The sequence below is a fragment of the Providencia sp. 2024EL-00732 genome (assembly GCF_044006275.1).
GTDB classification, from domain to species: Bacteria; Pseudomonadota; Gammaproteobacteria; order Enterobacterales; family Enterobacteriaceae; genus Providencia; species Providencia huashanensis.
In genome coordinates this window covers 980,413-1,038,083 of the sequence record NZ_JBIPDG010000001.1, presented here as the reverse complement: position 1 = coordinate 1,038,083, position 57,671 = coordinate 980,413, and the positions used below count along the sequence as shown (strand labels likewise).

Annotated in this window: 49 protein-coding genes and 2 pseudogenes (1 of these 51 running past the window's edge); 17 read left to right on the top strand and 34 right to left on the bottom strand. The window is 38.7% G+C overall.

The features are described from left to right. Positions 1 to 771 precede the first annotated feature (771 nt). On the top strand, positions 772 to 1,230 hold the full coding sequence (locus tag ACHB7C_RS04775) for an Hsp20 family protein (protein WP_042843480.1): 459 nt from the start codon (positions 772 to 774) through the stop codon (positions 1,228 to 1,230). 112 nt (positions 1,231 to 1,342) lie between these two features. Here the strand turns inward: ACHB7C_RS04775 and ACHB7C_RS04770 are convergent, their stop codons facing one another. The 6 genes from ACHB7C_RS04770 to ACHB7C_RS04745 all read right to left on the bottom strand — a co-directional run bounded on the left by ACHB7C_RS04770 (position 1,343) and on the right by ACHB7C_RS04745 (position 7,078). Beyond that, positions 1,343 to 2,233 (bottom strand): dihydrodipicolinate synthase family protein, encoded by an 891-nt coding sequence (locus ACHB7C_RS04770; protein ID WP_166685085.1) that lies wholly within the window; start codon positions 2,231 to 2,233, stop codon positions 1,343 to 1,345. Between the two features lie 172 nt (positions 2,234 to 2,405). Then, positions 2,406 to 3,293 carry a MurR/RpiR family transcriptional regulator gene (locus ACHB7C_RS04765; protein WP_042843482.1) on the bottom strand — a complete coding sequence of 296 codons (888 nt, stop codon included), beginning with the start codon at positions 3,291 to 3,293 and terminating at the stop codon, positions 2,406 to 2,408. Positions 3,294 to 3,485: 192 nt separating this feature from the next. Next, positions 3,486 to 3,959 carry an N-acetylneuraminate anomerase gene (gene nanQ, locus ACHB7C_RS04760; protein WP_129466003.1) on the bottom strand — a complete coding sequence of 158 codons (474 nt, stop codon included), beginning with the start codon at positions 3,957 to 3,959 and terminating at the stop codon, positions 3,486 to 3,488. 12 nt (positions 3,960 to 3,971) lie between these two features. Further along, positions 3,972 to 5,462, bottom strand: coding sequence for a sodium:solute symporter (locus tag ACHB7C_RS04755; RefSeq protein WP_395346533.1), 1,491 nt, complete (start codon positions 5,460 to 5,462; stop codon positions 3,972 to 3,974). Positions 5,463 to 5,513: 51 nt separating this feature from the next. Then, positions 5,514 to 6,383 (bottom strand): N-acetylmannosamine kinase, encoded by an 870-nt coding sequence (locus ACHB7C_RS04750; protein ID WP_042843485.1) that lies wholly within the window; start codon positions 6,381 to 6,383, stop codon positions 5,514 to 5,516. Next, complete coding sequence (locus ACHB7C_RS04745) at positions 6,380 to 7,078, bottom strand: N-acetylmannosamine-6-phosphate 2-epimerase (protein ID WP_042843486.1); 699 nt, start codon at positions 7,076 to 7,078, stop codon at positions 6,380 to 6,382. Before ACHB7C_RS04745 ends, ACHB7C_RS04750 begins: the two co-directional genes overlap by 4 nt. 766 nt (positions 7,079 to 7,844) lie before the next feature. On the opposite strand from ACHB7C_RS04745, the gene ACHB7C_RS04740 reads away from it, so the two are divergent. Further along, a complete protein-coding gene (locus ACHB7C_RS04740) occupies positions 7,845 to 8,261 on the top strand; it encodes a hypothetical protein (RefSeq protein ID WP_048607383.1) in 417 nt (138 codons plus the stop codon). A 737-nt stretch (positions 8,262 to 8,998) separates the two neighbouring features. Here the strand turns inward: ACHB7C_RS04740 and ACHB7C_RS04735 are convergent. Both ACHB7C_RS04735 and ACHB7C_RS04730 read right to left on the bottom strand, forming a co-directional pair. Beyond that, on the bottom strand, positions 8,999 to 9,313 hold the full coding sequence (locus ACHB7C_RS04735) for a BON domain-containing protein (protein WP_042843490.1): 315 nt from the start codon (positions 9,311 to 9,313) through the stop codon (positions 8,999 to 9,001). A gap of 246 nt (positions 9,314 to 9,559) precedes the next feature. Continuing rightward, entirely contained in the window at positions 9,560 to 9,769 is a 210-nt protein-coding gene (locus ACHB7C_RS04730; RefSeq protein WP_166685084.1) for a hypothetical protein, read from the bottom strand. Between the two features lie 929 nt (positions 9,770 to 10,698). Between ACHB7C_RS04730 and ACHB7C_RS04725 the strand changes: the two genes are divergently transcribed. Beyond that, positions 10,699 to 11,088, top strand: a complete 390-nt coding sequence (locus ACHB7C_RS04725) for a limonene-1,2-epoxide hydrolase family protein (protein ID WP_131680729.1) — start codon at positions 10,699 to 10,701, stop codon at positions 11,086 to 11,088. A gap of 68 nt (positions 11,089 to 11,156) precedes the next feature. Here the strand turns inward: ACHB7C_RS04725 and ACHB7C_RS04720 are convergent, their stop codons facing one another. Together ACHB7C_RS04720 and ACHB7C_RS04715 are read right to left on the bottom strand one after the other, a co-directional pair. Next, complete coding sequence (locus tag ACHB7C_RS04720) at positions 11,157 to 11,999, bottom strand: MBL fold metallo-hydrolase (RefSeq protein WP_210831866.1); 843 nt, start codon at positions 11,997 to 11,999, stop codon at positions 11,157 to 11,159. Between the two features lie 201 nt (positions 12,000 to 12,200). Continuing rightward, positions 12,201 to 13,853 (bottom strand): methyl-accepting chemotaxis protein, encoded by a 1,653-nt coding sequence (locus tag ACHB7C_RS04715; protein WP_166685082.1) that lies wholly within the window; start codon positions 13,851 to 13,853, stop codon positions 12,201 to 12,203. Between the two features lie 366 nt (positions 13,854 to 14,219). Here ACHB7C_RS04715 and ACHB7C_RS04710 point away from each other — a divergent pair, with 366 nt between their 5' ends. Together ACHB7C_RS04710 and ACHB7C_RS04705 are read left to right on the top strand one after the other, a co-directional pair. Continuing rightward, positions 14,220 to 14,558: a GlpM family protein gene (locus tag ACHB7C_RS04710; RefSeq protein ID WP_042843497.1), complete on the top strand. Its 339-nt coding sequence runs from the start codon at positions 14,220 to 14,222 to the stop codon at positions 14,556 to 14,558. Positions 14,559 to 14,721: 163 nt separating this feature from the next. After that, positions 14,722 to 15,120, top strand: a complete 399-nt coding sequence (locus ACHB7C_RS04705) for a hypothetical protein (RefSeq protein WP_042843498.1) — start codon at positions 14,722 to 14,724, stop codon at positions 15,118 to 15,120. Between the two features lie 44 nt (positions 15,121 to 15,164). Here the strand turns inward: ACHB7C_RS04705 and ACHB7C_RS04700 are convergent. Both ACHB7C_RS04700 and ACHB7C_RS04695 read right to left on the bottom strand, forming a co-directional pair. After that, a pseudogene (locus tag ACHB7C_RS04700) lies at positions 15,165 to 15,947 on the bottom strand (class I SAM-dependent methyltransferase). Between the two features lie 87 nt (positions 15,948 to 16,034). Further along, positions 16,035 to 16,526 (bottom strand): hypothetical protein, encoded by a 492-nt coding sequence (locus tag ACHB7C_RS04695; protein WP_042843500.1) that lies wholly within the window; start codon positions 16,524 to 16,526, stop codon positions 16,035 to 16,037. A 127-nt stretch (positions 16,527 to 16,653) separates the two neighbouring features. On the opposite strand from ACHB7C_RS04695, the gene ACHB7C_RS04690 reads away from it, so the two are divergent. Continuing rightward, positions 16,654 to 16,998, top strand: a complete 345-nt coding sequence (locus tag ACHB7C_RS04690; RefSeq protein WP_042843501.1) for a DMT family protein — start codon at positions 16,654 to 16,656, stop codon at positions 16,996 to 16,998. A gap of 48 nt (positions 16,999 to 17,046) precedes the next feature. Here the strand turns inward: ACHB7C_RS04690 and ACHB7C_RS04685 are convergent, their stop codons facing one another. From ACHB7C_RS04685 to ACHB7C_RS04675, 3 genes are all read right to left on the bottom strand, one after another. Beyond that, entirely contained in the window at positions 17,047 to 18,198 is a 1,152-nt protein-coding gene (locus ACHB7C_RS04685) for a pyridoxal phosphate-dependent aminotransferase (protein WP_395346526.1), read from the bottom strand. A 306-nt stretch (positions 18,199 to 18,504) separates the two neighbouring features. Further along, the gene (locus tag ACHB7C_RS04680; protein ID WP_042843503.1) at positions 18,505 to 18,849 is read right to left on the bottom strand and encodes a hypothetical protein; all 345 of its coding nucleotides are present in this window, start codon (positions 18,847 to 18,849) and stop codon (positions 18,505 to 18,507) included. A 197-nt stretch (positions 18,850 to 19,046) separates the two neighbouring features. Further along, positions 19,047 to 19,271 carry a HEAT repeat domain-containing protein gene (locus tag ACHB7C_RS04675; protein ID WP_042844310.1) on the bottom strand — a complete coding sequence of 75 codons (225 nt, stop codon included), beginning with the start codon at positions 19,269 to 19,271 and terminating at the stop codon, positions 19,047 to 19,049. Positions 19,272 to 19,564: 293 nt separating this feature from the next. On the opposite strand from ACHB7C_RS04675, the gene ACHB7C_RS04670 reads away from it, so the two are divergent. After that, positions 19,565 to 19,942, top strand: a complete 378-nt coding sequence (locus ACHB7C_RS04670; RefSeq protein ID WP_042843504.1) for a hypothetical protein — start codon at positions 19,565 to 19,567, stop codon at positions 19,940 to 19,942. A gap of 50 nt (positions 19,943 to 19,992) precedes the next feature. Here the strand turns inward: ACHB7C_RS04670 and ACHB7C_RS04665 are convergent, their stop codons facing one another. After that, positions 19,993 to 20,364 (bottom strand): hypothetical protein, encoded by a 372-nt coding sequence (locus tag ACHB7C_RS04665; RefSeq protein ID WP_042843505.1) that lies wholly within the window; start codon positions 20,362 to 20,364, stop codon positions 19,993 to 19,995. Positions 20,365 to 20,751: 387 nt separating this feature from the next. Further along, positions 20,752 to 21,000 (bottom strand): DinI-like family protein, encoded by a 249-nt coding sequence (locus ACHB7C_RS04660; protein WP_042843506.1) that lies wholly within the window; start codon positions 20,998 to 21,000, stop codon positions 20,752 to 20,754. 584 nt (positions 21,001 to 21,584) lie between these two features. On the opposite strand from ACHB7C_RS04660, the gene ACHB7C_RS04655 reads away from it, so the two are divergent. Both ACHB7C_RS04655 and yddG read left to right on the top strand, forming a co-directional pair. Then, positions 21,585 to 23,045 carry a sodium:alanine symporter family protein gene (locus tag ACHB7C_RS04655; protein ID WP_042843507.1) on the top strand — a complete coding sequence of 487 codons (1,461 nt, stop codon included), beginning with the start codon at positions 21,585 to 21,587 and terminating at the stop codon, positions 23,043 to 23,045. Positions 23,046 to 23,228: 183 nt separating this feature from the next. Beyond that, positions 23,229 to 24,122 (top strand): aromatic amino acid DMT transporter YddG, encoded by an 894-nt coding sequence (yddG, locus tag ACHB7C_RS04650; protein ID WP_131680724.1) that lies wholly within the window; start codon positions 23,229 to 23,231, stop codon positions 24,120 to 24,122. A 63-nt stretch (positions 24,123 to 24,185) separates the two neighbouring features. Here the strand turns inward: yddG and yidA are convergent, their stop codons facing one another. Both yidA and ACHB7C_RS04640 read right to left on the bottom strand, forming a co-directional pair. After that, positions 24,186 to 24,998, bottom strand: coding sequence for a sugar-phosphatase (gene yidA / locus ACHB7C_RS04645; RefSeq protein ID WP_048607371.1), 813 nt, complete (start codon positions 24,996 to 24,998; stop codon positions 24,186 to 24,188). A gap of 235 nt (positions 24,999 to 25,233) precedes the next feature. Then, positions 25,234 to 25,617 (bottom strand): helix-turn-helix domain-containing protein, encoded by a 384-nt coding sequence (locus tag ACHB7C_RS04640; RefSeq protein WP_042843512.1) that lies wholly within the window; start codon positions 25,615 to 25,617, stop codon positions 25,234 to 25,236. A gap of 348 nt (positions 25,618 to 25,965) precedes the next feature. Here ACHB7C_RS04640 and mgrB point away from each other — a divergent pair, with 348 nt between their 5' ends. Both mgrB and ACHB7C_RS04630 read left to right on the top strand, forming a co-directional pair. Further along, positions 25,966 to 26,097 (top strand): PhoP/PhoQ regulator MgrB, encoded by a 132-nt coding sequence (gene mgrB / locus ACHB7C_RS04635; protein ID WP_370661207.1) that lies wholly within the window; start codon positions 25,966 to 25,968, stop codon positions 26,095 to 26,097. 230 nt (positions 26,098 to 26,327) lie between these two features. Next, a complete protein-coding gene (locus ACHB7C_RS04630) occupies positions 26,328 to 27,710 on the top strand; it encodes an amino acid permease (protein WP_042843515.1) in 1,383 nt (460 codons plus the stop codon). Positions 27,711 to 27,796: 86 nt separating this feature from the next. Here ACHB7C_RS04630 and pagP read toward each other — a convergent pair whose 3' ends face one another. After that, positions 27,797 to 28,372, bottom strand: coding sequence for a lipid IV(A) palmitoyltransferase PagP (pagP, locus tag ACHB7C_RS04625; protein WP_129465994.1), 576 nt, complete (start codon positions 28,370 to 28,372; stop codon positions 27,797 to 27,799). Between the two features lie 701 nt (positions 28,373 to 29,073). Here pagP and ACHB7C_RS04620 point away from each other — a divergent pair. The 3 genes from ACHB7C_RS04620 (at position 29,074) to thiD (ending at position 32,484) form a co-directional block, all read left to right on the top strand. After that, complete coding sequence (locus tag ACHB7C_RS04620; protein WP_129465993.1) at positions 29,074 to 30,630, top strand: YjjI family glycine radical enzyme; 1,557 nt, start codon at positions 29,074 to 29,076, stop codon at positions 30,628 to 30,630. Beyond that, on the top strand, positions 30,602 to 31,468 hold the full coding sequence (locus ACHB7C_RS04615) for a YjjW family glycine radical enzyme activase (protein WP_042843517.1): 867 nt from the start codon (positions 30,602 to 30,604) through the stop codon (positions 31,466 to 31,468). The genes ACHB7C_RS04620 and ACHB7C_RS04615 overlap by 29 nt, the downstream gene beginning before the upstream one ends. A 218-nt stretch (positions 31,469 to 31,686) precedes the next feature. After that, complete coding sequence (gene thiD, locus ACHB7C_RS04610) at positions 31,687 to 32,484, top strand: bifunctional hydroxymethylpyrimidine kinase/phosphomethylpyrimidine kinase (RefSeq protein WP_071548152.1); 798 nt, start codon at positions 31,687 to 31,689, stop codon at positions 32,482 to 32,484. 35 nt (positions 32,485 to 32,519) lie between these two features. Here the strand turns inward: thiD and yegS are convergent, their stop codons facing one another. From yegS to ACHB7C_RS04575, 7 genes are all read right to left on the bottom strand, one after another. Beyond that, positions 32,520 to 33,419, bottom strand: a complete 900-nt coding sequence (yegS, locus tag ACHB7C_RS04605; protein WP_042843519.1) for a lipid kinase YegS — start codon at positions 33,417 to 33,419, stop codon at positions 32,520 to 32,522. A 437-nt stretch (positions 33,420 to 33,856) separates the two neighbouring features. Next, positions 33,857 to 35,242, bottom strand: coding sequence for a tRNA 5-hydroxyuridine modification protein YegQ (yegQ, locus tag ACHB7C_RS04600; protein ID WP_042843520.1), 1,386 nt, complete (start codon positions 35,240 to 35,242; stop codon positions 33,857 to 33,859). A gap of 124 nt (positions 35,243 to 35,366) precedes the next feature. Further along, positions 35,367 to 36,056, bottom strand: coding sequence for a two-component system response regulator BaeR (gene baeR / locus ACHB7C_RS04595; RefSeq protein ID WP_042843521.1), 690 nt, complete (start codon positions 36,054 to 36,056; stop codon positions 35,367 to 35,369). After that, positions 36,043 to 37,446 (bottom strand): two-component system sensor histidine kinase BaeS, encoded by a 1,404-nt coding sequence (gene baeS / locus ACHB7C_RS04590; RefSeq protein WP_042843523.1) that lies wholly within the window; start codon positions 37,444 to 37,446, stop codon positions 36,043 to 36,045. The genes baeR and baeS overlap by 14 nt, the downstream gene beginning before the upstream one ends. A 2-nt stretch (positions 37,447 to 37,448) precedes the next feature. After that, entirely contained in the window at positions 37,449 to 40,538 is a 3,090-nt protein-coding gene (gene mdtC / locus ACHB7C_RS04585; RefSeq protein WP_198860669.1) for a multidrug efflux RND transporter permease subunit MdtC, read from the bottom strand. Next, positions 40,538 to 43,660, bottom strand: coding sequence for an MdtB/MuxB family multidrug efflux RND transporter permease subunit (locus ACHB7C_RS04580; protein ID WP_129465989.1), 3,123 nt, complete (start codon positions 43,658 to 43,660; stop codon positions 40,538 to 40,540). The genes mdtC and ACHB7C_RS04580 overlap by 1 nt, the downstream gene beginning before the upstream one ends. After that, positions 43,660 to 44,910, bottom strand: a complete 1,251-nt coding sequence (locus tag ACHB7C_RS04575; protein ID WP_048607361.1) for an MdtA/MuxA family multidrug efflux RND transporter periplasmic adaptor subunit — start codon at positions 44,908 to 44,910, stop codon at positions 43,660 to 43,662. Before ACHB7C_RS04575 ends, ACHB7C_RS04580 begins: the two co-directional genes overlap by 1 nt. Before the next feature lie 400 nt (positions 44,911 to 45,310). Between ACHB7C_RS04575 and ACHB7C_RS04570 the strand changes: the two genes are divergently transcribed. Next, positions 45,311 to 45,724, top strand: coding sequence for a hypothetical protein (locus ACHB7C_RS04570; protein WP_166686893.1), 414 nt, complete (start codon positions 45,311 to 45,313; stop codon positions 45,722 to 45,724). An 81-nt stretch (positions 45,725 to 45,805) separates the two neighbouring features. Next, the gene (locus tag ACHB7C_RS04565) at positions 45,806 to 46,990 is read left to right on the top strand and encodes a hypothetical protein (RefSeq protein WP_198860668.1); all 1,185 of its coding nucleotides are present in this window, start codon (positions 45,806 to 45,808) and stop codon (positions 46,988 to 46,990) included. A 72-nt stretch (positions 46,991 to 47,062) separates the two neighbouring features. Here ACHB7C_RS04565 and ACHB7C_RS04560 read toward each other — a convergent pair whose 3' ends face one another. From ACHB7C_RS04560 to purM, 7 genes and pseudogenes are all read right to left on the bottom strand, one after another. After that, a complete protein-coding gene (locus tag ACHB7C_RS04560; RefSeq protein WP_198860667.1) occupies positions 47,063 to 48,418 on the bottom strand; it encodes an MFS transporter in 1,356 nt (451 codons plus the stop codon). A 583-nt stretch (positions 48,419 to 49,001) separates the two neighbouring features. Further along, positions 49,002 to 50,282 (bottom strand): annotated as a pseudogene (mgtE, locus tag ACHB7C_RS04555) (magnesium transporter); the annotation flags it as partial. A 363-nt stretch (positions 50,283 to 50,645) separates the two neighbouring features. Further along, positions 50,646 to 52,175 (bottom strand): exopolyphosphatase, encoded by a 1,530-nt coding sequence (ppx, locus tag ACHB7C_RS04550; protein WP_042843533.1) that lies wholly within the window; start codon positions 52,173 to 52,175, stop codon positions 50,646 to 50,648. A 4-nt stretch (positions 52,176 to 52,179) separates the two neighbouring features. Then, the gene (gene ppk1, locus ACHB7C_RS04545; protein ID WP_042843534.1) at positions 52,180 to 54,249 is read right to left on the bottom strand and encodes a polyphosphate kinase 1; all 2,070 of its coding nucleotides are present in this window, start codon (positions 54,247 to 54,249) and stop codon (positions 52,180 to 52,182) included. 56 nt (positions 54,250 to 54,305) lie between these two features. Beyond that, the gene (gene speG / locus ACHB7C_RS04540; RefSeq protein WP_042843535.1) at positions 54,306 to 54,893 is read right to left on the bottom strand and encodes a spermidine N1-acetyltransferase; all 588 of its coding nucleotides are present in this window, start codon (positions 54,891 to 54,893) and stop codon (positions 54,306 to 54,308) included. Between the two features lie 204 nt (positions 54,894 to 55,097). Then, positions 55,098 to 55,748 (bottom strand): phosphoribosylglycinamide formyltransferase, encoded by a 651-nt coding sequence (gene purN / locus ACHB7C_RS04535; protein WP_042843536.1) that lies wholly within the window; start codon positions 55,746 to 55,748, stop codon positions 55,098 to 55,100. After that, complete coding sequence (purM, locus tag ACHB7C_RS04530) at positions 55,748 to 56,788, bottom strand: phosphoribosylformylglycinamidine cyclo-ligase (RefSeq protein ID WP_042843537.1); 1,041 nt, start codon at positions 56,786 to 56,788, stop codon at positions 55,748 to 55,750. Before purM ends, purN begins: the two co-directional genes overlap by 1 nt. Before the next feature lie 354 nt (positions 56,789 to 57,142). Between purM and upp the strand changes: the two genes are divergently transcribed. Further along, positions 57,143 to 57,671 carry the 5' portion of a uracil phosphoribosyltransferase gene (gene upp / locus ACHB7C_RS04525; RefSeq protein ID WP_042843538.1) on the top strand. 98 nt of this gene lie beyond the right edge of the window, so 529 of the gene's 627 nt are visible here — the first part of the coding sequence; it begins with the start codon at positions 57,143 to 57,145; the stop codon falls past the right edge of the window.

Here is a 57,671-nt window from a genome sequence, read left to right as displayed (position 1 = left end):
TTGCACTTTTACTGTATTCCCACACTATGTGCCACCAACTAATTAACTTCAATTTGCACTCCCTCTAAGCTAATATCATTGAAACTAATTGATGGGATGGTGAGATGAAAGGATACATAGTTACTACCTTGCTAATGATTACTAGCTTTGGTTTTAATGCACATTCGAGCAATAGCATTGACTCATTAGTAGCAGATACAAAAAGGTCTAATTATGGTGATTGGGATTTTATTTATGCTGAAAAAATGAACTATGACTTATGTAAGCTATCAGTAGAGGCTATTTATACGTCTGGTGCAATGGAGCATAAATTAACATCAATAAGTAACCTTAAATACACGTACACATTAACAACATGGACACCAAAACATGTAGTCAGGATTGATTGCAACGGACATGGTGGAAATATAATGATATTGACTGCTGATTATATTGTTCAATAGTTAATCTAGCCTGTCCTTGGTCTGGGTGGTTAAAGATATTTACTGCTCGATATCTAAAAACAGGCGCTTTAAATCGTAAGAATTTGCCATTGTTTACCTCTGCCATCATGATATTTATCAGTTATTTTTTGAGACTTATTCCCCTTAGCGCTTTCTCTTTCAATATAAGTTATACCGTTAGGCGGGGTAGGCTCACCTGAATTCACATCTCTATAATATAAAAATAGGTAAAAATCATGTCATGGGGTTGAAAAATGACAATTCGTTCTTATCTATATTGTGGGTAAGTCACCTTTACCCTAGTTCAATTAATATTGGAGGAGGAATTATGACTAACATTAGACCTTTTTCACTATTTCCAGCAATTTCTGACAATATGTTGTCGAATCGGTTTGATCAGATAGATCGCTTATTTAGCCAATTAACCGGAAGTAAGCCTGTATCAGTACCAGCCCAGACTTATAATCTAAAACAAATTGATGATAACCATTATGAGTTGACGGTTAGCGTTCCCGGATATCAGGAAAGTGATTTAACGGTATCATTGAAAGGAGGGCGCTTACTGGTAGAGGGGAAAAAAGAGGAAAAAATACAGGAGGATAATGAAAAATGGCTCCATCGTGGAATATCACAAGGGCAATTCACTTTGCAATTCGATCTTGGTAAAAATGTAAAAATAGAGAAAGCTAATCTATCCAGTGGGTTACTGGCTATTAATATTGAATATGAACTGCCAGAAGAAGAGAAACCACAAATGATAGCGATTGAGAATAAAGATAATAAATAATCAATCTTAGTTATGTTGATGCAACAGGGCTGCACGTTATGTGTAGCCCTCATTAATTGATAACATGTTAAGGTATAGGCTATTTTATCAACACTGATTTATACCAAACTGACTATAAGAAATCAGCGGCTTTAAACTTCTCTAATACTTTAGCCTTTTGTTCTACAGTTAATGGGCGTAGCGGGCGACGCGGGTTACCTACATCAATACCATGTAATTGCATGGCAACTTTTCCGGCAGCCACACCACCGTATTCCACTAATACACGAATAATTGCAATGACTTTATCCATACATGCGGCGACACCTTGGTAATCACCTATGTTAAATTTTTCAATGATTTCAAGATAGAGGGGTGCAGCATAATTATAGGTACTTCCAACTGCACTTAATGCGCCACATGCTAACCCAGCAGGTATGAATTCATCGACTCCAAATGGGATATCATATTTACCCTCATTAACGCGTATACAGCGTTGGAATTCATACATATCAGGAGAGTTGAATTTCATACCAGATAAATTTGGGATAGTTGTACCCGCGACTTGTAAAAAACTCTCCATATCAATGTTTAAACCAGACATTGTAGAGTGATAGTAATAAAAACCTTTAGATGGGGCATTCTCAGCGGCTAAACGACAATATTCGACTAAATCATCCACATTACTGGGTTTAAAGAAGCAAGGACCAATGACGGATGTGGCACGAATATCTAATGTATCTGCATGACGAGCCAAGTCTATGGTGTCAGCGATACTTAATGCACCAGTATGAATAATTAACTCTAATCTTCCTTGGCTAGCCTTAGCCCAGCGCTCAGCCACTTTTTTACGCTCTTCAACAGAACAATGAATACCTTCCCCCGTTGTTCCTAATACATAAGCACCGCTTACACCACTTGCAATAAGATGTTCTGCGATTTTATCAATGACAGGGTAGTTTACACTACCATCGGCGGCAAAAGGTGTATGAGGCGCAGCAATTAATCCAGAGAGTTTGTTCATAATAAGTCCTTTGGAGGTTAGCTTCTTAATTTTTTTGAATTTGGAGTTTAGCTCTATATTAGGGAGCATTAGCTGTGAACGCAATAACGAAATTCGCGTTGAAGGAAGATAAAAATGAAAGTGTGATCTTTAGCTGATTTCTGTTGAAAACCGATAAAAATGCATATTGAATTTAGGCGGAATTAATGCTCTTTAATGCATTGAGTGTCCGTAGTTTTTGTTCTTTTACCATATCAGGTTGAGCTTGAACAAGTAGGGTATACAATAAATCTAAAACAAACAATTGCGCCGTTTTTGTACCAATGGAGTCACCTTGTAATTTCCCTTGGCGATTACCATTAATCAAATGGTAATCAGCATATTCCATAATTTGTGATCCTAAATTATGTGTTAGTGCAATTGTGCATGCTCCTGCTTGTTGTGCAAGTTTTAATGCATGAACGGTTTCTGGAGAATTACCCGAATGGCTAATACCAATGGCGATATCACCTGGTTTTAAGAGGGACGCTTGCATATACATAAAATGGTTATTGGTAGCTGCATCAACACGATAGCCAATACGCATTAGCTTGTTTTTCAGATCTTCTGCGGTGATTCCCGAGGAACCGACACCACAAATAAAAATATAATTTGACGAAAGCAATGCATTTACTGCCCCCTGTACTTGTTTTATATCAAGTAAATTCAAGGTCTCTGACAGCACGTTGTTGATAGTTGCTTGTAATTTTAAACCAATAGTGTGGATGTCATCTTGCTCACTCACTTCTGCATCCAAAATTGGCGATTCTTCACTATCTGATGTCGCCATTTCTATCGCTAAGTCCATTTTAAAGTCTTGGAAGCCTTTATAACCAAGAGCACGACAAAAACGTACAACAGTGGCTTCACCTGCTTTTGTCGCTTGGGAAAGTTGAGCTATGGAAAATTGTGTCGTTTCAACAGGGTGAGACAAGATGTAATCAGCAATGCGCTGAGAAACACGCGTCAGGCTATTTTTCATCGCCCCTAACGTATCGAGTATTTTACCCGGTTTCAGTTTGGAAGCTGCCTGTGTTGTCATGTAAATTACCCTTGGTTGCAGAAGAGAGAGGTGAGACAAATTCTGCGAATAAGAGTACCAATTATAATCAGTTAAAAAAAGCCTTTAGTTTACAATTATGTGATGATGATAAAAACACTTTACTCTAAGAGTATTAATAGACAACTGATTGATACATTAGAAATAAAGTGTTTTCGTTAAAAGCAGACTAAATTAATTTGCTAATGTACTTAAGCGTACTTTGATAACTGCTTTCTTTACGGTGCTTTTTCCTCTTTTTGAAGTAATACCCGGTTTATGTGGTTCATAAGGCATAAAAATGACAAACATATTTGGTACTAACGATACTGTTTGGCAATATTCGATTGTATCAGCCAGTTGATAGTCATCCGCATCATTATAAGGTGTTACATTTTTAGCGGAATTTCGTATTCCATAATCTATTACTTCGTCACCGGATAGTAATATTTGCACGTCAATATAATGATGATGTAATTCAGCACTCTTTTGTTCACGGCCTTGGGTTTCGAATGTCATTACATTGACAAATGCATTATCACCATCAATAGGGTAGCTTCCCGGTTCTAAAGATGCAGGATTGAGTGCTAATGTTTTTTCGATTAGGTTGCGTAGGACTGAGTTTATTTCAGTCATTGTTGCCACATCGGATACATGACCAAACAACATAAGTAACTCCTATTAATTTTCGTGAATTTCACTATCATCTAGTGACACTTGTTTCGCAGCTGAGAAAAATGGCGCCGTAACCGCCCCCACAATAACCACTGACATTGCACCGATCACGCCATAGAAGAAAAAGTTAAGGTCACTAGCATAACGTGTCGCCAATACCGCAATGATACTTACAATAATACCTGCAACTGCACTGCCTGCATTCGCTCTTTTAATAAAAATACCTAGCATAAACAGCCCTGTCATGGGACCACCCATTAACCCAATTAGACTATTAAATGCATCCCATATTTCAGACTCATCAGATAAAACTAACCAAATAGTCGCTAAGCTGCTAAATACACCTGCAATAATAATTACCAACCTAGCAATTTTCATTTTCTGTTCAGCAAGGCGCTCAACTTTACTTAGGCGAATATAAATATCGGAATTAAAACAACTTGAAATACTATTTAAGCTACTGGATATACTCGATTGTGCGGCGGCAAAGATAGCTGCGATAATTAGCCCTGAAATACCGATAGGCATCTCTGTGACAATAAATAAGGGCAAAATTCCACCAGTATTAAAACCTTCAGGTAATAAGCTTGGGTTTTGTTTGTAATAGACAAATAGGGCTGAGCCAATGGCAAAGAAAAAAATAGGAACAATAGCAACTAATTTAGCATTAGTAATTAAAGTGCGCTTTGTTTGCTCAATAGAATCAGTAACAATGTAGCGTTGGACTACATCCTGACTTGCAGTAAATTGTTGAATATTTGCAAATAAAAAACCTATCATTAAAACTGGAATAGTACTGTCAGTCCAGCTCCATCGTAATTGTTCATCAGGGAAAAATTTATCGGCTTGAGCAGTTGCAGTATATATTTCACTTATCCCACCATCGACTTTAAAACAGATCACAATAAAGATTAAAACAGCACCGGCAGAGAGTAATAGCCCTTGGATAACATCAGTCCAAATAACACCTTCTATGCCGCCCATCCATGTATAAATAATACATAATAGGCTAATAAGGACAACTAATATAATAGGGTCAATCCCAATAAAAGGACGTAGTGCAAGTACAGTTAAATAAGTGATAATTGCAATTCGACCTATATGGAATAACATAAAGGATAAACTAGCAAATAAACGACTGCGTATATCAAAACGTGCTTCTAAATATTCATAAGCAGAAGTTATTTTTAATTTCCGAAAAAAAGGAATATAAAAATAAAATACTAAGGGCAAGATGGCGATTGCTAAATATTGACCAATAATAAAAGTCCAGTCTGAGGTATAAGCTTTTGCTGGAATTGACATGAAGGTAATTGAACTCAGAGTGGTTGCAAAAACAGAAACCCCAGCAGCCCAACCTGGAACTCGGCCTCCTGCACGGAAATAATCATCTGCTGTTTTTTGGCGTTTTGAAAAATAAACACCAACAAGTAGCATTGCTGCTAAATAACCAAACAGTACTGCATAATTAACGAAACCAAAATCATGTAATTGCATTTTTTAGTCCTGCCATATGTAAGGTAGTAGGTAAAATGTACGACAGTTTTTTTATTGTTCTCTAGCCCAGAGAGCTGCGCCCCAAAGCCCTGCATTATGATGATAGTGGGCTGGTAAAACCGGTACTTGTAGCGCAGAAGGTTGCTGTGCAATAGTTGTTTGAATCAGTTCAATATAGCCATTAGCTAACCCAACACTACCGCCAAGAACAACGCAGTCGGCATCTGTTATTGCTTTAATATCTACAATTAAATTAGCGATGGTATTTGCTGAACGTTGAATAATTTCTTTTGCTTGTTTATTTCCCTGGTGATAGGCAGTAAAAATAGCTTTGGCATCATGACCAGCAAGTTCATCGATAGCTTGTGAAGCGATTGCACGACCAGAAGCGATGGCTTCAACACACCCATAACGCCCACACCCACAAATAGGTCCGTAGGGGTCTGCAATGGTATGGCCTAGGTGGCCTGCAACACCTCGCTTTCCGAGTTGAAGTTTCCCTTGTTGAATAAGCCCACCACCAACACCGGTTGATACGGTAATAAATGCCATATCGGAGATGGTTTCATGACGATAATGATATTCAGCCCATGCAGCAGCTTGAGCATCATTTAGTATCCAGCAGGGTAAACCAGTTAATGTGGAAAGTGTTTGTTTCAAATGAAAATCTTTTAAGCCACCTAGATTAGCAGGATTCAATGCGGTCAATATACCGCCACAAATGATCCCTGTTGAAGCTACAGCAACAGCATCAGCATGCGCTTTAAGTGGTGAGGTTATGAGCTTTAATGCTTCATATAGTTGTCGTGGTGAAGCGCTAGCAGGAGTCGTTATTTGAGTATGTTGTGTGAGTTGGTTATTTGGGTTAATTAATGCAGCCGAAATTTTTGTTCCTCCAATATCAATCGCTAATATATTCATTTCACCAACTCCTGCTGTAACTTTAATGCCTGAGTAAACCAACTACAGACGTGCTCAAGGCGAGTTAATGCCGAACCGACAGTGACAGCCCAAGCCCCAGCATGCATGCCTCTCGCTGCAATAATTGGCGTGTTATAGCGGCCTTCAGCAATGACACGGCAGCCGTTTTCAGCTAAGGCTGTGACTAACTGTAAGTCAGGTAATTTGGGAGGTTCTCCGCCAGTGTAGCCTGACATAGTTGAACCGATAAATTCTGTACCTAATGCATGGCAATACATTCCTTCATTGAAATTTGAGCAATCGGCCATCGCTAATTTACCTAAGTGATGTATGCGAGCGAGTAATTCATTGACAGGAACTGGTCGTAGGCGGTCGGTGCCATCAAAAGCAATGATATCAGCACCTTCTAGCGCTAAGGCATCGACATCACTTAACCACGGGGTGATCCTTATAGGGCTATCCAGTAAATCACGTTTTACAATACCTATAATTGGAACATCAATAAGCGGGCGAGTGGCTTTTAGGTTTTCTATACCTTCGATTCGTACTGCGATAGCACCGGCATTTACTGCAGCTTGAGCCATTGCGGCCACAATTTCAGGCTTGTTCATTGGGCTATTATCAACAGGCTGACAAGATACAATTAGCCCACCTTTTTCTTGAATATCTTTAGTCATTTTTTCAATTAAGACCATATTGAGCTCACTTTTATGAAATTTAACTCCGATTGATATTATTTTATGGAGTTGGGTTTCTCAAATGAAAGAGTCGTAATCTGTGAATAAGATCAAATATTAATCCGGAATAATAAGCTCAAGATAAATAACCCAATAAATGAGAAATACATTATTTGGCTTATATTTCAATATGTTTTATGTGTTAAGGCAATACAACAACCCTTTACCATTGCGTATTTTAAATTGAAATAATACACAGTTGTATTCGGTAGGTGGCTTCTAGGTAGTGATATAACCATATAAAGATATAACGTGAGAATTGAGGTTAATAACGTAATGTATGCTCACGAATATCAATTGAAAGCGTTAAACATTGACGAAATTTTAGTTGTTTAGATAAGAAAAATAACTTCACTTATAGCTTGCGTGAAACTAGGGCTGGGGTTAAACCAACAGTTCTAGTCATCGCTTAGGTTCCTAGAATACAGCGATTTAATAGCTCAATTTTCACTCACAACACATGCTGTATTTTTGAAAGGTATAATAAATAACCTAGCTTTATGACAAGTTTAACAGGATGTCGAACAGTTATAACATTTGAAGAAAAACCAATACTACTCATAATAGTATTGGTTTTTAATTAATTATTATATTTAACAATAATTGTTACATTTAATATGGATATTGGGTCGTCAATATAGTCAGTGAAACCTAGCTTAAAATAAAAGTTTTGCTATTCTATTCATATTCTCACTGTTATTTAATTAGAAGTTAGGAAAGTAGGATGAAATTTAAGCTTGGTAAGGTATCTATATTAAGGGCAATCATTATTATTTTTCTAATGGTGATATCATTTATTTTTGGTATATCAATGACTAAAACGATAAATTTTGACCCTATTGAACAGTCTAAAATCAATGTTGCTAACGTATTAGCATATCCAGATGCCGCTAACTTTAGGAATATGGAATATTTTTTCAGTAAAAAAACACAAAACGGGGGGCGTTTAGGCTATATCTGTGGTGAGGTTTTTATGTTTAATAATGATGATCTACCAGATGGGTTTAAACGTTTTGTTGTCAAAGTATATGAGCCACCTAAGGGGTTAATTCTTCTATCTTTTCCTATTATAGAGGGTGGTGATGATGCCTTACTATCTGAACGAATTGATGATGTCTGGAAACTATTTTGCCATGCGTAAATGCGCCATTTTACCTCTTAATTTAGGGGGGGATGAGACAGCTTATGGTTCTAAGTTCTGAGAAAAAGTCGTATCTTGTTAAATTTAGCGTCTATTTATTGTTTATCATTCAAGCAAAAATATAACAAGGCTCATTTGTAGGCTGGGGGAGAGAAACTCTCTGGAAAAGATGAGAAACCGGTATATTACAAACTAAAAATGGTTCCCTAGGATGGGATGGGTTATTGAACCAAAGAAATAGGGCGAAAATAAGCTTATAATCGTTATGTACAATCTTAAATTTGCATTATAATATCTAGATATATTTTTTATAATGGATGCAGTTTAGTGAAAAATGTTGGTAAATTTCTTAGTTTTATGGTTGTACTGCAGTATTCCTTGACTGCTGTCGTTATTTCACTATCCGCATTACTAATACAAAATTGGTTTTTTTTGTAATGTTAGAATAGGTTTATACCCTATTTATATTAAGAATATAATTTACCTGCCTATTTTTTCCCCCATTGAGGGGGAAGGTCTTAGCAAAATAGACTTAGATATTGAATGAGTTTGCTGGGGTTCCTTCATATGAAGGATAGTGGTTTTATTAATGAGATAGTTCTAAAGTTTTGGCGATAATACATAAAAGTTAGCGATAATAAATATAGGTTTTATCTTTGTGTCTCTCATATTTGCTCATTAAACATGAATACGATATCAATAAATGCCTCTTTAAAAGAGGCATTTATTATTTGTAATTAGCGAATTTTCATAGAGTTAATAACAGATTGTACCCCAGCAACTTTTCTTGTTGTTTCAATCGCTTTATTGACATCTGCTTGTGAGTTAACAAAACCACTGAGTTGGACTTGCCCTTTAAATGTTTCTACACTAATTTGCGTTGACTTTAGGTTTTTTTCAGCAAGTAAAGCTGATTTTACCTTTGTGGTTATGACCGTATCATCAATATAGCCGCCAGTGCCTTCACTTTTAGACGATGGTGCACAAGCTGTTAATGTAATGCCCATAAAGATAACGACCAGTATAGATGATATTGCTTTGAAGGCTTTCATATCAACTTCCCCTTATCAGTAAGTAACATCAGTTTTGCATTGGTTTTGATGTGATACAGAGTAAATGTACAACACTTTATACTTTTGTTAAAACTAAGAACATAGATAACATTGTTAAATATAATTGATGACTATAATTATGGCAAAATTTCATGAGAATTTTTTATGTTTTTGATTACAGTAAACTAATATATTAATATTTTATATTTGTTGATCAGTTTATAGTTATCAATGTCAAGGAGTAAGCTAACCATTGGAGCAGTGTTCAAAACTATGCTTAGCCTGTTTAATAGCATGTTTTTCTATATCCCTTAATGTTAAATTCATTGTATCCAACCCCTTGATATCTATTTTGAAACTATGAGTTGAGTTGTCATCCCCAATTAACGTTATGTTTAAACCAATAATTTTTGTGTTTTCTTCTAAAATATTTATTTGTGTTAGGTTAAAACGCATAAGTTCACCTTTTTTATAATATAGCTTGATTATTTAATAACTAATTAAATAATCTACGTTAAGTAAACTTGTATTTCCTTAACAAAGGGTTAAATATTGTAACAAAAAGGAAGGGGGGATTAAAATAAGCACGAAAAAACAAGTTTTACACTGTATGGATAACGCCATTTACGGGTGAGTGAATAACAATTTTTTTGTAACGGTTATTATTGGCTATTTTGATTATAAAGAGAATATAAACATAAATTAGGTTTTATCGGCTGTTGCGTTACTTTTAATGGTGCAAGTAATAAAGCTTGGCGGCTATCTATGGATAATATTCTTCCTTGATGATTTTTGTATTTAACGCGTTGGTAAATTAGCCAACTTACCAAGAACAATGGCATATTCGAGAGATCCAATATTAAATTGAGGAGTACCTAGCTTGCTTACGCTGAGGGCGTTAGCTGAAAATGGTTACTAATTAACTAGATACAAAATGAGACTAAAGGGGGGATAAGGAGTGAAAAAAAGCCCCTGCAAGCAGGGGTATCTAATGGAAATGTACATTTATAGTTATTGTTATAGCTGCCTATAGTTTAAATGGGCAACTACAAGATGATACCAGTGATTATGTTTTAAACCAAATTAGAGTATGTGTTTAGATAGAAAAAATTTTGGGGGGATAATTTAGGGAGATTAATGTTGCAAAAACCCGTATTGTGCTGTGCAGTCAACAATAAATGCGACAAATTGGCCGTTATTTTAATGATGATTACCGTGCTATTGTTACAATAGGTGAGTAATAGCAGAACGATTGTTAACAGGAAGGTTGTGGTTAAAATATTACATATGTCAGTATGAAAGTTAATAACTCAGACTTTGGCTTGAAATGAAAAATAAAAGACCCATAACAATTAGGGAATAGCTTTTGTCACTAAGGAAAAATAATGAATAATATGCAACTAGTAAAACAAGCATTGAATGCAGTATTGGGAGAAGATATTGGTTCAAGGTCTGTTGCTCAAAAATACTTTTCAGATGAGTATATCCAAATTGTTGATGGTAAAAAAATTAATTTTAATGAGTTTATCGCGCATTTACAGGCACTGAAACAGGCAACTCAGTCTATAACTATAACCATTAAATCGATAGCGGAAGGGGAAAGTTGTGTACATACCCAGCATTTAGCAAAAGCGATTAAAAAAGATGGTTCAGTTAGCGAGTTCGAAGTATTTGCCTGTTTCCAGATTGCTAATAATAAGATCATACGTTGTGAAGAATTAACAAGAATGCTAAAAGGTGCCGGTGCAGACCAAGATTTAGGCTCAAGAACTTAACATTGATTATTTAAATACAAAATAAAGCTCAGTTTAAAAACTGAGCTTTATAAATTCTATGTATGCGATTAACTAGGGTAGGTTAGTTTTAACCCTGCGCCAACTTCTTGAACAGCAGCATATTGGGCTAGGTGTATTTTTGCATTGAGGTCAGTGCAGTGGCATGGGTGAATGTGCATTAAATCTTGCTGATTAAAGTAATTTCCGGTGCATTCTAAAACTTCTTTCGAGGCTTGTTGTAGATGGAACCCTCCGATTACAGTAACTATTTTATTAATCCCTGTTACCTTTTTAGCGTACTCTGTAATATTACAAATTCCTGAGTGCGAACAGCCTGTTATCACAATCAGTCCTTCAGTTGTTTTGATAGCAAGTGCAGAGTCATCAAGGACATAGTCATCAACCTCGTTGTTATCATTATCGAGGGTGGTTCCAATGGGCTCTTGCCCTTCAAAGTTATTTTCTCGGGGGATTTGCCCTAAAAACACGATATTGTTTGAAAGGTAATAAGGTTCAGTCGTTTCAATACAATCAAAATAGGCAGATAAAATATCTTTTGGAGTATTCGCTCCAATCACTTTGGACTGAAATTTTTTTTGTATAAGTGCATCAGGATGGTAAATAAGCTTTTTCGTTTGCTGTGCTTCAATATTACGACGGTCAAAATGTTGGATTAGGTGCCCTAAGCCCCATGTATGGTCATTATGCCCATGGGAAAGTACAAGATCAGTAATATTAGCAAGGTCGATATTTAAAATGTGTGCATTATCAATAAAGATGTTGGAATAGCCAGTGTCGAATAATATTTTTTTTCCATCGGCTTCGATATGGTAACAAACGCCGGGCTCCCCGCAAAAATAACTATCGATTAAGGTATTGTTGTCGACAAGGACAGTAATTTTTATTGTCATCATTAGCTCATTTTTATTAGTTCAGAAGTCATCGGGATATGTTATATCAGATAAAAAGTAAAAAATATTCAATGACTACTAAATTGACGCTTAGAAAGTAAAGTATTAAAGAGGAGGAACTATGGATAGGTATTGTCAAGGAAATTGCCCTATAAAGAGCAATTTCCTTGATGGCTGCTATTGTAAATGGTTAAGTTTAGATTAGTCTTTTACCTCACTAACATCACTAGTTTCTAATTCTTCCCCATCTTTAGGCTCAGTATGGAAAATAGAAATAATTTCTTCCAGTAAATCAGATTGAGATTCTAAGGCTTTTAATGATGACTGTAATTCACGGGTCATTGAAGCATTAGCTTGTGTTGTACTATCTAGCTCGTTAATAGCTAAATGAATTTGGCTAACACCGTGAGTTTGCTCGTTGGAGGCGAGAGCAACGCTTTGGATCATTTCATTAATGTTCGATGTATCTTGGGCAATCGAAACGATATTGTCATTTGCATCGGCTGCTAATTGGAAACAATGATTAATTTTATCATTTGAGTTATTAATCAAGAGCTTAATTTCTTTTGAAGCTTGAGTACAACTAATAGATAACTCACGCACTTCATTAGCAACCACAGCAAACCCTTTACCATGTTCACCTACTCGAGCAGCTTCAACTGCAGCATTCAAGGCTAATAAATTAGTTTGAAAGGCAATATTATCGATGGTGGAAGTGATTTTGCTAATCTCTTTAGAGAAATCGACGATATCATCCATATTTTCTACGACATCAGAAATCAGTTCATTACTTTTTTCAATTGTGACACTTGTCGCCGACATGAGCTGGCATGACTGGTTGGTATTAGCCGTATTTAATTTAAATGAGGAGTCCAGCTCTTCTACACTCGCCGCAGTTTCCACAATCGCAGCTGCTTGTTGGTCTGCACGAATGGAAAGGTCGTGATTCATTTGAGTAATATCACTCAGTTCAACTTTGATGTGGTGAGTGTTGTCATAAATATTTGTTACAATATCGACTAGCTTACTTTGCATGTTAGAAACATGCTGCTTTAATAGCTTTATTTCAAATAAGCCCCGATTATCAAAACTATGGTAGAGAATACCCTGACTTACTTTTTCAATGCCATCAATAACTTGGTTTAATGGTCGAATAAAGAAAAACTGTAAAATAAACCGGATAAACAAGGTTACAAGGGTAATTATCGTCATGATGACTATTAGCCCTATGATGCTTTGTTTATACAGCTGTTCACTCGCTACAGCAATATCGTGATAGTTTGCATTTAATTGCTGATGGTAATTAATGTAGTTTTTTTCGAACGTATCTTGGAACCCTTGGGTGGGCTGATTTAAAAAATCATACGTTTTACCTTGTACTAAAAAGACCGAGAGCTCATTTAAGGCGGCATAGAGTTCTTTATAAGCCTTTTCTAATTCAGAATAAGCTTCACTATTTTTATAGAGAGAAGATGTGGAAAACGCTTTCCAGTAACTATCAGTCTCTACCATTTTTTTATGATAAAACTCAATGAGACTATCAATATCAGTATTGGATGTTTTCATCTTGTTGATGATAAGTAAATGTCGAGAACTGGCGCGGTTTAAGGTGTTTCTAGCTTGTAATAACGATTGCCATGTGTTGTTTAATTCTGTTTGTTCGTTATAAATAGTATCGAGTTTAGTTAATGTGGTTTGATACTGCTTTAAAGAACTAAAGAAAAACCAGCAAGTTGAAAGCAATAGAACAATAAGAAGCCCTGAGATTAACCAAACAAGAGTAGTTGTTTTAAAACCGGATAAAGCAAATTTAGCTGAGCTAAATTTAGTTATTTTTGAAGTATCAGACATCATTAATTATTTCCTTTCATACCATCGAGTAGTATGTTTGCACACATACAAATTCCGACTTCTAAACATAACGTTGTTAACCTCGAGCATATTCAAGCAGTCCGATAGCTAAAAAGTTATATGTAGTCACGCGAAAGCATCAGGCGTAGGGACTAATTGAATGTATCGGCACCAATTCCGGATACTTTATATTCAACAATTTGACTTAGCTCATAAAATTGAATAAAAAATAAGTGTTTTTACGCATGCAGGAGGAGTGGTGTTACAAAAGGCAAATAATTTGTGCATTATTGGTAGCTAGAATGTAGTTATCATTCTTTTAATCGAAGATAATCACATTCTAAGCTTAATTTAACTTTTGAGTGTCTTATGTTGTCATTATTTTTTAAATGCATTTTAGGTGCTTTAGCGGTGCTAATTATTGCGTTATTATCTCGTAGTAAAATTTATTATATTGCTGGATTAGTTCCTTTATTTCCTACATTTGCCTTAATAGCTCATGTTATTGTGGTACAAGAACAAGGAACGGAAGCGCTAAAAAAAACAGCTTTATTTGGCTTATGGTCTCTCATCCCTTATGCAATGTACTTATTAACCGTGTATTTGTTTGCAACTAAAATGACGGCCTTGGCAAGCTTAAGTCTTGCTACGGTTGTATGGGTAATTACAGCGATAATATTAGTTTATATATGGCAACTTGCTCAGTGAATTATATTAAAAATAGCCACTAGGTTATTTAAATATATTGACATAAGGTTCCTATATTTAGTGTATTATGTGAAAAAAAGAATTCCATGATTTTAAGAGTCGCAAAATATTAAGGCTAAACTATAATGATATGCAGTGTTCTCCATAGAGCTTTAAGATAAAAATGTTATTAAGATCCTTAGTTTTACTATTAGTCGCTGGTTGTGCGTATATTGCGGGTATTATGACAGAACTCGCATTAGATCCTGAATTAGATACTGAAAGTCGAGTAAAAAGCTCTGTCGAGGATTTTCTTGCTTACCCATCAGCGGCAAATTATAAAAATGTTCAGTACTATGTATTAACAAAAAGTGATGAAGGGGACGAAACAGGTTATTACTGCGGTGAGGTTTTTGGCTTTGAGAATGAGCTACCTCATGGGTATAAAAGATTTATTATACGCTTACATAAAAATAGAGCTGGGAAGGTGATGGTATCCATTCCTTTCGTAGAAAAAACAGATGATATAATCCCCCCTGAACAATTTGAGGCAGTATGGGATAGATACTGCCATAGAGCTTAGCATCCTATTGCTCGTTAACGGTAAGTTAACGAGTTCTTGTAAAGCTAATTTGTTTTGATGGCCATAGTGGCTAAAAAAGTTGGTAAATAATTATCAATAACAAACCGTGGGTTGGGTTGCCAGTCTTCTTCAAAGCCCACAATATGAAAACCTACTTTCAGTTGCCCGCCAATTAAATCAGTTAATGAGTGACCAAAGACAAAAGCGTCTTGGTTAGCTTGTTTTTGTGCTATTTGTTCGGAGGATAAGGTGGCTAGCTCAGAAAATGGCATCTTATAGGATGGTTTAATAATACCTTGTTCATCGTAATGTTTATTTCGTTCTCCAACAAAAACTATTGGATTAAAGAAACTGGATAATAACCGGCCATTAGGTTTTAAAATGCGATAACACTCCTGCTAAACAGGTGTAACGTCCGGAATATACAGATTAGAGATGGGATGGAATATTATATCAAATGTTTCATTCGCAAAAATATCTAATGAGCGCATATCCCCTTGAACTGTTTTCAATGTTAAGTTATCTCTTTCGGCGACTTTTTGGTCTTTTTCAAGTTGCTTTTGAGATAAATCGAAAACAGTGACATCTGCCCCAGCAGCTGCTAATACAGGGGCCTGTTGCCCCCCTGCGGAGGCTAAACACAGGATCTTCTGACCTTTAATATTGCCTAACCAAGTTTCATCAACGGGGCTAGGTGTAAGATGGACTTTCCATTTCCCTTGTTTAGCGTCATTAATAGTCTGTGAGTCAACAGGAGTTGACCAAGCTAATTGTAATTCTGCTTGTTTATCCCAAGCTTGTTGATTTGTAGTTATGATATCAATCATAAAGTGTACTCCAAAATACAATAATTTGTTCTAGTGTAATAGATAGACGGAAAAACTGAAACAAAAAAGTGTACCAATTAGTACAATTTAATTTCCTATTACGAGATAATAGTGCGTCCCCTGAAAGTCAAAACTGGCAACGTTATGCATACCTATTTTTAAATGTGCGGCAAGAGACCTGTGGTTAGCCGCATTGATGAAAGCCACAGGTTTTCCGGTATTGAAAGCACATATGTTGTCGTAAAGAGATTTGAGAATATTGTTTCCTCTATAATTAATATCAATACATACAGGGCCATAGAACCAATTGCCATTCATTAGCCCACTGTTTTGTTCAAGAATTAAATGGGCGATAGGGGGTAATGCGGTAGATGTGCTGGCAAAGCTAAATACAACGCCAATAATTTTTTCAGCGTCACGTGCAACAAATGTTGATAAGCTATTGGCATACATTGCACCCACTTTGGGTAATGGGTACTCCCCTAAAAGACCACCTTGCTGAGATTCGGCATTAGCTTGTAATAATATTGCAACTTCAGGGCAATCTGCTTGTGTCATTAATTCATATTTAATCTTCATTATTACCTCTAACAGGGGAAAATAGGTTTGGGCAGATGGAATAAAACGCTTTGGGTGGGATAAGATTGTAATGTGATGTTATTCAACTCATAATAGCGGCCTCAAATTTCTGGCTTATTAAAATAGAATGCTAACTAAACTTTACCCCGTATTTTTACTTGTAATTTCAAATGTATTTATGATGTTTGCTTGGTATGGTCATTTGAAATTTACAACGAAGCCGTTGTATATAGTCATTTTTTTTAGTTGGTTAATTGCATTGGTAGAATATTGTTTCGCCGTACCAGCCAATCGGCTAGGGCATCAATATTATACTGCGGCTGAATTGAAAACGATGCAAGAGGTAATAACGCTCTGTGTTTTCGTTCTATTCTCAGTATTGTATTTGGGAGAAAGTTTTACGGTTAACCATGTGATTGGTTTTATTCTTATTTTTGCAGGAGCTTTTTTTATTTTTAAGGGGCCATTTTAATTAATAAAGTAATCGAAAGGCCCCATGAATCCGATAGGTGCTTAGTATTTAAACCCATCCTTTCTTATGAAATTGTTTTAATATAACAACAAATTGCAGCATTTCTTCTGGCGTTCCTAGAGTGAGCCGGTTCCACCCAATAATTGGAGGAAATTCGCGGCCAACCATCACATGAGCATCAGCCATACGTTGTTGATAAGTTTTCACATCACCGTTAACCTTATGAAAAATAAAATTGGCTTGTGAAGGCGCATATTCCAAACCTAATTCCTTGAACGCTTTTTCTACTATCATGCGAGATGTGTTATTAGATTTAAGACTATGTGCGATAAATGGTTTATCTTTTAACGACGCTATAGCAGCAACAGCCCCTGCCGTATTGGTATTATCGATGGATAAAAACTCATCAACAGCAGCAATGGTCGCTGGGGAAGCGACACCATAACCAATTCTTAAGCCTGCTAAGGCGAATATTTTTGAAAATGTACGAGTGACAATTAAATTATTTTGATCTTTTTTTACTAATTCTATCGCGCTAGTAAAATTAGGGTCTTCAACATATTCTGCATAAGCTTCATCGACAATAAAAAATAAATTATCAGACTGACTATTCATCCACTTTTCGAGTTGATTGTGAGGTGTAATCATCGCAGTAGGGTTATTGGGATTGCAAATATAAACTATAGATAATCCTTCAAAATCTTTTGTGGCTTGCTCCATTTTCGCTAAGTCAAAAGCAAGCTCTGCGGTTAGCGGGATTTTCGTAACTTTCACACTCAGTGAAAGAGAGTAAAGTTCTGCATAATTAAAGGTTGGGTCCGGCGTCACTAGTTGAATTTTTATTCCACGTTGGTTGGCTCGGTTTGCTAACATTGCGACAGCAGCTTGGATAATTTCTGATGAGCCGTTACCAATACTGATGTGCTTGTCAGATAAACGGTAAAGTTCTGCAATATTAGTTAAGAGTTCAGCACGTGCGGCATCTGGATAACGAAATGCACCCGGTAGTGCGTTAATAACAGCCTCTCTAGCTTTTACTGACATGCCTAACGAATTTTCATTAAAATTAAGCAATAGTGGATGTTGTTCGTCAGGCAAAACAGGGCTATTTGTTTGTGCAATAGATTGATTTGAAAAAGCATTAATTGCAATGCTACCTGCAATCAATGAAGTTGATTTAAGAAATGAACGACGATCCATGATTATTCCCTGAAATTATTATTTTTGAATCTGTTAGGTTACTTAAAATCGCATTAAAGTAAATAATTATTTACATTTTTTGATTTTTTATTCACCTGGCAGTTGAGGGAATGGTCAGGTTTTATCTATATTGATAACGCACTTAAGTGTATAGCATTATGGCTGGCTTTTAGGGGCTCATGTTGGTAATGCAAATATAATTAATTATGTAGTTATAAATTGGCCCTCGTAGTGATAAAAATGCGGTGTGAACCACCGCAAATATTTCTAGTCGAGTTATATCAAGGGGTGGCTTGATATAAAACATTATTGGCCTTGGACTGGTGTATTGGGTGTGATTTCAATAACGGCGACTTTGACCATATATTGTTTCCCGTTTTCTCCTTTAGGGGCATCAACTGCAATTTTTTTCAGTGCTTCATCTGGCTGAGTTGTTTGGATAGCAGTTGAATATTGCATCATTCCTTGATAACGACCGGTATTGTTAAATTGGCGAAAGTTATCACATGGTCTATTATTATATTGTTGTTGATTTTGATACCCACCACGGTGCCAAGAACCATTTCCGTAGCCATCCCCAGGATACGCAAATGTAGAAAAACTAACAGCGATTAAACTTGCACTGATAATTAATGGTTTTAATATATTCATGGCTTATCTCCTTTGGAATATTTATTAATTATCATTCTGCCAATATATTTAATTAGTTCAATCGGATTTACTTATCTAAATGAATAAATCACTATTGTGACAATATTTTTCCATTATTTATTCACAATGAAAATATATTGTTAAAACAATTAAGTTAAAGTTAATGTTTTCATCGGGTAATTTCTGGTTTTTTTATTCTATTGTTTTTCATAGAAAAATTTTGCTAGCTTGCTGAGTGATATAATAGAGGCGACAGCAATATCTTTATTATAATCATCACATAAAACTAATAACCTATCGATTGCATCTTGTTGTTCAATTGAACATTTATAATCACCTAATGCAGTAATTGCTGCTATTTTAACATCATTGTTGTTACCGTAGGTTAAATCAACTAGATTTTTTACAATTTTTTCTTTCATAAATGACTTAGAAAATAATAAGTAGGGGTAACTAGTATAAAACTGAGAAGAAAAATATAAAATGTTTTTTTTATCAATACTAAATATAAAAATATTAATATGAAAAATATTAGTTCTGTCGATTAATTTTGGTGTATCTGAAAAGTGAGGAGTTTTTGTCATTATCTTTCAGGTTTTATCATACTTTTAACGGTATTGAGGGCAGTGAATATCAAAGGCTCAAATTGTTCACAAAAATTGATATGATGCATTTATAATATTCTCAAATGTCATAAATGAAGAAGGGTAGTACGTTGAAACGTATAAAAACAAAATTGTTGATTGTTCTGTTGTTAGCACTTGGTGTGTTTGGCTACCATTCTTATACCAGTATCGGGGATTCTGATGTTAAGAATGAGGCGCAACGTTTGGTTGAAGCGAAGCTGGGTAATGCAAGCAATATTGAGTTTAATGATGTTGAAATAATGCAAAAAGGTGAGTTTAAAGAGGGAGAAAACTACCGTGTGTGTGGGAAATATCATTTACCTTCACAAGAAAACCCTTTGCCGTTTGTCGCAAATGTTATCATCAAGGATGGGCGTTTTTCTGAACATGAACAGTTGATTATAAGTGAAACGCAGGAATTACAACTTTCAATAGAAAGATTGTGTTCTAAAAAAGAAACAGATTAACAAAAGAGAGCTCAAAGCGAAATTTGAGCTCTTTGACTTTAGCCTAGTAATTAAGACTTATTTAATAATAGCTCAGTTTGTAGTTTACAAGCTGAGATTGAATCGTTCAGTGATTTTTGAAAATCTGCTTCGTTAGCAAAATTAGATTTGTTACTGCGTATAGCATCAATGGCAGTGGCTAGGTTTTGACGAAGATCGGATTCAAGAGTTTCTAATTGCTTCAGATCTACATTCTCACTTTTCAATTTAGCAATAGTTGCTTGGGTTAATTCACTATTGGTTTTGTTAGTGCTGTATGCTTCACTTAGCGTTTGACCGGTGATTTCGCAATAATCATTGGCTAATTCGCTTATATTTAAAGGGGCATTTTCTGCCATAGCAAGGACTGGAGTCAGGCAAAAAGCCAGTAATAAACGCTTCATAATCATACCTCTATTTTGCACACGATGAATAGTAACTCTATACAGTATCAGCGAAATACTATAGCAGATTAGACCTAAAACGGGGGGTATTGATAACTTTATAGCATGATTTCATAAAAAAGAGCCAGTATAAATACTGGCCGCTATAATCAGCAAAAGCAATGTAAATGAAAATTACGTTATATACTTTAGCATATAACGATAAAAAATAAAGCGATTTACCATAATTTTAAAAAAGTTAAGGAGAAGTATGACCTTGATCAGACTTTAAACTGCGATAAGGGTAGGGGTGAGTTGAGGCTACACAAATTGAAATCAAAAAATTAACCAGCTGAACACTTTTGTTAAGGTTACAGCTGGCTATGTAATAAAAGGCTTATTGATCAATTATTGCTGTAACCAGTGCCCATGCTTTAAGACATCTTCAACAAGTTCATGCAGCACTATATGGACTTTATTATCATCGTGAAATCCATTAGTTTGGAAAGTTGTTGGCCCACTGTCGTGGGTGATCAGCAAATAACTACCAGGATATACTTCCAAAACTCGGGCTTTTAGCTCATCTGTAAAAGCTTGGTATGATTTTTCTGAGAGTTGAGATGTAGAGTCATCAGACAGCTTTATCGTAATTTCCATATGTTAACCTCTTGTCTAAAAAGCGAAATTTCAATCAGTTTATTGTTAACGCAAAGTATAATCAACTATCTTATTTAGATGATACGAATTGGTCTGGTTGTTCATTGGTTGGTTGATATGATTTATTAAATTTTGATTTTAGATTAAAAATAAATATAGCTTAACAGACTCGTTTAATTATAAGCAATCGTGTTAGCTGTTATTGTATTTAAATTCATTTCTTGCTAATAAGTTAGCGGGAGTTATTAATCTCATTAGTTATGCGATTAAAAAAAAAGCTAAAAATCAAACGTTTGATTTTCTGTAAGTCAAATAGAGGAGGGGTATTTTATCTGTCTGTTTTGAAAGAATTTTGTTGCTATTCTCTCTAAAGAAATGAGTTCGGAATCTCCATTAATAGAAAATGAATGAATAATAAATCGAAAAAAAATTTACATTAAAGATAAAAAAATATAATTTCAAAAAACAAAAAGAAATATTTTATTTTATTTTTTGTTTTCTATTCTTTAATAATTATAAAGAGTAGATGCGTGCTAATTAGCAGCTAATTCTTTATTAGTTAATTTAATAAAAAGGAGAGCGATTTGATAGAACATATAAACACATTAACTAATTTTATTTGGGGTTATTTACTCATTTATTTACTGTTGGGAGCAGGGTTGTACTTTACTATTCGCTCAGGTTTTATCCAAATTAGGCATTTTAGGCATATGTTTGGGGTGTTAAAAAATAGTAAACAGACGGATAGTGCAGGTATTTCATCATTTCAAGCATTGTGTACCAGCCTAGCAGCCAGAGTCGGAACGGGCAATTTAACTGGAGTAGCAATCGCGCTAACCGCTGGTGGACCAGGTGCTATTTTTTGGATGTGGGTTGTCGCATTGCTGGGGATGGCAACTTCATTTGTTGAATGTACTTTAGCTCAACTATATAAAACTAAAGATGACCAAGGTAATTACCGTGGGGGGCCTTCTTATTACATGCAAAAAGGGCTAAATCAGCGTTGGATGGGGGTATTGTTTTCAATTTTCCTCATTATTGCATTTGGTTTAGTTTTTAATGCAGTCCAAGCCAATTCTATTGCACAAGCAACGGCTGTTGCTTTCGATTTTAATCCTGTTTATGTCGGAATTGGTTTAGTTTTATTAAGCGGCGTTATTATTTTTGGTGGGTTAAAATCTATTGCTAAGGTCGCTGAATTAGTTGTTCCTGTTATGGCTACAGCTTATTTATTATTGGCATTTTGGGTTGTGGGGCACCACATAGAGCGGTTACCTGAAGTATTTATGTTGATTATTAGAAATGCATTTGGTCTACAAGAGGCGGCTGGTGGGGCGATTGGGTATGGTGTTGCTCAGGCTATGACTCAAGGTATTCAACGTGGGTTATTTTCGAATGAGGCAGGGATGGGGTCAGCACCAAATGCAGCTGCATCGGCGTCACCTTATCCCCCTCATCCTGCTTCGCAGGGCTATGTACAGATGCTCGGTGTTTTCATGGATACGATAGTGATTTGCAGCGCGACTGCGATTATTATCCTTTCTTCAGGGGTTCTCGATGGTGGTGTCGAAAAAATTAATGGCATCGAATTGACACAGTTAGCGCTATCTTCAGCAGTCGGGAGTTGGGGAAGCACATTTATCGCGATTGCTATCTTCTTTTTCGCCTTTACTTCGATAATTGCAAATTATGCTTATGCAGAAAGTAACATGATTTTTCTAGAGAATAACCATACGGCTGGATTGTTTATTTTCCGTTTGGCGGCATTGGGGATGGTGATGTTTGGTGCTCTTGCAGAAATGCCATTTATTTGGAAATTAGCCGATTTGTCAATGGGGCTGATGGCAATCACAAATTTGATCGCTATTCTTTTGTTATCGGGTATCGCATTTAAATTAGCAAAAGATTATAAGCAGCAATTAGCGGCGGGGAAAATACCCACTTTTGACATTAATCAGCACCCTGAGTTGAAAAAACAATTTGAAGAAGGAATTTGGGAAAAAGAACAGGTTGATAAATGGGTTGAAAAAGAATCTTCGCGTTAGTGGTTAAAGCTTTATTATGAAATTCTTAGGTGAGAATCCTAAGAATTTTTTTATGTACGATTAGAACGTAATACCAGTAAAAGATCTTGCATTATAATTCTTTGAGCTATAAGGTTTTTTAAAATATTAAGCGCCACCATTTTTGGTATAAAACATTTTTAGAACTAAATAGCTGGGAATATTATGAAGTTAAATCAGTATGCTGCAACGTTTTACGGGGTCATTTCTATCTTATTATGGAGTACGATGGTTGGGCTGATCCGCAGTGTAAGTGAAAACTTTGGTCCTGTTGGTGGTGTTGCACTCGTTTATACGATTGGCTCAATAGTGTTAGTTCTTGTAATGGGGGTACCAAAAATAAAGCAGTACCCTAAACGCTACTTATTTTGGGGAACGATACTATTTGTATGCTATGAGCTTTGTTTTGTTTTAGCGTTGGGGTTAGCAAACAGTCGACAACAAGCGATTGAGCTGGGTATGGTGAATTATTTATGGCCAAGTTTTACAATTGCTCTCGCAGTTTTTTTTAATCGGCAACGTTTCACTCTATTATTAGCGATTGGGCTAATTTTAGCCTGTATGGGGCTTGTTTGGGTTATTTCAGGGGACCAACCGCTTTCAATTAATGCTGTTCTTGCAAATATTCAAAGTAACCCCCTTTGTTACTTTTTAGCCTTTAGCGGGGCGATTATTTGGTCTTTTTATAGTAATGTGACTAAGCGCATTTCGGGGGGCAATAATGGCATGGTGCTATTTTTTATTTTGACCTCAGTCGGCTTATGGGTGCTTTATTTTTTTAGCTCACCAACACCATTTATTATTACTAGCCAAAGTATTTCGCTTTTAGTCGTTGCCGCTATTGCAACAGGGGGAGCTAATGCCTTGTGGACACTGGCTGTGATTAAAGGCAATGTGGCATTTTTAGGAACACTTTCTTACTTTACTCCTGTTATTTCAACAGCTTTCGCTTCAGTATTATTGAGTACTGCATTGACATTCAGTTTTTGGCAGGGTGTTTTTATGGTCACAGTTGGTTCGATTGTCTGTTTTTGGGCGACTCGACAAAAGCGCGTATAGGAGCAGTAGACCGCAGCGCTTGCGACGTGCGAGCGCTGGTAAAGCCAATGAATTCTAAGCTAGTTAGACATTAATAAACTTATTAATAGCGATAGCAACACCGTCTTCATCATTTGTATTTGTGACAAATTTTGCCATTTTCTGGATAGGCTCTAAAGCATTAGCCATCGCAACTGAAACACTTGCATATTGTAGCATTTGGATATCATTATTTTGATCGCCAATACTCATCACTTTGTCGGGTGTAATTCCTAATTTTTCGCAAATACATTGTAAGGCGGCACCTTTACTTGAGGTTTTTGTCGATATTTCAAGAAAGTAAGGGCTGGTTCGGATTAATGAATAACTATCAAACACATTCTCAGGGATATAGCTAATGCCGACTTCCAGTTTTTCTGGGTGGTCGATGATCATAAACTTGGTAAAAGCGAGCGAGTTATCCATCTCATTAACAGGGCTATATATCAGCGGTGTGTTGGTTAAATAAGCATCGGCAACCGTGTAATGGCTAATATGACGGTTTGTGGTAAACATACAGTTATCTGCGAGGGCATGCATGTGAACGCCGATATTTCTAGCCAGCTCTTCAAAATATTGGAAGTCATCAAAATCTAGCAGGTTTTCAATGAGGTGGCTGCCATCATTTGCTTGATGGATAACACTACCATTATTACTAATACAATAATTGTCAGAGCTATTTAAACCTAATTCTTTTAAGTATGGGAATATGCCAGAGAAAGGGCGGCCTGATGCTAAGACAATATGAACACCCTTTTGTTGTGCTTGCTTGATAGCGTCTTTTACTGCGGGAGATATTTGGTGCTGGGAATTAAGTAACGTGCCATCTAAATCAATGGCGACCAGTTTGATTGACATCCAATGCCTCCTAAAATTAGTACTTTTCTCCCAGTACCTTACTCCAATTATTTAGAATGTAAATTACCTAACTCGATGTAACAGGTGTGATAAAGAGTATAAGACCGCAAGAAGATACTGGCGAACAGAACACAAGACAATGTGACTGTTCAGAAAACCGATTGAAATGACAATGTTTTATGGCATTAAAACTAAAAATAGTAATAAGCTTTTAATTAATGCGATAAAAACATACTCACTCATAATCACCAGTTAAGTGCAACGGTTGTTTGACATCAAGCTGAATTTGTTCATTTTGCCTGAAATCAAACGGCGTAATGCCATACTCTTTACGGAACATGTACGTAAAATGGGATTGTGAACCAAAACCGAAATCCAAAGCGATATCGAAGATTGATTGGTTGCTGTTACGCAGTAAGTTAACCGCACCAGCAAGGCGGCGTTGGCGTATGTATTTACCTAGTGAAATCCCGGTGACTTCTTTGAAAATTTTTTGCATATGCCAAAGTGAATAGCCAGAGTAAGCCGCGAGTTCTTCTAAGTGGATCACGCGTCCTAAGTGTTCTTCTATCCATTTACTCAAAGCATAAACAAGAGCTAAGTGGTTATCTTGTGGCATCTTATATTATTTCTAGTTTTACGGTAGCAGAAGTATACACAACTTCATTTCACCATGACAAAGGCTGCTTGTGCGGTATTTCTCATTTTTTGGGCAAAAAAAGCACAATCAGAATAAGTTAACGGGCAATAGTACTTAAAATGAGCAAGATTTTTGTAAAAACAGGTTAATTGCTTATTTTCCTCAAATTTGTGACCGCAAATTAGAGTAGTATTCATTCTGCGAATGTATTGCAGCTAATGTAATTAGCACAGTCAATGATAAAGCGACCGCGCCTTACCATTGTAATCATTTGAAAAATAAAATCATCATTGATATTTGAAGGAATGTTAGGTGTTTGGTCGTAAAATATTTATTGCTATTATCGTCATCTTAAGTTGCCTTTTTCTCTATCTTTTAGCGATGGACAGCCTTTGCGATCAAGGGGGAGAAAACTTTATTTTTGGTATTTGCGGTGTAACTGACTTGTTACCATTTTGAATTTGCTTTTTAATGCACAATACTTGATATTGAGTCGGGATAATTTTCTGCCAGTATCGTTATGTAATACGATGAAAAATAAAAACAACTAATAACACCTCCTGATGGGCTGTATTAATGTGAAACAGAGCCAGAAGAATGTAGTGTTAATAAGAAAATTCAAATAAACTTGTACGATTATCATAATTTTGGACGATAAAAAGCAAGTAATAGGACGAAAGGGTAAAGTTATGGCGCAACAGCAACAGACGCTAAAGCGGGGATTAAAAAATAGGCATATCCAGTTGATTGCTTTGGGGGGCGCTGTTGGTACAGGGTTATTCCTCGGGATTGCAACAACAATTCAAATGGCAGGGCCATCTGTTTTACTTGGTTATGCATTATGTGGGTTTATTGCTTTTCTCATTATGCGTCAGTTGGGCGAAATGATAGTTCAGGAGCCTGTGGCAGGTTCATTTAGTCATTTCGCATTTAAATATTGGGGCGGTTTTGCAGGCTTTCTGTCTGGGTGGAATTATTGGGTGATGTTTATCCTCGTTGGGATGACTGAACTGACTGCCGCAGGGAAATATATGCAACATTGGTGGCCTGAATTACCTATTTGGGTGTCAGCCGCGGTATTTTTTATCGCAGTAAATGCCATCAATTTAGTGAATGTGCGTTCTTATGGTGAAACAGAGTTCTGGTTTGCGTTAATTAAAGTTATTGCTGTTATTGCCATGATCATCTTTGGTTGTTATTTATTATTAAGCGGTCATGGTGGGCCACAGGCGAAAGTCAGTAACTTGTGGGAGTACGGTGGTTTCTTCGCGAATGGCTTTAATGGGCTAATTATGGCTCTTGCGATTATCATGTTTTCGTTTGGTGGCTTGGAATTGGTGGGTATTACGGCTGCTGAAGCAGAAAACCCAGATAAAAGTATACCCAAAGCGATCAATCAAGTGGTTTACCGTATATTGATTTTCTATATTGGATCATTAGCGGTGTTGTTAGCGTTATACCCTTGGGTTGACCTTGACGGAAAGACTAGCCCATTTGTGTTAATTTTCCACGAGTTAGGTGATTTACTGGTCGCAAACTCGTTGAATGTCGTTATTTTAATAGCTGCACTCTCCGTGTATAACAGTGGAGCATATGCGACTAGCCGTATGTTGTATGGCTTAGCGCAGCAAAACAATGCGCCAAAATTCCTTTCAAAAGTGAATAAGGGTGGTGTCCCTGTTATGGCTCTACTTGTTTCTGGTATTGCAACTTCAGGTGGGATCTTAATTAACTTTCTGATGGAAGGTAAGGCTTTTGAATTATTGATGTCTCTGGTGGTAACCACATTGGTTCTTAACTGGATTATGATTTGTGTGTCAAACTTGAAGTTTAGAGCTGCAATGAATAAACAGGGCATTGAAACGAAGTTCAAAAGTATTTGGTATCCATTTGGTAATTACCTGTGCCTAGCCTTTTTGTTGTTGATTCTAGGGATTATTTTGACGATGGATGGCTTACGTATTTCGGTATTAATTATTCCGTTGTGGATAGCCGTTCTATGGGTCGGTTACCAATTCTCTGGGGCTAAAAAGCAGGGGCTTGCTAAAAAACAACAAACAGAGCAAGCTTAGTTAATTGATTTATATATAAATGGCCGGCAGATAAAAATCTCCGGCCATTTTTTATGGTATCTCATCAGGTCACTAAAAAGGGTTAATCACCATTGCCAACGTAACCAAGCAAATAAGACGTTCCCGTTATTATAGGTCCCTGGGATATAAGTAGCTTGCAGTGAGAGCCTGTCATATTCCACTGACACTAAGGGAAGTGGCGCTGGGATGGGAATATAAAACATGTCCCGACGCGCCGTGACACTCAAGGTAAAACCAGCCCCCATGCGAAAACCATCTATGTCTCCAGGAACCCACATTTTTTGAAATGCATATCCAGCAATCGGTTCCCAGTCATTATGTGAATCTTTGAATGCCATTGCGTAGAGAGCATGCCAATCATTATCCTCATCATAACGATACTTACCCAGACCAAACCCCCAAGGCCTTTCGTTGTATTCGTCTGTTTTCTTTTTGTCATACATTGCACGGTTATGCCACGTGACAGCAGGAACATAGAGTTCATATTTATCGGAGTCCCATGTGTTACTCACGTTGTTGGTAAACTTGTTCCATAAGTTTGTTGATTGACCGTCGGCAATCGCGGGCGATGGTATGCTGATTGCAGCGCCTATAACGAATGATGCGCTTACCATAAATTGTATATTTTTATAAACTCTCATTGTAAATCCAGTTTTGTATCGCAAATATAATAATGACAATTAGCTCGCTAATAATCATAAAACTAGCATTATTATAATAATTTTGAGCCTAATTATTTTAATTAAGATATACGCAATATCATAGTATTTATTGCCTTGTTAAGGGGAATAACTCAATAGCCATATCAAAACGGTTTAATTTTGAAGGTCCAAAACCATAGGTATTTAACATGAAGTATAATTCTAGCTTATAAAACAACCATTCCAAGAGTCCAATTTTCCTAAAAAAAGCATCAATACTAAGTATAGATATTCTATTGACGAAGTATCAAGTGATAGAAGTGGTAGAAAACGGGATAAAAAATGCAGGAGACACCCGTAATGCGAGTGAGTAACAACTTGTAATCTCAAGAAAATAAGTGAATACAGCTAATAATGTAGATGGCGTAGACATTTATAGAAAAAACGATGTAAACAAATCAAAAAAGCATGATGAATGTCAAATAATCAGTAGGCGCAATGGGATGAAATGGAAGTTATAAATAGGAAATACAAACTGCCAAATAGGTGAATGATGATAGGGCTGATTTTCCTTTGATTTTCCTTTGATTTTTCAGATGATGAGTCTCATAAAATAGTAATTTTTAACCATTTTAGTGGTAATCATTTCTGGAACGTAGCAGGGAAAACCATCAGTGCCTTAAATAATGAGGACCATCACTATGATGAAGCGCCAGAAACAACTTACTGAATATCAAGCCAAATGTTTGGCGATTACGACGGATAAAATATTATCACCTAAACAAAAATCGAATTTTTTAGCGATAGAAGCGGATAGCCATATTCCTTACCTAGCAACCAGCCAAGCCTTAGCTGATGCATTAGAAAATGGTGTGATTTGCGATATGTATGAAGGGAATGCGCCGTATAAACCTCGCTATGTATTACCTGATTACGCTAAGTACCTTAAGCAAGGTTCCGATTATTTAGAGCTTCCTCCTGCTGCGGATTTTGATGATGCATTAAACCACTTGATGATTGTGTATCATCACGTCCCGTCGGTAACAAATTTCCCTGTATTTCTTGGGTATTTAGACCAACTATTGATGCCTTATGTTGGCGAGCTTACTGAGGAACAGCTGTATCCAAAATTAAAACGATTTTGGATACAGCTAGACCGGACTTTGCCGGATGCGTTTATGCATGCGAATATTGGCCCAGATGACAACCTAATTTGTCGTTTGATTCTACGTATTGACGCAGAGTTAAAACAAGTTGCACCGAACTTAACATTTGTGTACCACCCGCAGCGCACCCCTGAACCACTTTTCCTTCAAGTAATTGAAAATATTTGTGAATGTAGTAAGCCACATATTGCGAATGATATTATTCATAGTGCGGCATTTGATGGCCTAGGTTATGGTATTGTCAGTTGTTATAACTCACTACCGGTAGCGGGTGGTGGTAGCACTTTAGTACGGCTAAATTTACGGGAAGTTGCATTACGTAGCCAAAATGCGGCAGATTTTTTAACTGTCCAGTTGAAAAAGTACTGTGAATTGCAAATGGAGTTAATCGAAACGCGTAGTGCATTTTTATTTGAAGGATCTAATTTCTTCCAAACCAGTTTTCTTGTGCATGAAGGGTTAATTGAGCCGCAGCGTTTTACCCCGATGTTTGGGATTTATGGATTAGCAGAAGCCGTTAATATTTTGATGGAAAAAGACGGTATTCAAGGGCATTACGCACCAGATTCCCCTGCATTACCGCTAGCTTATCAAATTAGTGAGCAACTGGCGGATTTCGTTGAAACGACCCCCGTAAAATATGGTTATAAAAACCGAGCAATGCTGCATGCGCAATCAGGGATTAGCTCTGATACTGGAACCACACCTGGGGCGCGTATTCCATATGGGGAAGAGCCAGACCCAGTTTCACATATCCAAACGGTGGCACCTCATCACAAATACTATTTATCTGGCATCAGCGATATTTTGACTATCGATGAAACTATCAAACAAAATCCACAAGCACTATTACAACTATGCAAAGGGGCATTTAGCTGCGGAATGCGTGAATTTACCGCAAACGTAGCAAGTAATGATTTAGTCCGTGTCACCGGGTACATGGTGCGTTTATCTGATATTGAAAAGTATAAAACGGAAGGCTCTAGAAGTAATACAACGTGGTTAGGGGAAGAAGCGACTAAGAATTGTAATATTACCGCCCGTCAGCAACGAGTGATTAGCCATGAGCAATCGATGCGCTATACTGAATAAGGTTATTCCTTTTTCTTGCGTGGATGGCCCCGGTAATCGGCAAGTCATATTTTTGCAAGGGTGTAATTTACGGTGCTTAAACTGCCATAACCCCTATACCATGGCTATTTGTGATCACTGTGGGGACTGCGTTGTAACTTGCCCCCACGGTGCTTTATCACTCATTGATGGTCAAGTCGTTTGGGATAACGTAGCTTGCCAGCTTTGCGATACGTGTTTGCAGACTTGCAGTAAAAACGCGAGCCCAATGACCACGGTTCTTAGTGTTCATGATGCTATAAATAGCCTATCGAGAAATGTTGCCTTCCTCAATGGGGTCACGGTCAGTGGCGGGGAGGCGACCACTCAGTTGCCTTTTATTATTGATTTGTTTAAAACCATTAAAAACTCACCTGAACTGAATCATTTAACCTGCTTTATTGACAGTAATGGGCATCTTGCTTCTACAGGCTGGCGCAAAGTCATCGAATATACGGATGGTGTAATGATAGACCTGAAAGCATGGAGTGATGAATGTGCATTGCGGTTAACGGGTAGAGATAACCAACGGGTATTTCAAAGTATTCAATTGCTGGCTGAAGCAAATAAATTGTATGAATTGCGCCTATTATTTATTCCGCAGCAAACAGATTATTTACATCATATTGATGAATTAGCGAATTTTTTAACTAGGCTTCCTACGGATACACGGGTAAAAATTAATGCATTTCAGCAACATGGTGTAAAAAATGAAGCGGCTAATTGGCCGTCAGCAACCAAAGTGCAAGTAGACGATTTTGCCCAGCAACTTCAGCGCCGTGGTGTTAGGAATATTTATTTACCTAACGTATATTTATAAGATGAATTAATCCTTTTTATGTGAGATATACCTTTTTTAAATCTAAGTCATTCAATTTCACACACTAATTGCTGGTATTTGTTAAATGATATGAGACAATCATGGCAATTTATTGTCTGGTTTTAAGCACATTTCCAGTAACTGATAACGGCTAATAGATTTCTAGCGTGAATGTGATTGTTGCATTCATACGCTTTCACATAAAAAGGAGGGCACTCATGAGGATCAACGCATTAACCATCGCTGGGACAGACCCATCTGGTGGGGCAGGTATTCAAGCCGATTTAAAAACCTTCTCAGCATTAGAGGCCTACGGTACCAGTGTGATGACGGCATTAGTGGCTCAGAATACGAAAGGCGTCCAGTCAGTACAGGATTTGCCTGCTGAGTTTGTTGCAGCGCAGTTAGAGTCTGTACTTAGTGATGTCCGGATCGATAGCGCTAAGATTGGTATGTTGTTTAATCAACGTAACATCACCGTAGTGGCTGAGGCTCTGAAACAGTATAATATTCCATATGTTGTTTTGGATACTGTAATGGTAGCCAAAAGTGGCGATCCATTACTGCTACCTGATGCGGTTGACTCACTGAGGCAACAGTTAATTCCGTTAGTTTCACTCATCACACCAAATTTGCCAGAAGCGGCTGTATTGCTCGATGAAAAAATAGCGCAAAATGAAAGCCAAATGCTAGCTCAAGGTTATAAGTTACTTCAAAAAGGTTGCCAAGCGGTATTAATGAAAGGCGGGCATTTAAGCGATGCAGAAAGCCCTGACTGGTTGATTACCCCAGAAGGTGAGTGGCGGTTTACTTCTGTTCGTGTTAACACGAAAAATACCCATGGTACTGGTTGTACATTGTCCGCCGCATTGGCTGCATTACGACCTCGTTATGCAGATTGGCAGACGACTGTCACAGAAGCAAAGGCCTATTTGCAGGCCGCGTTAGAAAAAGCGGATAGTTTGGAAGTTGGAACAGGGATCGGCCCTGTACACCATTTCCATGCATGGTGGTGATTGCTAAGCCCTTCTTCAAGGGCTAATTCATTGTATTAAGCTAATAAGTTACATTGCGGCGGTAATCGGCATTGTATTGCACCAGCTTGTACTTTAAACGTAAATGTATCCCCTGAAAGGGGTTCACCGTCTAAGTTTAGTATCATGTCATGGGGAGAGGAAATTTTAATCCATGATAGTTTCTTTTCAATAAGATGCTCATTCTTATCGGTTGAAAATAAATTGGTGAAAAATGCGGGGATCACGTCTCTGGCAGGGATAATCAATAAATTAAGGGCACCATCGTTAATTAATGCTTGAGGGGTAAGTTGTTGCCCTCCACCAGCTTGTTTGCCATTACCAATAGCGATAACTAAAGTTTCGCCTTCCCAGCTAAAGTTGTTGCCTTCAATATGGCAAATATCTGTTTTTAGAGTGTCAGGGCGAAATAGGCCATTAATGACATAAGCCGCACCGCCTAATGCAGATTTTAGCGCTTCGGGAGTTTCTGTGGTGATCCGCGTACCAAAACCGCCTGTTGCCATGTTAAGAAAATAATACTTTTCATTAACCCGTATGATATCAATGGCGACCGACCTGCCTTTTATCGCAAGTGCTAATGCGGCCTCAACATCTAAAGGAATATTTGCGCTGGTGGCAAAGTCATTTGCCGTCCCCATGGGGAGTATACCCAAAGTAGGGCGTGTCTCTGAGGGGAATTGCATCAACGTGCTTGCAACCGCATTAATGGTGCCATCACCTCCAGCAGCGATAATGGTGTCAACACCGTTTTCTATCCCTTGGGCGATAAACTGGCGAGTGTCAGTTTTTTCCCACGGAATACGCACTTGTATTTGATGGCCTTCTTCGCGTAGGTGAGCAATTGCTTTGCGTAATTCTGGGTTATTAGATTGTTTACCATTAAGAATAAGCATAGCTGATTGATATTTACTCATAAATATTTATCCATGCGGCTAATATTTAAAATAAGTATAAAAGAGTTTTGCTTATTTTGTTACAGAAAAAGAGAGAGCAAGAGCATTATAGGAGAAAGAGAAAAAATAACAAAAAAGAAATGGCTAGCTCAAGGGAGATTGAGCCAGCCAAGGAGGTGGTTCCTAGTCTTATTTTATGACTTTCTAGTTCTTCGTTTTCGAGAGTGACTATACGATATTGAATAGCCAATTGATGTGATCTGTTGCATAAAATTGGATATTAGGTGCACTTTTTAATGAAAATGTCAATGACGAGAATGATTATCAAATGAGAAGAGCATGTAAAGTGAAATGAACAACGGTATTATTAGCAAAAAAAGCTAAGAATTTGAATAAATAACCTTCAAATTCTTAGCTTGTATATTATAGGATACTTTAGTAAACCTATCTTTATCTAACTAACCCGCAAGGTGGTTTTCTGACTGAGTTTGATGTGGGTCTCGCGTTGTCGCACCAGCAAGGTTGCGGATCAATAAACCAAAATTGACGTCGATATCTTCAGGAATTGGTAGATAAACAATATGACCATTACCCGGAGCGACTTCAACAGCGTCACCTTTGCGGTTTGTTAGTGCTTCTAAGGTAAAGACAATATTGCCAGCAGGTGTCATTATTTCTAGGCTATCACCGACACTAAATTTATTTTTAACGTCGACTTCTGCTAACCCATTAACACGTTTACCGGTAAATTCACCCACAAACTGTTGGGTGTCGGAGACGGAATAGCCATATTCGTAGGTTTGATAGGCGTCATGAGTATGGCGACGTAAGAACCCTTCGGTGTAACCGCGATGTGCTAACCCTTCTAAAGTGGAGAGCAAAGTCGGGTCAAAAGGTTTACCGGCAACAGCATCATCTATCGCACGGCGATAAACTTGTGCTGTTCGAGCACAATAATAGAATGACTTAGTCCTACCTTCAATTTTAAGCGAGTGAACACCCATTTTAGTGAGGTTTTCAACATGCTCAATCGCCCGTAAGTCTTTAGAGTTCATGATATAAGTACCATGCTCATCCTCAAAGGCAGTCATGTACTCCCCAGGGCGCTTAGCTTCTTCAATCATGAAGACTTTATCGGTTGGTGCGCCAGCACCCAGAGTTGGTGCGACATTCTGGACAGGGATCGGCTCATGGATATGAACAATGTTACCGACATCGTCTTCTTTGCCTTCTTGAACTTTATATTCCCAGCGGCAAGCATTAGTGCATGTGCCTTGATTTGGGTCACGCTTATTAATATAACCAGACAACAAACAACGACCAGAATAAGCCATGCATAATGCACCGTGGACAAAAACCTCAAGCTCGATTTCAGGGACTTGCTGGCGGATTTCTGCAATTTCTTCGAGTGATAATTCACGGGATAAAATAACGCGTGTTAAGCCCATTTGTTGCCAAAATTTCACCGATGCCCAGTTAACCGCATTGGCCTGTACGGATAAATGAATATCCATTGCAGGGAAGGCTTCGCGTACCATCATGATAAGACCCGGGTCTGACATAATTAACGCATCGGGGCCCATTTCAATGACTGGGGTTAAATCACGAATAAAGGTTTTTAATTTAGCATTATGTGGGGCGATATTAACGACCACATAAAACTTCTTACCAAGGTCATGAGCTTCTTGGATACCTTTGGCTAAGTTTTCGTGATTAAACTCGTTGTTACGTACGCGTAAGCTATAACGAGGTTGTCCTGCATATACTGCATCTGCGCCATAAGCAAAGGCATAGCGCATGTTCTTCAATGAACCGGCAGGGGATAAAAGCTCTGGTGTAAACATGGTTATTCTCTATCTGATGTCAAGTCAGCACTAACTCGGGAGAGATAGTGTTTTTAAGGGATGGCGATTTTAACTCTATTTCAGTCAAAATCCAAATATCCCACAAAAATAGTATGTCTATTGGTTAGTATTCATCCCACCGATAACCAAGACCATAGATTGAACGTATAAAAGTTTTTTCGCTATCAAGAGATTCTAATTTGCGGCGTAAGTTTTTTACATGGCTATCGATAGTACGGTCAGTAACAACACGGTGATCGTCATACAAAATATCAAGTAATTGGTCGCGCGAAAAAACCGTTCCCGCATTATCAGACATAAATTTCAGTAACCTAAATTCAGCAGGAGTTAACTCAAGTAACTGGGAGCCATAACGAACTTGAAATGCATTTTCATCAATAATCAGTTTGGTTTGGTGTTGTGGCGGAACAATGTTAGGTTGGCAGCGACGTAAAATCGTTTTAACACGAGCAACGACTTCGCGTGGGCTAAATGGTTTACAAATATAGTCGTCAGCGCCAATTTCTAGCCCTAATAAACGGTCTATTTCTTCTGTTTTGGCGGTGACCATAATAATAGGGATATCACTGAATTTACGTAATTCGCGGCAAATTGAAATACCATCTAAGCCGGGTAGCATCAGGTCTAATAAAATGAGCGCGGGCTGATGTTGTTGTACGTAAGGGAGCACTTCATCACCACGCGAAAGTAACGCGGGCTGGTAATTAGCAGCTTGTAAGTAATCATAAAGGAGTTGCCCAAGTTTAGGTTCATCTTCCACTATCAATACGGTCAAATTGCTATTTTCCACCATGGTCACGGCCTTTATCCTTTGATTGAATAGGTAAATTAATGGTTATTTTTACACCGCCTAATGAAGAAGGGGTGGCAGTAATTTCCCCATTATGGGCTTCAACAATATTATAGCAAATGGCAAGCCCTAAACCGGAGCCACCACTTGCGCGATTTCGTGAGCCTTCTGCACGATAAAAACGCTCAAACAAGTGCTGGCATTGTTCAGTGGTTAAGCCGGGGGCACTATCTTGCCAAACAATACAAAGTTGATGTGGGCCTTGTGTCACCTTAATGACTATTTTTCCTTGAGGGTCGGTATAACGCAGGCTATTTTCCATTAAATTATAAAACAATTGGGTTATGCGGTCTGGATCTGCAAACATAATTGCTTGTTCGCTTAATTGCTTTTCAACGGTTAATTGCCTTGTTTCTAAGCGCCAACGAGCTTGCCCAATAGCCATTTCAATCAATGGGATAATATCGGTTGATTGCTTGCGGTAAACTAACGAACCCCTGTCCGATAGGGAAAGTTGGTGCAGGTCATTGACTAACTTAATTAAAGTTTGAGTTTCATTTAGTAATGAATTAATGGTTTCAGGTGTCGCTTGGCGTACGCCATCTTGTACGGCCTCAAGTTCCCCACGAAGCACCGATAACGGTGTGCGCAATTCATGGGAAATATCCGCCATATAATCACGGCGCATTTGCTCGTTTTTTTCAAGAGTCGAAGCGAGATGGTTAAAATCTTTTGCTAATTGGCCGAGTTCATCACGGCCTGTATCAGGTACTCGAGTGGTAAAATCCCCATTGGCAAGTTGGTTGGTACCTTCTAACAAGCGCTTGATAGGCTTTAAAAAGCTGCGGGCAAGAAAGATAGTGGCTATCAGTGCGACAAATAGTGATAAGCCAGCGATAACCCAACTAGTATACATTTGTTTACTATCAAACCGTCGGTCCAGTGCACTGCTAATGCCATCTTCATAACTCGCCACTAACCAGCCAACAGTATTACCGTTATTAATGATGATAGGCTCACGGAGTACCTTGTTCGGTAAGGGGGTGTCCCGACCAAAGATCAGAGTATCTTGCGTGTCATAGACCCAAAATATGGTGCGCCAACGTTGGCGCATGGGTCCACGATGCTGTTGGTGTTCAACCGATCTCAAAATGCGAAAGAATGTCCTTTCATCACTAAGGAGAAAGCGCCAGTTACCCGTTTCTTCATACTGATCAGCGAGTGCCGCAGAGACGAGTTCGAGGCGTTGTTGATCGTTTTCTTTAATATAATCAATAAAGCCATGTTGGAAACTCATACGCACACCTTGGTGCATGATCACCACTAACAACAGGCAGGTTGCAAAAATAGCCACAAAAAGTCGGGTACTTACACTATTAAGCCTGATTTTCATGATTACTCTCCACTAACTGCCGTTGGAATTGTTCTTTTACGTTGCCAGTATTGTCTTAAACTATCAAAACTTAGGTATACAACGGGGGTGGTAAATAAAGTCAGTAGCTGACTCATAATGAGCCCTCCGACGATTGTGATACCAAGGGGTTGGCGCAATTCAGCACCGTCACCGCTACCTAACATCAGTGGAAGTGCACCGAAAATTGCGGCTAATGTTGTCATGAGTATTGGGCGAAAACGTAACAAACTAGCACGGAATATGGCTTCACGAGCGGTAAGTCCCGCGGTTCTTTGTGCTTGAATAGCAAAGTCGACCATGATGATGGCATTTTTCTTCACAATACCGATTAACAACATAATGCCAATTAAGGCGATTAAACTAAATGGGGTGTCAAATAATTCTAGGGCTAATAATGCACCTACACCTGCTGATGGCAGTGTTGATAAAATGGTCAGTGGGTGAATATAACTCTCATACAAAATTCCCAGAACTAAATACACCGTAACAATTGCGGCTAAAATGAGGAATAATTGTGATTTTAGCGTTTCTTGGAATATTTGTGCGGTACCCGCAAAACTCCCCCTGACTGTTGAAGGAACGCCAAGGGCGGTCATTGTTTTTTCAATTTCGACCATTGCGTCATCCAAGGTATAACCATCGGCTACGTTAAATGCAATGGTCGATGAAGCGGATAGCCCTTGGTGGTTAACACTTAATGGAGCATTGGCGGGTTGCCAACGCGCAAAGTAGGAAAGGGGGATCGCTTGTCCCTGATTATTAATCACAAACATTTTGTCGAGGGAACTAACATCTTGGGTGTATTCAGGAGCGACCTCCATCACGACTTTATATTGGTTCATTGCTTCATAAATGGTAGAAATTTGACGTTGGCCAAAGGCATTATTCAGTAAACTATTGGCCTCACGAACATCAATACCTAACTGCGCCATTAAATCCCTATCATAGGTAATGGCCATTTCAGCGCCTTTGTCTTCTTTGTCTGAGTTAACATCGGTTAATTGGGGCAAATCGCCTAATGCCTTACGGATAGCAGGCTCCCAATCGCGTAAAGCAGATAGCTCATCGGCAAGAAGGGTAAATTGGTAACTGGCATTGGCTTGTCGACCACCGACACGGATATCTTGAACGGGCATCATAAATAAATTAGCCCCAGGCTCATTGGCGAGTTTCAATCTTAACCGGTTGATTACTTGAGCCGAGCTTTCAGTGCGTTCGCTAAGGGGTTTTAATGAAATATACATAAAACCACTGTTCACACGGCTGCCACCCGTAAAACCAGTGACATTATCGGTAGCGGGGTCATCTTTCACTTGTTGCATAAAGCGGGTCATTTTTTCTTTCATGGATTGGAAAGAAATACTTTGGTCAGCGCGGACAAAGCCCATAATGCGGCCAGTATCTTGTTCAGGGAAAAAGGTTTTTGGCACGGTAATATATAAGTAAACATTGAGCCCAATAGTCGCGAATAATACCGCGAGAACACTACGACGATGATTTAATACCCAGTTTAAAGCCGCTGCGTAACTTTCTTGTAGGCGTAGTAATACTCGACCAAATCCCCGATGCTTTGCTTTGATATTACTACCGCGTTTCTTCAGCAAATAAGCGCACATCATTGGCGTCAGTGTTAAAGAGATAACCAGTGAAATCCCAATTGCGGTGGCAAGTGTAATTGCAAACTCGCGGAATAAGCGGCCGACCAAACCGTCCATTAACAGTAGCGGAATAAAAACAGCTACCAGAGAAATACTCATAGAGACAACGGTAAATCCAACTTCGTGGACGCCTCGTATTGCGGCGATAAAGGGTTTAGTTCCATTTTCAATATGGCGAGAGATATTTTCTAACACCACAATGGCATCATCAACCACAAAACCAGTTGCCACTGTCAGTGCCATTAATGATAAGTTGTTAAGGCTAAACCCGCATAAATACATAGCAGTGAAAGTCCCGATCAGCGAAACGGGCACGGCAACCGCAGGGATCAAAGTCGCTCTACCTGAGCGTAAGAACAGCAGAACAACTAAAATAACTAAGGCAACGGCAATCAATAAAGCGCGTTCGACTTCTGCTAAAGATGCACGGATAGTCGGCGTTCTATCTTGTGCGACTTTTAAGTCAATAGCGGCGGGGATCATGTCATTGAATTCAGGCAATTCAGCGCGTATGCGGTTAACTGTCTCAATAATATTGGCACCCGCTTCACGGCGTATAACAATTAAAATAGCGGGTTTGCCATCAGCCATACCCGCCGCACGAATGTTTTCAATAGAATCTTTAACGTTAGCAACATCACTCAATTGGACGGCATTACCATCACGGTAGTGAACAATAATAGGGCGATAGTCTGCCGCTTTTTTTAGTTCATCGTTCGTCTGTACCTGATAGCGTTTTTCATCATCATTAATATACCCTTGAGGTTGACGAACATTGGCGCTGCTAATCGCAGACCGGACGGCATCTAAAGAGACACCTTGGTTAAATAAGGCGGTTGGGTTTAATTCAACACGAACAGCAGGGAGTGAACCGCCCCCAACGGACACTTCACTGACTCCTTCGATTTGTGCGATACGCTGAGCGAGGCGTGTTGAAGCAATATCATAAATTTCACCAGTGCTCATCGTTTCTGATGTCATCGTTAGGATCATAATCGGAGCATCAGATGGGTTGGATTTATAATAGCGTGGGCGACTTGGCATACCGCTGGGCAGTAGTGTTTGTGCAGCATTAATAGCAGCTTGTACTTCACGCGCTGCATTATTGATATCTTTATCTAGGTTGAACTCAAGGGTGATTGTTGTTCGCCCTAGAGCACTACTGGATGTCATTTCGCTGATCCCTGCAATACTCCCCAAAGAGCGTTCAAGGGGAGTAGCCACGGAGGATGCCATTGTTTCTGGTGAAGCCCCAGGAAGTGACGCTGTCACGTTTATCACGGGGTAATCTACTTGGGGTAACGGGGAAACAGGTAAAAATAGAAAACTTAAAGCGCCACATAAGGTTATGGCGACGCTGATAAGTGTGGTCGCGACAGGGCGACTGACAAACAGGGCAAAAAAGCGCTTCATTATGACACCTGCGCCTTATTGGTTTGACGGCGTCGCTTAAAATAATGAGAAAGACGGTCAAACAATAAATAAATCACAGGGGTAGTAAATAGGGTTAAAATTTGGCTCATGATAAGCCCACCAACCATACTGATCCCTAAAGGCTGACGTAATTCCGCTCCGACACCCGTGCTCAGCATTAATGGCAGTGCACCTAACAAGGCAGCCATTGTGGTCATTAATATTGGGCGAAAACGCAGTAAACAAGCTTGGTAAATCGCATCATAAGGGGACATCCCTTTTTCACGTTCTGCCGCAAGGGCAAAATCAATCATCATGATGGCATTCTTTTTAACAATACCAATCAATAAGATAATACCAATAACGGCAATGACATCGAGGTCTTTTCCCGCCATCATCAGTGCGAGTAGTGCACCAACACCAGCGGTTGGTAGTGTAGATAAAATGGTAATAGGGTGAATAAAGCTTTCATACAAAATCCCTAACACGATATACATCGCAATAATAGCTGCGGCAATTAACCAAATAGTACTACTTAATGCAGCTTCAAAAGCCAATGTAGCGCCTTGGAATTGTGTGGTAATGGATTTAGGCATGGCAATCTGCGATTCGGCGTATTTGACAGCATTAACAGCGGCTTCAAGGGATGCACCCTCGGCAACGTTAAATGAGAAGGTAACCGCAGGGAACTGGTCTAGGTGATTAATCGCTAATGGGCCAGTACCTTCTTGAATATTGACTAGTGTGCTTAATGGGACCATCGCGCCATCAGTCCCTTTTAACCGAACATCGTTTAGTGCATCCATCCCCTGACGGGTTTGGGTATCATGCTCTAAAATGACGCGATATTGATTAGATTGGGTATAAATGGTCGAGATCATGCGTTGGCCAAATGCATTATATAAGGCATTGTCAATTGCAGACATAGTGATACCAAAACGGCTGGCAGTATCGCGATTAACATTAACATAAGCGACTAACCCTTTATTTTGCCAATCGCTACTGACATCGGCTAACTCAGGTTGTTGCTCTAACGCGGTTAATAACTGAGGCACCCAAGTTGCTAATTCATCTAAAGAACCGGCTTGCAAGGTAAATTGATATTGAGTACGTGCCACTTGTGTATCAATGGTCAAGTCTTGCATGGGTTGTAAATATAAATTGATGCCAGAAATTTTGTCTGCTGATTGTTGCAATCGGTCAATAATTGCCACGACACGATCTGCTCGGTCATCTAGTGGTTTTAACGTAATCTGAATACGTGCATTATTAAGCGTTGCATTGGTGCCATCGACGCCGACATAGGTGGTGACATTATCAACGGCAGGGTCGGCTAATAGTTTAGAGACGACCTCTTGTTGTTTTTGTGCCATTGCCGCAAACGAGATAGATTGGCGGCTTTCAATTGAACCTTGGATAATTCCACTGTCTTGCAATGGGAAAAAACCTTTCGGTATCCACATATAAAGCAATACGGTCAATACCATGGTGCCCACAGCAACTGACAGGGTTAACCATTGGTGATTTAGAATACGTTTTAGCCAAATCGCATAACCGGCCACCATACGGTCAAAAAAACGCTCACAGGCTAATTCAAAACGGTTATGTTTATGTTGCGATTCAGGTTTTAATAAGCGAGCACACATCATCGGTGTTAAAGTCAGAGAAACCACCGCAGAAATTAAAATTGCGACGGCAAGGGTAATGGCAAATTCGCGGAATAGTCGACCAACAATATCCCCCATAAATAATAATGGAATTAACACAGCCACTAATGAAAAGGTGAGGGAGATAATGGTAAAACCGATTTCCCCTGCGCCTTTTAATGCCGCCACTAAGGGTTTATCCCCTTGTTCAAGGTAACGGGAAATATTTTCGATTACCACAATTGCATCATCGACGACAAACCCTGTCGCAATAGTCAGGGCCATCAGCGTGAGGTTATTGACAGAGAAACCGCAGAAATACATCACTGCGAAAGTACCAACTAAGGAAAGTGGCACCGCAATTCCTGGGATCAATGTGGCTATCCCATTGCGCAAAAACAGGTAAATTACCATTACAACAAGGGCGATTGCCAACATTAACTCAAACTGAACATCACTGACCGAGGCACGGATAGTGCTGGTTCTATCCGTTAGAATATCGACATTCACTGATTTAGGTAAACTTTCAATTAACTCAGGCAATAAGGCACGGATAGTATCTGTCGTTTCAATAACGTTAGCACCGGGTTGGCGCTGTACATTAATAACAATAGCTTGTTGATTGTTAGCCCAAGCACCTAAATAGGCATTTTCAGCACCTTGTACTATGGTCGCAATATCACCAAGTCGGACAGGAGCACCATTTTGAAAAGCCACAATAAGTTTGCGGTAATCATCAAGGGATTTCATTTGGTCATTAGCAGACAAAGTGACTGCACGGGTCGGGCCATCAAAACTCCCTTTTGCAGAGTTAACATTCGCGTTATTAATTGCTAGGCGAATAGTTTCGCTATCTAAGCCTTTTGCTGCCATGGCTTGTGGGTTTAAATTTACCCGTACCGCAGGGCGTTGACCACCGGCTAGTGTCACTAAACCTACACCATTAACTTGGGAAATTTTCTGTGCAATACGTGTTTCGATAATATCTTGAACTTGTGTTAACGGCATCGCATCAGAGGTAACCGCTAAGGTTAAAACCGGTGGATCAGCTGGGTTAACCTTATTATAAATTGGTGGATAAGGCAGATCAGAAGGTAATAGGCTACTCGCTGAGTTTATCGCGGCTTGAACTTCTTGCTCCGCAACCTCTAAAGGTAAGGTGAGTTGGAACATTAACGTGATTACCGATGCACCGCCTGAACTTTGCGATGACATCTGTTTTAAGCCTGACATCTGGCCAAACTGAGTTTCCAGAGGGGCGGTGACCGCAGAGGTCATCACGTCTGGGCTGGCGCCTGGGTAGAGTGTAACGACTTGAATTGTTGGGTAATCGACTTCTGGAAGCGCCGAAACAGGTAAAAAACGATAGCCAATGATCCCTGCGAGTAAAATAGCCACCATGAATAATGTCGTGGCGACAGGGCGTAAAATAAATAAGCGAGAAGGACCACCGCCTTTTGGCATTTCAGGCTGCATTACGCTTTCTCCGCGCTATTTGGTTTATCTTTACGAGGCGTTTGGGCTTTTTTTGCAATGCTCTCAGGGTTAACGACTTCTACGGTGGTGCCATCAGTCAGTTTATCAACACCATCCGTAATCACTTTGGTATTTGCGGCTAGCCCACTTTCGATAACCACTTGCTGGCTATCTTGCATCCCAACAGTGACAGCGTGTTTACTGACTTTATTATCGTCACTTAAAACCCAGACATAATGGCCATCGTTACCCATTTGTAGTGCGGCAGTTGGGATGACCACGGCATCTTGCAAGGTTTCGACTTGCATTTTTATATTAACAAATTGATTAGGAAATAATGTTTCATCTTCATTCGTGAAGCGGGCTTTAATTTTTAATGTTCCGGTGGCGGCATCAATTTGGTTATCGGTACTTAATAATTCACCACTAGCGATCAGGGCAATATTATTTCTATCCCAAGCTTCGATTAAAACTTTTTGACCTGAAGATTGAGCTTGTTGGATAGCAGGAATATCCCCTTCTGGTAAAGCGAAGAGCACATCAGCGGGTTGCGTTTGAGTGATCACAACAATCGGAGTTGAAGTTCCTGAGGGAATAAAATTACCGACATCAACAAGTTTTAGGCCAACTCGTCCAGAAATTGGCGCTGTGATTTTACTGTAAGCTAATTGTAATTTTGCATTATCCACCGCGGCTTGATCGACTTTAATACTCCCTTGAGCTTGCAAAACGGCCGCTTTTTGGTTGTCTAATTCTTGTTGTGAAATAACGTTACTGCCAGCAAGTTTTTGATAGCGAGTCAAATCTAGCTGTGCATTGGCTAACGTTGCTTTGTCTTTAGCAAGTTGTCCTTGCGCCTGTGAAAGCTGAACTTCAAATGGACGAGGGTCTATTTGAGCCAGTAAATCACCGGCATTGACATGTTGACCTTCAGTAAAATAAAGCTGCATCAGTTGGCCTTCAACGCGGCTAGTGACGGTGACAACATTAGCGGCTTGAACTGTACCGAGCCCCGATAGAAAACGTGGTACCTCTTTTTGCTCTGCCAGTGCAAATTGGACAGGGGCGAGTACCCTAGGTGGACGTCCCATGGCGCTGCGTTGTGAATTAGGTTTTGCCACGTTACTGGCATTAGGCGCTTCAGATTGTTGTGATTGTTGATAAAAATACCAAGAGGCTCCGGCTGCAACAAGGATAGCAACGAAAATAGTAGAACGAGTCAATGTTTTACGGCGATTTTGTTTATTCATTTTGGGTTGGTCGCTCAATACAAAAAAGGAAGCTCAGTGAGTTTTTAGAGCAAAAAAACTAACTGAAAAGAGTTAGTTAGGCATATTAATAGTTTAACGTGATAGGTACAAAGAAAAATGGAGGAAATATGAATAAGTGTCAATTTATGTTTGCTTTGCTGCATATAGTGATTAATTGTTAAGCATAGAACAATTTTAGGACATTCTCCAAAAACAACAAAACCCCAAAAAAACATTAAAAATCAATCTAATAAAACTTACAAGTTTGATCTGTAAATGAATTAATTATTTTTATATTAATTAAAAATTAGTTTAATTAATATAAAAATAATAACGTTTGCTCACTCTTTGAAAAGAGTCTAGAAATTTAATAACTGTATATATTAAAAGGAATTAATCAATGGTTTTATACAATAATTCAATTTTATCAGATATCATTTATGACACTAAAACTTTTGCAGCACAAGTTTCCGGCACAGAAGAGGTAGAAATGCTTACTTCAGAAGTGAAAGGAATATTCTCTCAGGTTCAAAATTTAAATGTATCAACACAAGTAAATAAAAATGTGGAGTCTAACCATACCGAGAATTATAAAATTAATACTCCTGAAGTGGAAATAATAGGTTCTGAAGCACAAGAAATATTGGCTATGCTTGGTAAGGTTAATTTATTAGATATTGAAACCTCTGTACAAAGCGATGCTTTGGTTTCTGCATCAAATAGCCTTTTGCAGGATGAAGTCATCTCTGTAAATCAAGATAGTGGATTTAAATATATTCATTATGCACTTGAATTACCTATTGCAACGCTGTAGTTAGTATTAACAAAATGGTCCCTAAAATTAATATCAAATTAAATTAGGGGCCATTTAATTATTTATCTATAGGGAGAATATATGAATTTAGTTAAAATTAGAACAGAACAGTTAAAAAAAACAGTGAACCAGTATGAAAAAACAATTGATCTTGAACTGTTACGTAGAAAGATAAATAGACGAATTGATATAAAATCTAAACTAGATGCTCTTCAACTAAAGCTAGAGAAAAAAAGTGAAGCATTAATAGAAGAATATATCAAAACATACAATGGCTATATAGAAAAAATTACAGATGTTATACAAAAAATGTCTCAGTCTAATAAGGAGAATATGAATGGTTTTATAAAAATCATATCAAAAACACCTATGCACTTTGAGGAATATATAAACGAAACTATAAAAAATTTCGCTAATATACCTACAAAGAAGGATATATACGCTCCAAGAATGGCAAGCTATTTGGAAGATATTAAGTATAGCTATAAAAATAAAGTACAATTCGTAGAGAACACCTATAATATAAAGCATTATATAAATGATGTTATTATGATAACCCAAAAGCAACTCTGCTGCAGTGATAGTGACCATCACTTCCCAAATGAAATAGTATCAAACCCCTTTGATTTTAAAGTTGACACCCAAAAATATTATGATGATAGGGTGAAAAATATGAGTGAATATCATAGTAAGGCAGCAGTGCAATTCCCAGAAATTAAATCTTTAACATTGGAAATATTAAATACTGAACAGAATCTTAATGATAAAGAAGTTTGGCTAATTAACACGTTACTAGCAGAAAAAAAGGATATTGTAAAACTTGAGGAGGAGGGCAGCTATAGCGGTGTTGACTACTTCGGGGATGAGCTTTTCAAATATAAAATGTTGAATAATGATTTTAAAAAAGTAGAGATAGATATAATAGTGAAAATGGTAATATTAAAATATATATCGAGTGGAGCTAAGAATGATGAGCTAATGGATAAAATCCTATCGTTATCTGGAAAAAAAAGAGACCTTAAACAACAAATAGCAAAAACAGAAAAAAATATTAAAGAGTTGATTGTAAGAAATAAATTTAACTATCCCGAGATAGGGGCAATGACAGCTGAAGAATCTAAAGAATGCGAACAAATCATGGCTTCATATATAAGCGCTTTTAAGGAAGATGGTTCATCAAGTAGTAATCATTTAGAATCGAGTAGCGTTAATGCAGGTTTGATACAGGGTGTTAAACTAGATCAAACTATTGGTCTAGATATATAGTAAGATGCAATAAATAGAAACGGTCTGACGCCAAGATACGTACATCAGACCGTTTGAAAGTTAACGATTTAATTACGGTGTCGTACTCGTATTTAAAACTGTTGAATGGCTTTCATTATCTTGGTTGTTTACCGTCCAGCCTTTCCATGAAAGAGGTAAAAATGCGACCGCTACAGCTAATAGCGATACACCAGCAACATAGTATGCAGGTGCCATATGGGACTGTTGTAACCATGCCCCCGTCAGAATTGGGGTCAAACCACCAAAAATTGCATAAGCAACATTGTAAGCAAATGACAGCCCTGAATAACGGATTTCAGGTGGGAATGCACGCGTGCTGATAATAGGCGTTGTTGCAATCGCACCTACAAAGAAGCCCATTAAGCCATAGTTAAAAATTAAGCTAGTTGCTGAAATATCTGAAGATAACGATGAATAGAAATAAATCGCGGTAACAGCTAAACCACCCCAAGACAATGTCATGGATGTCCGAGTCCCTGTTTTATCGCCTAACCATCCCCAGAAAATACAGCCTAAAGTTAAGGTCAATGTCGCAGCACAGTTGGCTTGCAATGCAATATTGCGGTCAATATTGTAGATCCCTTTTAAAACGACATCTGGGGTCATCAAAATAGTGACAACAATCGCTGTTGATAAGGACCAAGTTAGCGCGGCGGTAATCATACAAGCTTGTTTGTGTGATTTAATGACCGTTTTGACGGGTAACTCTTGAGATAATGCTTTTTTCGCGGCTAGCTCTTTAAATATGGGGGTTTCTTGTAAAAAACGGCGCAAATACACGGAGATAAAGCCAAAAATACCCCCGAGAATAAACGGTATACGCCATGCAAAGTCGTGGACTTCAGTAGTGGTATAAGAACGCTCAATAATAATGGCCACGATAGAACCAAGTAAAATACCACCTGTAATACCTGACGTTAATGTCCCAACCCCTAAGCCATAACGTTGTTTAGGGGTATGTTCGGCAATAAACACCCAAGCCCCAGGCATTTCCCCACCAATGGCAGCACCTTGCATAATGCGCATCAATAATAGTAATAACGGTGCTGCTGCACCAATTGTTTCAAAGGTTGGCAGGAAACCGATTACAAAGGTAGGGAATGCCATTAAGAAAATACTTAAGGTGAACATTTTCTTACGACCAATTTTATCCCCAAAATGGGCCATAATAATCCCACCAAGTGGGCGAGCAAGGTAACCAGCAGCAAACAACCCTAAAGTAGCCATTAACGCAAGGAATTCGTTATCCCCAGGAAAAAATAGCTGAGAAATAATTTTTGCGTAAAAAACGAAAATAACAAAATCATAAAACTCAAGCGTACCCCCTAAAGAGGATAAACCTAATGTTTTATAATCTTCTTTACCCAAGGGCCGCGCCGAGGGTTGGCTGGCTGGTTGCGATGTCATAACACTTTCCTTCTAAAATACTTGAAATATCAGTATAGGATAAATTCAAGATAACAAGCAGTTGCTCAAAATAATGAGTTAATCATATTTATTGGGTGCAGATAAGAGGCATAAACGTTGGATGGGTATAACTTAGTTTAATACACAGTATCTTTTTGCATATGCTATTTATAGCAGGAAATTCTATATTTTGTAAACCTCGGTACCAAAAACAAGAATCATATTCTGGTTAGTTGCTATTAGTTAAATTAAGCGCCCACTCTGGCAGTGAATAGCCTTATATGATGTTAATATTATGAAATTTGCAGAATATCGTATATCGAAAACAGGGTTTTATTTAGCTAATTAATATTAATTTAATAATTTCTTACGTTTTTGAATAACAAAAAATATTATAAGAGTTGCTAGGGAAATACTGTGATCCTAAATAGTCATTATTCTAACTAAACATCTTTAGCAAAAATGAACATGACTAAAGAGCCGACAGTGACTAAAAGTTAACAATTTGAAATGTATTAAAGAAAGGGATTACTAGTGATAAAGACGCATGTCCAGAAAGGTAACTGGACATGCATAGAGACAGCTAAACTAAGAAAAGGGTGGCTAAGCCTAGGAAAATAAAGAAACCGCCTGTATCTGTAATTGCAGTGATCATCACACTGGAGCCAATAGCAGGGTCTTTACCTAGTTTTATCATGATTAGCGGGATAAGCACACCCATAATCGCGGCCATTAATAAGTTTAGAACCATAGCCAGTGTCATGACTGCTCCCATCGCAATATCGCCATAGAGGAAGTAGGTAACGACACCCATTATACCTCCCCAAACAATACCATTAATAAAGGCAACGCCAAGCTCCCTGAGCATTAAGAAAGAGAAACTACCGCTTTGAATCTGGTGAAGCGCTATAGCACGGACAATCATAGTGATAGTTTGGTTACCTGTATTACCGCCAATACCAGCGACGATAGGCATTAAAGTGGCGAGGGCAACTAATTGGGAAATCGTATCTTCGAACACCCCGATAACTCGGGAAGCGACAAAGGCGGTACATAAATTGATAGCAAGCCATGTCCAACGGGTTTTGACTGCTTGGCCTACGGGAGCAAAGACATCTTCTTCAGGGCTTAACCCCCCCATACGACGAATACTGTTATCATTTTCTTCGCTGATGTTATCAACGATATCTTCAACGGTGAGACGGCCCATTAACAAGCCATTGCTGTCTACGACAGCGGCGGAAATTAAGTCATAGCGTTCGAACGCGCTTGCTGCATCTTCGCCTTTTTCATCGGGTAAGAAGGTGACGGTGTCTGTTCGCATGACCTCAGCAACGATTTTATCGGGTGATTGTGTTAAAATCGTGGTTAATGGTAATTCACCTTGTAGATAATTATTGTTATCTACAACGAAAATTTTATCCGTTGCTTCTGGGATTTTGCCTCGTTGCCGTAGATAACGTTGAACCGTTTTTAATGCCACATTTGGACGGACGGTGACGAACTCAAAGTCCATCATTTGCCCAACGCTATCTTTTGCGTATTGCAAGACTTCTCGGATGCGGCTACGTAAGCTGGGTTCTAAATAGGTGAGCAATCTACGCATCGTATCGCGGGGTAAGTGTTCCGCGATATAAGCTTGCTCATCAACATGCAGGTTAGCAACTGCGCGCAGAAGTTCTCTATCTGACATATCCTTGATTAGACTGTCCCAGACAGAAACAGAGGCTTCAACTAGCACTTCACCGCGTTCGTTATTATCAACAAGGCGCCATAGTGCGAGACGCTCATCGTATGGGAGCATCTCTAAAATATCCGCGATATCAGCGGTGTGCAGGTCAAGAAGTAACTCTTTTACAGTATTGATTTTTTCACTAATTGCTTTGTCATCAATACTGACGTGTTGATCATTTTCAACAAGTGCATGGACGAACTCTTCGTCGTCTAAAAATAACGTCAGAATTTGCTGGCGGATATGCGCCAGTTTTTGTGAGTGCGGGTTTACTGTTGGTACCGCATCGATTGAGAAAGCAGGTTGTGACATTTTAATCCTTAAAGCAATAACAGCGCACAGCGCTTTATATTAATTCGCCTACGAGGGGACGAAATTTATTATCATTATTGTCGCCCATTTAAATAATATTTCAAACAGTTGAATTAAATAGGCAGTGATTTCACAGTAATCAACCAATAAAATCAGAAGAAATCACTACAATAATGGCGTAAGTTACTTGGTTTCCGCACTAATACGTAATGACCAACCAGGAACATCCTCCCAATAATCACTTTCTTTTTCTAAATCCAGGGCCATCAAGGCATTCTGCACGAGATATTCCTCTGGTAAATAGAGTGCCCAGTGGCCTTCATCTGTTTCTATTCGTAATGAAGTCGGGGTTGTTGTTGATTGGCGTTGGTTATTTAATAATATGGCAAGCCGCAAGATTTGAATTAGCGGCATAAATTGTTTTCTTTTAAACAGATTAAATTTGGGAATATCGTCATATTTTATGGCTCGACGGTGATTACGGACTAGCGTGGCTAATAATAATTGCTGCTCTTGATTAAAACCGGGTAGGTTAGTGTTTTGTAAAATATAGGCAGAATGGCGGTGCATGCCACTATGATTAATACTTAACCCGACTTCATGCAGCATAACAGCCCAAATCAAAATAGATTCTAGTTGAGGATTAAGCTGTTTGGGGTTTTGCTGACCCCACTGGTAATACAGCTCTTCCATGGTTTTTAGAACGCGCTTTGCTTGTTCTCTATCAATATTATAGTGCTCGGCAAGGCTTAATGCAGTGCGTTGACGGATATCTTGGTGGCGAAAACGGCCTTCCATTTCATACAGAACCCCTTCACGTAAAGCACCATCGGATAACCGTAATTCTTTAATATCTAATGAATCAAATACAGCCAATAAAATAGCCAGTCCTGGAACGAAAACCTGCTTGCGCTCGTTGGACAAGCCGGGAATGTTTAATGCGCTAAATGACTTATATTTCAACGCCATTTGTTTAATTTCAGCCAGTCGTTCTCGAGTAATAATACCGTCTTTATAGCCAAGTTCTTGTAATACACTATGTGTTGCTTTAATTGTGCCAGAAGCCCCCATTGCAACATCCCATGTGTATTTTTTAAATAAAATAGCCGTACTTTCTAATTTTAAACAGGCGCAAAGATAAGCACGATTAAAAAAATCAGGGGAAATGGTTTCGTTTGGAAAGTAAGTGCGAGCAAAACTGACGCAACCCATTCTGCGGCTTTCAATGAGTAGTGGCTCAAATTTTTCACCGATAACGATTTCCGTAGAGCCGCCCCCGATATCAAGAACAAGCTTGCGACCTTTCTCCGGCTGGGTGTGCTCAACTCCCATAAAAATTAGCCTTGCTTCTTCTTGGCCTGAAATAATTTCAATGGGATAGGGGATAATTTCTTTGGCGCGTTGCAAAAACTGCTTCACATTGGTTGCAACGCGTAATGAGTGGGTGCCAACAATACAAACATTATCAGGCGAAAAACCCTGCAAACGCTCTGCAAATAAAGCTAAACAAGAAAGCCCTCGTTCCATTGCTTCTTCACTGAGTTCGTTGGTATCACTCAGCCCATCAGCAAGGTGGACACGCTTTTTAAGGCGGGTGAGCACTTGTAATGCCCCATTGACAACACGTGCGATGACCATATGAAAACTGTTTGAGCCTAAATCTATTGCCGCAATTTCTTGTGGCCTTGGTGATGATGTTGAAGTTATTGGCATAGTATCAAGCTCTGGTATCTGGTGTTTCAAGTGATTTTAAATATTCATAAACAGCAAGTTGAGAACGTATTTTTCGCTTATTTCCGCGAGGAACATAATGATTACTCAAATCTTTGTCAACATAACGGGCTTTTACTGTATCGCTAAATTGCAATTCTAGAATATCTAAAACACGTTGTTTTAAATGAGGATCAACTAAACTCACTGCAACTTCAATACGATAGTCTATGTTACGAGTCATCCAATCCGCTGATGAAATAAACACTTTTTCGTCCCCTGCATTAGTGAAAACATAGACGCGGTCATGTTCAAGAAAGCGGTCAACGATGCTGGTGACTTGAATATTTTCGCTGTACCCCGATTGACCTGCCACTAAAGAACACATGCCACGGACTAATAAACGAATTTTAACCCCTGCATTAGAGGCATCATACAGTTTATCAGTGAGTTCTTTATCAACTAAATTATTAATTTTTAATGTAATGCCGCTTGGAAGCCCCGAAAGTGCATTGGCTATTTCTTGGTCAATTAAAGCCATTAATTTAATGCGAGTATTTTGTGGTGAGACCATTAAGTTGTCAAAGGTGACTGGGCGGTACGGGTTTTCAATAAAACTAAATACTCGGCGCACTTCATTAGTGATTTGTTCGTTAGCGGTGAGTAATGAATAGTCGGTATATAACCGAGCGGTTTTTTCATTAAAATTACCTGTCCCAATATGGGCATAGCGGATAATTTGGCCTTCTTCCATACGTGAAATGATAAATAATTTCGCATGAATTTTCAGGCCAGGGGCAGAGAAAATAACATGGACACCCGCTTCGGTTAGTCTTTTAGCCCAATGTATATTAGCGGCTTCATCGAAACGTGCTTGCAGTTCAACGACTACGGTGACCTTTTTACCGTTATGGGCGGCGTGGATCACGGAATCAATGATGCGAGAGTCTTTCGCAACACGGTAAATATTGATTTTTATCGACAATACATTAGGGTCAAAGGAAGCCTGACGCAGTAATTCTAAAGTATGCTCAAAGGTATAATAAGGGTAATACAGCAGTACATCACGTTCCCGAATAGCATCAAAGCCATTGCGGAAATTATCAAACCAGCGGTGACGTAACCTTGGTAGAGGTTTGTTTAATAAGTTTTTATTCCCTTCATTAGGGAAGTTAATAAAGTCTTTAAAGTTATGATAGCGCCCACCTGCAATGACCGAGTCGTCATTAGATAACCCCAATTTTTCACGTAACAAAGCAACCATTTCATCAGGCATATCACGTTGATACACAAAACGAACTGGCTCTGCGGTTAAACGTTGCTTTAACGTTGAAGACATAATCTCAAGCAAGCTCGATTCCATTTCTGAGGCGATGTCATATTCGGCATCACGGGTCATTTTCATCGAATAGGCGTTGAGCTCATCATAATCGAAAAAACCTTTAAAAATTTCATCGAGGGTATAACGTAAGATATTATCAATTAATATCATTGATTTACGTCTTTTCGGCTTTTCTGGTGGTAAGTTAACAAACCTTGGAACTTTATCAGATGGAATTTCTAATAAGGCGTATTGAATGTGGTTACCATTAATGATTTCTATCGCAAGATAGGTGTAATCGTCTTTCAGAAACTCGACTAAATCAGTATCTGGATTGATTAAAATGGGGGTGATGTGCTGGCGTAGATTTTGCCGGAAATACTGACGTAACCAAATCTGCTGACGTGGGGAAATTTGCCGTTCATTGATTAAAAATATTTGGTTACGAGCCATCTCAAGCAACAAATCATTATACAGAACGTCAAACTCTTGTTCCTGTTTGGCAACTTTAGATTGGATGCGCTTTAATAAGTGACGGGCACCACTTGCTGAGCCGCGTTCTTCATTGATTAAAATTCGGCGTTTCACATCAGCAAAACGAACTTTATAAAACTCATCTAAGTTATTGGAGTAAATGCCCAAAAAACGCATACGCTCAATAAGAGGGTTACGCTTATCGGCTGCTTCTTGTAAAACGCGCTCGTTAAAAGATAGCCAGCTTAACTCTTTTTCATGATAGAGACGTTCTTGGGACATTATAACTCCGTATTAGACGCTTGTTACTTTTTAAGGCTTTGATTTCAGCCAGCTAACTAAATATGTTGTTTAATCGCTTTATCTTGAGCAACAACACTTTCTGGGTTAGCAGACTGTTGTTTCATCGCAAAATATTGATGCTGGAAAATACACATGCGGATAGCCGTGTGGTAGCGCCCATTTACGAAAAATTCGTCAATCAACTCACCTTCAGTATGAAAGCCTAGTTTATTATAAATATGGATAGCTTTGATATTTTCTTTATCAACAATTAGGTAAAGTTTATATAAATTTAATACAGAGAAAGCATAGTCCATTGCAAGCTTTGCTGCACGACTTGCGTGGCCACGACCTTGATGGCTTGGTGCAATAATAATTTGGAATTCAGAGCGACGGTGAATATAGTCAATTTCAACAAGCTCAACTAAACCCACTTTTTCGCTATCATTCTCAACAATAAAGCGCCGTTCGGATTGGTCATGAATATGTTTATCGTAAAGATCGCTTAGCTCAACAAAGGCCTCATAAGGCTCTTCAAACCAGTAGCGCATAACACTGGCATTATTATCAAGTTGATGAATAAATGCTAAATCTTCACGTTCAAGTGGGCGCAACCTAAACGGATGAACTTGCCCGGTAGTCATAAAACACCTCTAAGTTAGTGAGTAAAATGTTATTTATAAAAACGTTGCGTCTAGGATAACATGGTTTTTCGATAAAATAATGACACAGCACAGACAGATCTACTCCTTGTTGAAGAATAGTTCACTTTATGCAGAGGGATTTGATTAACCGCTAAAAATAAAAGAGAAAAGGGCGGAAACTCCGCCCTTAGCTAACAATATAAATTATAGCGTTGATGATGCAATAGAATAACCATTCGGTGGTAAAATTTGGTTGTCTAATAACGCGTTACCATCGTGCATCGACAAACGGCCACTAATAAACCATTCAACAACGATTGGGTAAATGGTATGTTCTTGCGTTTTTACGCGCTCAATAAGAAGTTCTTCGGTATCACCAGTGAAAATAGGTACTTTGGCTTGTAAAATTACAGGCCCACCGTCAAGCTGTTCTGTAACAAAATGTACGGATGTACCATGTTCTTTATCGCCATTTTCCAGCGCCTTCCGATGAGTGTGTAACCCAGGGTATTTGGGCAATAAAGAAGGGTGGATATTGAGCAATTTCCCCGTAAAGTGATTAACGAAAGGTGCAGTTAAAACCCGCATAAAACCAGCTAGAACAATTAAATCTGGCTGGTATTGTTCAATATATTCTAACAGGGCGGTGTCATAAGCTTGGCGGTCGGTATATTGTGTCGCATCAAGGTAGAAGGCGGGTATCCCAGCCTTCTGTGCACGGACAAGACCATAAGCGTTGCCTTGGTTGCTCACAACCGCGGCAATTTGAGCATCAATTTCCCCTGAATGGCAGCTATCAATTAATGACTGCAAATTACTACCACTGCCTGAAATGAGAACAACAATTTTCTTCATTAGCGGATCACAACCTGCTCTTCCCCCACAGGAAGCTCACCAATAGTACCAATTTGCCAAGCTTTTTCACCAAGTTGGGTTAATAATGCTAAAGCAGCTTCAACTTCACTTGGTGGTAAGGCGACGATGATGCCCACACCGCAGTTAAAAGTGCGGTACATTTCGTGGGTACTGACATCACCAGCTTGTTGTAGCCAGTCAAAGACAGCAGGCCATTGCCAGCTATTTCCATCAATAATTGCTTGGGTGTTATCAGGTAATACACGAGGAATATTTTCCCAGAAACCACCCCCTGTGATATGTGCGATTGCATGAATATCACGGTTAGCAATCAGTTCTAATACGTTTTTAACATAAATACGGGTTGGTTCTAATAAATGGTCAGCTAAAGGTTTACCGTCTAATTGTGTGGTTTCCGGATTAGTTTGGCTAACGTCTAAAATTTTACGTACCAAAGAATAACCATTTGAATGAGGACCACTTGAGGCTAAGGCAATTAATGCATCCCCTGCACTGACTTTGCTGCCATCGATGATCTCGGAGCGTTCGACGACACCGACACAGAAACCTGCAACGTCGTAATCTTCCCCATGGTACATGCCGGGCATTTCTGCTGTTTCGCCGCCAACTAATGCACAGCCTGATTGTTTACAGCCTTCTGCGATACCAGTGATAACGCTTGCCGCAGTGTCGACATCAAGTTTACCGGTTGCATAATAATCGAGGAAAAACAGTGGCTCAGCACCTTGAACGATTAGGTCATTGACACACATCGCAACCAAGTCAATACCAATAGTATTATGGCGTTTTAAATCCATTGCTAGACGTAATTTTGTGCCTACACCGTCAGTACCTGATACGAGTACAGGTTCACGATATTTTTGAGGCAGGGAACATAATGCGCCGAACCCCCCAAGCCCGCCCATGACTTCTGGACGGCGAGTTTCCTTCACCACACCTTTAATACGTTCAACCAAGGCGTTACCTGCATCAATATCGACACCGGCATCTTTATAGCTAAGAGAGGTTTTATCAGTCACTACGGCCCCCAAGGCAATTACATTTTGAGAAAATTAACTTCATTAGCATTATTCTAACAGGCTAGGCAAACGTTTGCGATAGCTTTATCAATGAAAATTTTTGTCATTGTCAGGGGAAAAGAAATGACAATATTCAGTAAATAAACATCAGCCAAAAGAAATGAGGTCACGGAGATGGTGATTGCTGTTTATCAAATATCAACTTAGCTGAGATAAGCTATAATATGAAAAAAATGGGGCTAATTGTTGTTGTTTTGACCAAAATCAAGGGTAATCTAGTGGCAATCGTAGCTAAAAGAGGTATAATCCGGCGATTTTTTTGTCCGCCGACGTCTTAAATAGTAGGAGAAAACCATGAAGATCGTTGAGGTAAACCACCCTCTCGTTAAACATAAACTCGGCCTGATGCGAGATCATGATATAAGCACTAAACGCTTTCGTGAACTGGCCTCAGAGGTTGGTAGCCTACTGACTTATGAAGCAACCGCTGACCTTGAAACTGAAAAAGTGACTATCGATGGTTGGTGTGGTCCTGTAGAAATAGAACAAATTAAAGGTAAGAAAATCACTGTAGTACCAATTCTCCGTGCAGGTATTGGTATGATGAATGGTGTGTTAGACAGTATTCCAAGTGCACGTATCAGTGTGGTTGGTGTTTATCGTGATGAAGAAACACTACAACCAGTTCCCTATTTTCAAAAACTCGCCTCCAACATTGAAGAGCGTATGGCACTCGTTGTTGACCCAATGCTAGCAACGGGTGGTTCAATGATTGCGACTATCGACTTGTTAAAAAATGCAGGTTGTACGTCAATTAAGATACTTGTGCTTGTGGCTGCTCCTGAAGGTATTAAAGCTTTAGAAGCCGTACATCCTGATGTTG

Excerpts from the sequence above, each read along its gene's own strand:
- ACHB7C_RS04750 (WP_042843485.1), bottom strand. The coding sequence starts at position 6,383 with ATGAATATATTAGCGATTGATATTGGAGGAACAAAAATTTCGGCTGCA.
- ACHB7C_RS04615 (WP_042843517.1), top strand. The coding sequence starts at position 30,602 with ATGAGCAATCGATGCGCTATACTGAATAAGGTTATTCCTTTTTCTTGC.
- ACHB7C_RS04705 (WP_042843498.1), top strand. The coding sequence starts at position 14,722 with ATGTTATTAAGATCCTTAGTTTTACTATTAGTCGCTGGTTGTGCGTAT.
- ACHB7C_RS04575 (WP_048607361.1), bottom strand. The coding sequence starts at position 44,910 with ATGAATAAACAAAATCGCCGTAAAACATTGACTCGTTCTACTATTTTC.
- ACHB7C_RS04725 (WP_131680729.1), top strand. The coding sequence starts at position 10,699 with ATGAATAATATGCAACTAGTAAAACAAGCATTGAATGCAGTATTGGGA.
- ACHB7C_RS04560 (WP_198860667.1), bottom strand. The coding sequence starts at position 48,418 with ATGACATCGCAACCAGCCAGCCAACCCTCGGCGCGGCCCTTGGGTAAA.
- ACHB7C_RS04775 (WP_042843480.1), top strand. The coding sequence starts at position 772 with ATGACTAACATTAGACCTTTTTCACTATTTCCAGCAATTTCTGACAAT.
- ACHB7C_RS04565 (WP_198860668.1), top strand. The coding sequence starts at position 45,806 with ATGAATTTAGTTAAAATTAGAACAGAACAGTTAAAAAAAACAGTGAAC.
- ACHB7C_RS04660 (WP_042843506.1), bottom strand. The coding sequence starts at position 21,000 with ATGGAAATTACGATAAAGCTGTCTGATGACTCTACATCTCAACTCTCA.
- ACHB7C_RS04770 (WP_166685085.1), bottom strand. The coding sequence starts at position 2,233 with ATGAACAAACTCTCTGGATTAATTGCTGCGCCTCATACACCTTTTGCC.
- yegQ (WP_042843520.1), bottom strand. The coding sequence starts at position 35,242 with ATGTTTACACCAGAGCTTTTATCCCCTGCCGGTTCATTGAAGAACATG.
- ACHB7C_RS04685 (WP_395346526.1), bottom strand. The coding sequence starts at position 18,198 with ATGGATCGTCGTTCATTTCTTAAATCAACTTCATTGATTGCAGGTAGC.
- ACHB7C_RS04715 (WP_166685082.1), bottom strand. The coding sequence starts at position 13,853 with ATGATGTCTGATACTTCAAAAATAACTAAATTTAGCTCAGCTAAATTT.
- ACHB7C_RS04755 (WP_395346533.1), bottom strand. The coding sequence starts at position 5,462 with ATGCAATTACATGATTTTGGTTTCGTTAATTATGCAGTACTGTTTGGT.
- ACHB7C_RS04720 (WP_210831866.1), bottom strand. The coding sequence starts at position 11,999 with ATGACAATAAAAATTACTGTCCTTGTCGACAACAATACCTTAATCGAT.
- ACHB7C_RS04690 (WP_042843501.1), top strand. The coding sequence starts at position 16,654 with ATGCTAACTAAACTTTACCCCGTATTTTTACTTGTAATTTCAAATGTA.
- purN (WP_042843536.1), bottom strand. The coding sequence starts at position 55,748 with ATGAAGAAAATTGTTGTTCTCATTTCAGGCAGTGGTAGTAATTTGCAG.
- ACHB7C_RS04740 (WP_048607383.1), top strand. The coding sequence starts at position 7,845 with ATGAAATTTAAGCTTGGTAAGGTATCTATATTAAGGGCAATCATTATT.
- ACHB7C_RS04735 (WP_042843490.1), bottom strand. The coding sequence starts at position 9,313 with ATGAAAGCCTTCAAAGCAATATCATCTATACTGGTCGTTATCTTTATG.
- ACHB7C_RS04665 (WP_042843505.1), bottom strand. The coding sequence starts at position 20,364 with ATGAAGCGTTTATTACTGGCTTTTTGCCTGACTCCAGTCCTTGCTATG.
- ACHB7C_RS04730 (WP_166685084.1), bottom strand. The coding sequence starts at position 9,769 with ATGCGTTTTAACCTAACACAAATAAATATTTTAGAAGAAAACACAAAA.
- ACHB7C_RS04570 (WP_166686893.1), top strand. The coding sequence starts at position 45,311 with ATGGTTTTATACAATAATTCAATTTTATCAGATATCATTTATGACACT.
- ACHB7C_RS04765 (WP_042843482.1), bottom strand. The coding sequence starts at position 3,293 with ATGACAACACAGGCAGCTTCCAAACTGAAACCGGGTAAAATACTCGAT.
- ACHB7C_RS04675 (WP_042844310.1), bottom strand. The coding sequence starts at position 19,271 with ATGAAAGAAAAAATTGTAAAAAATCTAGTTGATTTAACCTACGGTAAC.
- ACHB7C_RS04620 (WP_129465993.1), top strand. The coding sequence starts at position 29,074 with ATGATGAAGCGCCAGAAACAACTTACTGAATATCAAGCCAAATGTTTG.
- ppx (WP_042843533.1), bottom strand. The coding sequence starts at position 52,175 with ATGCCAATAACTTCAACATCATCACCAAGGCCACAAGAAATTGCGGCA.
- yidA (WP_048607371.1), bottom strand. The coding sequence starts at position 24,998 with ATGTCAATCAAACTGGTCGCCATTGATTTAGATGGCACGTTACTTAAT.
- thiD (WP_071548152.1), top strand. The coding sequence starts at position 31,687 with ATGAGGATCAACGCATTAACCATCGCTGGGACAGACCCATCTGGTGGG.
- mdtC (WP_198860669.1), bottom strand. The coding sequence starts at position 40,538 with ATGAAGCGCTTTTTTGCCCTGTTTGTCAGTCGCCCTGTCGCGACCACA.
- nanQ (WP_129466003.1), bottom strand. The coding sequence starts at position 3,959 with ATGTTGTTTGGTCATGTATCCGATGTGGCAACAATGACTGAAATAAAC.
- ACHB7C_RS04630 (WP_042843515.1), top strand. The coding sequence starts at position 26,328 with ATGGCGCAACAGCAACAGACGCTAAAGCGGGGATTAAAAAATAGGCAT.
- ACHB7C_RS04580 (WP_129465989.1), bottom strand. The coding sequence starts at position 43,660 with ATGCAGCCTGAAATGCCAAAAGGCGGTGGTCCTTCTCGCTTATTTATT.
- yddG (WP_131680724.1), top strand. The coding sequence starts at position 23,229 with ATGAAGTTAAATCAGTATGCTGCAACGTTTTACGGGGTCATTTCTATC.
- baeS (WP_042843523.1), bottom strand. The coding sequence starts at position 37,446 with ATGAAAATCAGGCTTAATAGTGTAAGTACCCGACTTTTTGTGGCTATT.
- speG (WP_042843535.1), bottom strand. The coding sequence starts at position 54,893 with ATGACTACCGGGCAAGTTCATCCGTTTAGGTTGCGCCCACTTGAACGT.
- baeR (WP_042843521.1), bottom strand. The coding sequence starts at position 36,056 with ATGGTGGAAAATAGCAATTTGACCGTATTGATAGTGGAAGATGAACCT.
- pagP (WP_129465994.1), bottom strand. The coding sequence starts at position 28,372 with ATGAGAGTTTATAAAAATATACAATTTATGGTAAGCGCATCATTCGTT.
- ACHB7C_RS04695 (WP_042843500.1), bottom strand. The coding sequence starts at position 16,526 with ATGAAGATTAAATATGAATTAATGACACAAGCAGATTGCCCTGAAGTT.
- ACHB7C_RS04640 (WP_042843512.1), bottom strand. The coding sequence starts at position 25,617 with ATGCCACAAGATAACCACTTAGCTCTTGTTTATGCTTTGAGTAAATGG.
- ACHB7C_RS04680 (WP_042843503.1), bottom strand. The coding sequence starts at position 18,849 with ATGAATATATTAAAACCATTAATTATCAGTGCAAGTTTAATCGCTGTT.
- ppk1 (WP_042843534.1), bottom strand. The coding sequence starts at position 54,249 with ATGTCCCAAGAACGTCTCTATCATGAAAAAGAGTTAAGCTGGCTATCT.
- ACHB7C_RS04710 (WP_042843497.1), top strand. The coding sequence starts at position 14,220 with ATGTTGTCATTATTTTTTAAATGCATTTTAGGTGCTTTAGCGGTGCTA.
- ACHB7C_RS04745 (WP_042843486.1), bottom strand. The coding sequence starts at position 7,078 with ATGGTCTTAATTGAAAAAATGACTAAAGATATTCAAGAAAAAGGTGGG.
- yegS (WP_042843519.1), bottom strand. The coding sequence starts at position 33,419 with ATGAGTAAATATCAATCAGCTATGCTTATTCTTAATGGTAAACAATCT.